55 protein-coding genes, 2 other RNA genes and 2 pseudogenes are annotated in these 57,158 nt (G+C 36.1%); 51 read left to right on the forward strand and 8 right to left on the reverse strand.

Annotated elements, in window-relative coordinates:
* From ACQV2G_RS05420 to pyrR, 4 genes are all read left to right on the forward strand, one after another.
* The coding region (locus ACQV2G_RS05420; RefSeq protein WP_428876305.1) for an LPXTG cell wall anchor domain-containing protein at nt 1-272 on the forward strand (272 nt) is incomplete at its 5' end.
* Between the two features lie 175 nt (nt 273-447).
* The gene (locus ACQV2G_RS05425) at nt 448-1,440 is read left to right on the forward strand and encodes a hypothetical protein (protein ID WP_428876306.1); all 993 of its coding nucleotides are present in this window, start codon (nt 448-450) and stop codon (nt 1,438-1,440) included.
* Between the two features lie 581 nt (nt 1,441-2,021).
* Nucleotides 2,022-3,230: an acetate kinase gene (locus ACQV2G_RS05430; RefSeq protein ID WP_428874397.1), complete on the forward strand. Its 1,209-nt coding sequence runs from the start codon at nt 2,022-2,024 to the stop codon at nt 3,228-3,230.
* Nucleotides 3,231-3,347: 117 nt separating this feature from the next.
* Nucleotides 3,348-3,887: a bifunctional pyr operon transcriptional regulator/uracil phosphoribosyltransferase PyrR gene (gene pyrR, locus ACQV2G_RS05435; protein ID WP_428874395.1), complete on the forward strand. Its 540-nt coding sequence runs from the start codon at nt 3,348-3,350 to the stop codon at nt 3,885-3,887.
* Between the two features lie 384 nt (nt 3,888-4,271).
* On the opposite strand, the gene ssrS is transcribed toward pyrR, so the two are convergent.
* Nucleotides 4,272-4,454, reverse strand: a non-coding RNA gene (gene ssrS, locus ACQV2G_RS05440) — 6S RNA.
* A gap of 144 nt (nt 4,455-4,598) precedes the next feature.
* Complete coding sequence (locus ACQV2G_RS05445; RefSeq protein ID WP_428876307.1) at nt 4,599-5,870, reverse strand: replication-associated recombination protein A; 1,272 nt, start codon at nt 5,868-5,870, stop codon at nt 4,599-4,601.
* A 142-nt stretch (nt 5,871-6,012) separates the two neighbouring features.
* Here ACQV2G_RS05445 and ACQV2G_RS05450 point away from each other — a divergent pair, with 142 nt between their 5' ends.
* The 4 genes from ACQV2G_RS05450 to recD2 all read left to right on the forward strand — a co-directional run bounded on the left by ACQV2G_RS05450 (nt 6,013) and on the right by recD2 (nt 11,292).
* Nucleotides 6,013-7,155 carry a cysteine desulfurase family protein gene (locus ACQV2G_RS05450; protein WP_428876308.1) on the forward strand — a complete coding sequence of 381 codons (1,143 nt, stop codon included), beginning with the start codon at nt 6,013-6,015 and terminating at the stop codon, nt 7,153-7,155.
* Nucleotides 7,156-7,169: 14 nt separating this feature from the next.
* Complete coding sequence (locus ACQV2G_RS05455) at nt 7,170-7,508, forward strand: cysteine desulfurase (RefSeq protein WP_428874259.1); 339 nt, start codon at nt 7,170-7,172, stop codon at nt 7,506-7,508.
* Between the two features lie 91 nt (nt 7,509-7,599).
* Entirely contained in the window at nt 7,600-8,742 is a 1,143-nt protein-coding gene (gene mnmA / locus ACQV2G_RS05460) for a tRNA 2-thiouridine(34) synthase MnmA (protein WP_428874258.1), read from the forward strand.
* 135 nt (nt 8,743-8,877) lie between these two features.
* Nucleotides 8,878-11,292: an SF1B family DNA helicase RecD2 gene (gene recD2, locus ACQV2G_RS05465; protein ID WP_428876309.1), complete on the forward strand. Its 2,415-nt coding sequence runs from the start codon at nt 8,878-8,880 to the stop codon at nt 11,290-11,292.
* 96 nt (nt 11,293-11,388) lie between these two features.
* Here recD2 and ACQV2G_RS05470 read toward each other — a convergent pair whose 3' ends face one another.
* Complete coding sequence (locus ACQV2G_RS05470) at nt 11,389-11,697, reverse strand: hypothetical protein (RefSeq protein WP_428874256.1); 309 nt, start codon at nt 11,695-11,697, stop codon at nt 11,389-11,391.
* A 487-nt stretch (nt 11,698-12,184) separates the two neighbouring features.
* Between ACQV2G_RS05470 and alaS the strand changes: the two genes are divergently transcribed.
* The 13 genes from alaS to ssrA all read left to right on the forward strand — a co-directional run bounded on the left by alaS (nt 12,185) and on the right by ssrA (nt 22,773).
* The gene (alaS, locus tag ACQV2G_RS05475; RefSeq protein ID WP_428876310.1) at nt 12,185-14,833 is read left to right on the forward strand and encodes an alanine--tRNA ligase; all 2,649 of its coding nucleotides are present in this window, start codon (nt 12,185-12,187) and stop codon (nt 14,831-14,833) included.
* Between the two features lie 153 nt (nt 14,834-14,986).
* Nucleotides 14,987-15,247: an IreB family regulatory phosphoprotein gene (locus ACQV2G_RS05480; RefSeq protein ID WP_428874262.1), complete on the forward strand. Its 261-nt coding sequence runs from the start codon at nt 14,987-14,989 to the stop codon at nt 15,245-15,247.
* Between the two features lie 3 nt (nt 15,248-15,250).
* Nucleotides 15,251-15,685 carry a Holliday junction resolvase RuvX gene (gene ruvX / locus ACQV2G_RS05485; protein WP_428874254.1) on the forward strand — a complete coding sequence of 145 codons (435 nt, stop codon included), beginning with the start codon at nt 15,251-15,253 and terminating at the stop codon, nt 15,683-15,685.
* A 10-nt stretch (nt 15,686-15,695) separates the two neighbouring features.
* Nucleotides 15,696-16,001: a DUF1292 domain-containing protein gene (locus tag ACQV2G_RS05490; protein ID WP_428874253.1), complete on the forward strand. Its 306-nt coding sequence runs from the start codon at nt 15,696-15,698 to the stop codon at nt 15,999-16,001.
* A 167-nt stretch (nt 16,002-16,168) separates the two neighbouring features.
* Nucleotides 16,169-17,359, forward strand: a complete 1,191-nt coding sequence (gene mltG, locus ACQV2G_RS05495; protein WP_428874252.1) for an endolytic transglycosylase MltG — start codon at nt 16,169-16,171, stop codon at nt 17,357-17,359.
* A gap of 193 nt (nt 17,360-17,552) precedes the next feature.
* Complete coding sequence (udk, locus tag ACQV2G_RS05500) at nt 17,553-18,173, forward strand: uridine kinase (RefSeq protein WP_428876311.1); 621 nt, start codon at nt 17,553-17,555, stop codon at nt 18,171-18,173.
* Nucleotides 18,174-18,192: 19 nt separating this feature from the next.
* Nucleotides 18,193-18,672 carry a transcription elongation factor GreA gene (gene greA / locus ACQV2G_RS05505; protein ID WP_428874250.1) on the forward strand — a complete coding sequence of 160 codons (480 nt, stop codon included), beginning with the start codon at nt 18,193-18,195 and terminating at the stop codon, nt 18,670-18,672.
* A 156-nt stretch (nt 18,673-18,828) separates the two neighbouring features.
* Nucleotides 18,829-19,584 (forward strand): cell wall-active antibiotics response protein LiaF, encoded by a 756-nt coding sequence (gene liaF, locus ACQV2G_RS05510; RefSeq protein ID WP_428875419.1) that lies wholly within the window; start codon nt 18,829-18,831, stop codon nt 19,582-19,584.
* The gene (locus tag ACQV2G_RS05515) at nt 19,581-20,642 is read left to right on the forward strand and encodes a sensor histidine kinase (protein ID WP_428874247.1); all 1,062 of its coding nucleotides are present in this window, start codon (nt 19,581-19,583) and stop codon (nt 20,640-20,642) included. Before liaF ends, ACQV2G_RS05515 begins: the two co-directional genes overlap by 4 nt.
* A gap of 25 nt (nt 20,643-20,667) precedes the next feature.
* Entirely contained in the window at nt 20,668-21,300 is a 633-nt protein-coding gene (locus ACQV2G_RS05520) for a response regulator (RefSeq protein WP_428874246.1), read from the forward strand.
* 65 nt (nt 21,301-21,365) lie between these two features.
* Complete coding sequence (locus ACQV2G_RS05525) at nt 21,366-21,701, forward strand: HesB/YadR/YfhF family protein (RefSeq protein ID WP_428874245.1); 336 nt, start codon at nt 21,366-21,368, stop codon at nt 21,699-21,701.
* 15 nt (nt 21,702-21,716) lie between these two features.
* The gene (locus tag ACQV2G_RS05530) at nt 21,717-22,319 is read left to right on the forward strand and encodes an ECF transporter S component (protein ID WP_428874244.1); all 603 of its coding nucleotides are present in this window, start codon (nt 21,717-21,719) and stop codon (nt 22,317-22,319) included.
* Nucleotides 22,320-22,410: 91 nt separating this feature from the next.
* Nucleotides 22,411-22,773, forward strand: a transfer-messenger RNA (tmRNA) gene (ssrA, locus tag ACQV2G_RS05535).
* Between the two features lie 407 nt (nt 22,774-23,180).
* Here the strand turns inward: ssrA and ACQV2G_RS05540 are convergent.
* Complete coding sequence (locus ACQV2G_RS05540; RefSeq protein WP_428874243.1) at nt 23,181-23,345, reverse strand: hypothetical protein; 165 nt, start codon at nt 23,343-23,345, stop codon at nt 23,181-23,183.
* 283 nt (nt 23,346-23,628) lie between these two features.
* On the opposite strand from ACQV2G_RS05540, the gene ACQV2G_RS05545 reads away from it, so the two are divergent.
* From ACQV2G_RS05545 to ACQV2G_RS05585, 9 genes and pseudogenes are all read left to right on the forward strand, one after another.
* Nucleotides 23,629-24,201 (forward strand): TetR/AcrR family transcriptional regulator, encoded by a 573-nt coding sequence (locus tag ACQV2G_RS05545; protein WP_428876312.1) that lies wholly within the window; start codon nt 23,629-23,631, stop codon nt 24,199-24,201.
* A 33-nt stretch (nt 24,202-24,234) separates the two neighbouring features.
* Entirely contained in the window at nt 24,235-24,699 is a 465-nt protein-coding gene (locus ACQV2G_RS05550) for a hypothetical protein (RefSeq protein ID WP_428874241.1), read from the forward strand.
* Nucleotides 24,700-24,710: 11 nt separating this feature from the next.
* The gene (locus tag ACQV2G_RS05555) at nt 24,711-25,904 is read left to right on the forward strand and encodes an iron-containing alcohol dehydrogenase (RefSeq protein ID WP_428876313.1); all 1,194 of its coding nucleotides are present in this window, start codon (nt 24,711-24,713) and stop codon (nt 25,902-25,904) included.
* A 17-nt stretch (nt 25,905-25,921) separates the two neighbouring features.
* Entirely contained in the window at nt 25,922-27,292 is a 1,371-nt protein-coding gene (locus tag ACQV2G_RS05560) for an aldehyde dehydrogenase (RefSeq protein ID WP_428876314.1), read from the forward strand.
* A gap of 557 nt (nt 27,293-27,849) precedes the next feature.
* Nucleotides 27,850-28,353: a GNAT family N-acetyltransferase gene (locus ACQV2G_RS05565; protein WP_428876315.1), complete on the forward strand. Its 504-nt coding sequence runs from the start codon at nt 27,850-27,852 to the stop codon at nt 28,351-28,353.
* Between the two features lie 121 nt (nt 28,354-28,474).
* Nucleotides 28,475-28,954: a cupin domain-containing protein gene (locus ACQV2G_RS05570; RefSeq protein ID WP_428876316.1), complete on the forward strand. Its 480-nt coding sequence runs from the start codon at nt 28,475-28,477 to the stop codon at nt 28,952-28,954.
* A gap of 408 nt (nt 28,955-29,362) precedes the next feature.
* A complete protein-coding gene (locus tag ACQV2G_RS05575; RefSeq protein WP_428874236.1) occupies nt 29,363-29,743 on the forward strand; it encodes a helix-turn-helix domain-containing protein in 381 nt (126 codons plus the stop codon).
* Nucleotides 29,744-30,003: 260 nt separating this feature from the next.
* Nucleotides 30,004-30,150 (forward strand): annotated as a pseudogene (locus tag ACQV2G_RS05580) (transposase); the annotation flags it as partial.
* A 385-nt stretch (nt 30,151-30,535) separates the two neighbouring features.
* Entirely contained in the window at nt 30,536-30,745 is a 210-nt protein-coding gene (locus ACQV2G_RS05585) for a hypothetical protein (protein WP_428874235.1), read from the forward strand.
* A gap of 848 nt (nt 30,746-31,593) precedes the next feature.
* Here the strand turns inward: ACQV2G_RS05585 and ACQV2G_RS05590 are convergent.
* Nucleotides 31,594-32,823 carry an MFS transporter gene (locus ACQV2G_RS05590; RefSeq protein WP_428876317.1) on the reverse strand — a complete coding sequence of 410 codons (1,230 nt, stop codon included), beginning with the start codon at nt 32,821-32,823 and terminating at the stop codon, nt 31,594-31,596.
* 1,330 nt (nt 32,824-34,153) lie between these two features.
* On the opposite strand from ACQV2G_RS05590, the gene ACQV2G_RS05595 reads away from it, so the two are divergent.
* Both ACQV2G_RS05595 and ACQV2G_RS05600 read left to right on the forward strand, forming a co-directional pair.
* Nucleotides 34,154-35,485 carry a sodium-dependent transporter gene (locus ACQV2G_RS05595; RefSeq protein ID WP_428876318.1) on the forward strand — a complete coding sequence of 444 codons (1,332 nt, stop codon included), beginning with the start codon at nt 34,154-34,156 and terminating at the stop codon, nt 35,483-35,485.
* A 479-nt stretch (nt 35,486-35,964) separates the two neighbouring features.
* Entirely contained in the window at nt 35,965-36,288 is a 324-nt protein-coding gene (locus ACQV2G_RS05600; RefSeq protein ID WP_428876319.1) for a hypothetical protein, read from the forward strand.
* A 32-nt stretch (nt 36,289-36,320) separates the two neighbouring features.
* On the opposite strand, the pseudogene ACQV2G_RS05605 reads toward ACQV2G_RS05600, so the two are convergent.
* A pseudogene (locus tag ACQV2G_RS05605) lies at nt 36,321-36,557 on the reverse strand (transposase); the annotation flags it as partial.
* 153 nt (nt 36,558-36,710) lie between these two features.
* Here ACQV2G_RS05605 and ACQV2G_RS05610 point away from each other — a divergent pair.
* From ACQV2G_RS05610 to ACQV2G_RS05645, 8 genes are all read left to right on the forward strand, one after another.
* Nucleotides 36,711-37,028 carry a hypothetical protein gene (locus ACQV2G_RS05610; RefSeq protein WP_428876320.1) on the forward strand — a complete coding sequence of 106 codons (318 nt, stop codon included), beginning with the start codon at nt 36,711-36,713 and terminating at the stop codon, nt 37,026-37,028.
* A 57-nt stretch (nt 37,029-37,085) separates the two neighbouring features.
* A complete protein-coding gene (locus ACQV2G_RS05615) occupies nt 37,086-37,385 on the forward strand; it encodes a type II toxin-antitoxin system RelB/DinJ family antitoxin (protein ID WP_428876321.1) in 300 nt (99 codons plus the stop codon).
* On the forward strand, nt 37,382-37,696 hold the full coding sequence (locus ACQV2G_RS05620; protein WP_428876322.1) for a type II toxin-antitoxin system RelE/ParE family toxin: 315 nt from the start codon (nt 37,382-37,384) through the stop codon (nt 37,694-37,696). The genes ACQV2G_RS05615 and ACQV2G_RS05620 overlap by 4 nt, the downstream gene beginning before the upstream one ends.
* Before the next feature lie 297 nt (nt 37,697-37,993).
* Nucleotides 37,994-39,055: an extracellular solute-binding protein gene (locus ACQV2G_RS05625; RefSeq protein WP_428876323.1), complete on the forward strand. Its 1,062-nt coding sequence runs from the start codon at nt 37,994-37,996 to the stop codon at nt 39,053-39,055.
* Between the two features lie 77 nt (nt 39,056-39,132).
* Complete coding sequence (locus ACQV2G_RS05630; protein WP_428876324.1) at nt 39,133-40,155, forward strand: ABC transporter ATP-binding protein; 1,023 nt, start codon at nt 39,133-39,135, stop codon at nt 40,153-40,155.
* Nucleotides 40,155-41,870, forward strand: coding sequence for an ABC transporter permease (locus tag ACQV2G_RS05635; RefSeq protein WP_428876325.1), 1,716 nt, complete (start codon nt 40,155-40,157; stop codon nt 41,868-41,870). Before ACQV2G_RS05630 ends, ACQV2G_RS05635 begins: the two co-directional genes overlap by 1 nt.
* 255 nt (nt 41,871-42,125) lie before the next feature.
* Nucleotides 42,126-42,356, forward strand: coding sequence for a PF20097 family protein (locus tag ACQV2G_RS05640; RefSeq protein WP_428874374.1), 231 nt, complete (start codon nt 42,126-42,128; stop codon nt 42,354-42,356).
* 429 nt (nt 42,357-42,785) lie between these two features.
* Nucleotides 42,786-43,247: a Dps family protein gene (locus ACQV2G_RS05645; protein WP_428874373.1), complete on the forward strand. Its 462-nt coding sequence runs from the start codon at nt 42,786-42,788 to the stop codon at nt 43,245-43,247.
* Nucleotides 43,248-43,423: 176 nt separating this feature from the next.
* On the opposite strand, the gene ACQV2G_RS05650 is transcribed toward ACQV2G_RS05645, so the two are convergent.
* The gene (locus ACQV2G_RS05650; protein WP_428874372.1) at nt 43,424-44,044 is read right to left on the reverse strand and encodes a nitroreductase family protein; all 621 of its coding nucleotides are present in this window, start codon (nt 44,042-44,044) and stop codon (nt 43,424-43,426) included.
* A 371-nt stretch (nt 44,045-44,415) separates the two neighbouring features.
* Between ACQV2G_RS05650 and ACQV2G_RS05655 the strand changes: the two genes are divergently transcribed.
* The 11 genes from ACQV2G_RS05655 (at nt 44,416) to ACQV2G_RS05705 (ending at nt 55,773) form a co-directional block, all read left to right on the forward strand.
* Nucleotides 44,416-45,150, forward strand: coding sequence for a MurR/RpiR family transcriptional regulator (locus ACQV2G_RS05655; RefSeq protein WP_428874160.1), 735 nt, complete (start codon nt 44,416-44,418; stop codon nt 45,148-45,150).
* Between the two features lie 203 nt (nt 45,151-45,353).
* Complete coding sequence (locus tag ACQV2G_RS05660) at nt 45,354-47,009, forward strand: PTS transporter subunit EIIC (protein WP_428876326.1); 1,656 nt, start codon at nt 45,354-45,356, stop codon at nt 47,007-47,009.
* The gene (locus tag ACQV2G_RS05665; protein WP_428874158.1) at nt 46,996-48,318 is read left to right on the forward strand and encodes a 6-phospho-alpha-glucosidase; all 1,323 of its coding nucleotides are present in this window, start codon (nt 46,996-46,998) and stop codon (nt 48,316-48,318) included. Before ACQV2G_RS05660 ends, ACQV2G_RS05665 begins: the two co-directional genes overlap by 14 nt.
* A gap of 61 nt (nt 48,319-48,379) precedes the next feature.
* Nucleotides 48,380-49,522, forward strand: coding sequence for a glycerate kinase family protein (locus ACQV2G_RS05670; RefSeq protein ID WP_428876327.1), 1,143 nt, complete (start codon nt 48,380-48,382; stop codon nt 49,520-49,522).
* Nucleotides 49,523-50,219: 697 nt separating this feature from the next.
* Nucleotides 50,220-50,465, forward strand: coding sequence for a hypothetical protein (locus ACQV2G_RS05675; protein ID WP_428874155.1), 246 nt, complete (start codon nt 50,220-50,222; stop codon nt 50,463-50,465).
* 327 nt (nt 50,466-50,792) lie between these two features.
* The gene (locus ACQV2G_RS05680) at nt 50,793-51,725 is read left to right on the forward strand and encodes an NADP-dependent oxidoreductase (RefSeq protein WP_428875378.1); all 933 of its coding nucleotides are present in this window, start codon (nt 50,793-50,795) and stop codon (nt 51,723-51,725) included.
* Nucleotides 51,726-52,030: 305 nt separating this feature from the next.
* Nucleotides 52,031-52,753 (forward strand): DUF5058 family protein, encoded by a 723-nt coding sequence (locus ACQV2G_RS05685; protein ID WP_428874153.1) that lies wholly within the window; start codon nt 52,031-52,033, stop codon nt 52,751-52,753.
* Nucleotides 52,754-52,763: 10 nt separating this feature from the next.
* The gene (locus ACQV2G_RS05690; protein WP_428874151.1) at nt 52,764-53,480 is read left to right on the forward strand and encodes a hypothetical protein; all 717 of its coding nucleotides are present in this window, start codon (nt 52,764-52,766) and stop codon (nt 53,478-53,480) included.
* Nucleotides 53,481-53,532: 52 nt separating this feature from the next.
* Nucleotides 53,533-54,699, forward strand: coding sequence for an amidohydrolase (locus ACQV2G_RS05695; RefSeq protein ID WP_428874150.1), 1,167 nt, complete (start codon nt 53,533-53,535; stop codon nt 54,697-54,699).
* 198 nt (nt 54,700-54,897) lie between these two features.
* Nucleotides 54,898-55,098 carry a hypothetical protein gene (locus tag ACQV2G_RS05700; protein ID WP_428876328.1) on the forward strand — a complete coding sequence of 67 codons (201 nt, stop codon included), beginning with the start codon at nt 54,898-54,900 and terminating at the stop codon, nt 55,096-55,098.
* Between the two features lie 279 nt (nt 55,099-55,377).
* On the forward strand, nt 55,378-55,773 hold the full coding sequence (locus ACQV2G_RS05705) for a hypothetical protein (protein WP_428876329.1): 396 nt from the start codon (nt 55,378-55,380) through the stop codon (nt 55,771-55,773).
* Between the two features lie 498 nt (nt 55,774-56,271).
* Here ACQV2G_RS05705 and ACQV2G_RS05710 read toward each other — a convergent pair.
* A partial coding sequence (locus ACQV2G_RS05710; protein WP_428876330.1) for a transposase occupies nt 56,272-57,158 on the reverse strand: 887 nt, incomplete at its 5' end.

The raw sequence follows: 57,158 nt of genomic DNA on the forward strand, positions 1-57,158 counted from the left end.
CGCCAGATCCAGATCCAACGCCAGATCCAGATCCAACGCCAGATCCAGATCCAACGCCAGATCCAGATCCAACACCAGATCCAGATCCAACACCAGATCTAGACCAGACTACTCCTAAGGGTGAAGAAGTAACTGTCAATAAGTCAGGGATTTTACTGCCTAATACTGGTTCTGATGAAGGAGAATATGTAGCAATGGGTCTTACTTTGCTGGCAATGGGCTTAGGAATTTCTGTAGCAGAATTAAAAAAACGCCTAAGTGAGAATCAATAAACTGTAGGCTAAGACGCTAGTGTAAGATCTTTAAATAGGACTCTCTTCATTCTTAAATGGATGAAGAGAGTTTTTAAATGGGCGAGTTGTTTTTAAAGACAGAAAGATATATGATTATTTATATAAAAATGATTGAGCTTAATAGCTTTATAGTTTCTTGAGGAGGATAGAAGTTATGGAAAACATACTTTATGGAGAATCACCGATTATTCATAAAAAGCCAATCAAAGATGGAGAGGGCAATGATATAGGTAAGACCATTATTATTGAAGATAATGAAGGAAATATCATTTTAAGTCAGAACATTTTGAATGATAGCAATGGGAAATCAGTAAAAGTTAATGTGAATCAATCAGAAAGAGGGGGTGTGTATGGATACACGGTCAATATTTTAAAGCCGACCGGGGAAGAAGAGAAGATATTTTTAGAAAACAAGTCAAGTAATCTTGAAAATGAGCAACCAGTTGTTGAAACTAAAGATTTGAAGGATTTTCAAGAACAAATTATTGGCAAAACATTTGTCATCAAAGATAGCCAAGAAAAGTTGATCGCCACTCACCATATTTTAAATGATCCCGATGGCAAAGAACCTGAGCTTAAAATTATTGCTGAGGGAACGGGTCATAAAGTGATTATTTATAAACCAGATGGTGACTTTGAAGAAGTTTTTGTGGAAAACAAAAAAGTTCCAACCATCGAAAAAATCCCTTTTAAGGATAATCAAGGAAGTATTATAGGATACACTGTTTTAGTTAAAGATGATGCAGAGCGAGTTTTATTGAACGAACATATTTTGATTGGCAAACAAGAAATAGCCCCAGATGTTAAAATCACTTATGATAAAGACGAAAACGGGGATCGAGGTTATTTAATTATAATTACGAATGCAGAGGGGTTGAAAAAAGAAACCTTTATAAAAAATGAAAAAGTCCCTACTATTGAACAGTCAGCATTTAAAGATAAAGAAGGAAACACCATAGGAACAACTATGACTTTAAAAAATGGAGATGGAGAATTGGTTTCGATTGAATATATTTTACATGACAAAACCATTGAGAAAGTTGAATATTCTATTCAACCTAGCCAAAATGATAAGGGAGAAATAGGTCATTTAGTTATCATAGAAAATCCTGATGGTACAATTAGCAAAACTTTTGTAAAAAGTTAAAGAAAATATAAATACCATCGGATAAAGAGAGTTAAGGTATGATAAAGAGTCTTTGAATGGTGTTAATGAAAAAGAGACAAATTCTAAAGGTGGGAACAACTGAAGAAAAATATATTCTAACTATTGTTCAGAACACTTTTATATGGACCATCAGCCAGTGAAAAAGCCACCCAGCCTGTATGTAAAATGACGGAAAATTTAAGGTATAATTATGCTATTTAGCGGGTAACAAAGTCGAAAAATGGGTGTTGATGAGTAATTGTTGTGATGGGCAAGTTGAGACCTTGATTATATGAGTTTTAATCTTAATAAAACTCATCACTTTGACCCTCAAGCACAATAAAGTATTGGCTATCCTAAAAATAGTCAGAGCATGATAGGGATCAATAGAAAGCGCCAAAAAAGTTTTTTAATTCATTAATTCTTTATTATTATCAGTAAGTTAATAATTATTAAACTTTCGAAGGACAGAGCAAACTTTATTAAAAACTTCACAAAATTTTGAATCAGTATTTACGGTGTAAGGATAAACATGATATACTAGACCTATATGAACTAACAAAGAAATGGGGAAATTGTAAATGTCTAAAACAATGGCGATTAATGCGGGTTCTTCAAGTTTGAAATTCCAAATCATAGAGATGCCTGAAGAAACAGTGGTTTCTAAAGGATTAGTTGAACGTATTGGATTAAGCGATTCAAAATTAGAAATTAAATATACGGACGCTAATGGTGAAGATCAAAAGTTTCAAATAGTCGAAGATATTGCAGATCATGCTCGTGCAGTGGATTTATTACTAACTAAACTTCTAGACTTAGGAGTTATCACAAACTTTGAAGAAATTACCGGTGTCGGACACCGTGTAGTAGCTGGTGGAGAACTCTTCAAGGAGTCTACTCTAGTAGATGAGCAAGTTATCAAAAACATTGAAGAATTGGGAGATTTCGCCCCCTTACATAACCCTGCGGAAGCAGTCGTAATTCGTGTTTTCCAAGAAAAATTACCACATGCTACCATGGCAGCAGTCTTTGATACTTCTTTCCATACTTCAATGCCGGCTGAAAATTATTTATACAGCATTCCGTACGAATACTATGAAAATTACTCCGTTCGTAAATATGGAGCTCATGGGACAAGTCACCAATTTGTGGCCCACCGTGCAGCTGAAATCGTAGGTAAGCCCATTGAAGATCTTAAAATTATCACTTGTCATTTAGGGAACGGAGCTTCAATTACTGCTGTGGAGAAAGGGAAATCTGTTGATACTTCAATGGGCTTCACTCCACTAGCTGGCTTAACAATGGGAACACGTGTCGGTGATATCGATGCATCTGCAATTCCATTCATCATGCAAAAGGAAGGTATTGAAAGCATTGAAGAGATGGTAACTATCTTCAATAAAAAATCTGGTTTACTCGGTATTTCAGGTGTCTCATCCGATATGCGTGATGTGGAAGAAGCTGCAGAAGCAGGAAACGAACGTGCACAACTAGCTCTAGATATTTTCTTCAATCGTATTATTAAATACATTGGACAATATGTAGCAGTGATGAATGGTGTAGATGTGATTGTCTTTACTGCCGGTATCGGTGAAAACTCTAAAGAAACACGTGAAATCACTATGAGAAACTTTGGTTATATGGGTGTTAAGATTGACGAAGAGCGTAATAACACACGCCAAGAAGCCATCGTTTCTACAGATGATTCTACGGTAACAGTTATCAACATTCCTACTAACGAAGAAATTGCGATTGCTCGTGACGTTGAGCGTCTTAAAAATCAAAAATAATCATTAAGATAAGTTGGTATGAACGTTATTCTCATTTGAGAATGACGTTCTTTTGGTATATTATTAAGGGAAGAAAATAAAGAAGTCTAGAGATACCAAACTGAAGGAGACACATGAATGGCTGAAAATATTATTATAGATGAGCAAGCGATCAATAGAACTCTAAAGAGAATGGCCCACGAAATTGTCGAACGGAATCCGAACGTCCAAGAATTAGTATTAGTAGGAATTAAAACAAGAGGCATATATTTAGCCCATCGTTTAGCTGAAAAAATTTCGCAAATTGAAGCTATTCAAGTAGAGCTAGAAGAGTTAGATATTTCTTTTTACCGTGATGATTTGACCCACAAGTTTAAAAATGAAGCACCTGTTGTTCAACCCCCTCACTTTTCTCACTCAATGCGTGATAAAGTTGTGATTATGGTGGATGATGTTTTATATACAGGTCGAACCATTCGAGCAGGACTGGATGCGATTCTATCGTCAGATCGTCCAGCCAAAATTCAATTGGCAATACTGGTGGATAGAGGTCATCGTGAACTCCCAATTCGCGCTGATTTCGTCGGTAAAAATATCCCGACATCCAGCGAAGAAAAAGTGGCAGTCAAATTAAATGAAGTAGACCAAGCAGAAGAAGTCGTTATCTTACGTAAATAAACGAAGCCCTTCAAAGTTATTAGCTTTGAAGGGCTTTTAATTTGAATGAGTTAATGCGACCTAAGAGTAAAGTAGATGAGCACAGAGACCATGGTAATCAAAATCAAAACAAGGACTAGCCAGACAAGACTCCAAATTTTTAATTGTAAATAGATTAAGATAAAGCCTAAAATAGCTAATAAAAAAAAGGTTAGTGCGATTAAATTGAAAATCCTAAGGTCTTGTAGCTTGAGCAATTTTAGTAAGGAATGTCGGAAGTAAAAAATATAGAGGGCCAAAATCACTAATATCGATGGGAAGGCATAGAGCAAAGCTTGTAGCATTATTAACCTCAATTCTATCTAAAGATTCATTAAAAAAGAGCTGGCAATTGCCAGCTCTCAAAATATATCCGAATCGTGCCGATTCAATAAAGCTAGGTTGAACCCGCTAGCAATCAGGTGGGGTTCTCACGAAATGCTTCTGACTTCCACATGCGATGGCTTGTCATAGGTATTCGATTGAAGAATCCCTAATGTAAAATGTTCGGTCAACACATTGACTATCTCTCGAACACATCAGATATATTTCCTATGTACCTAGTATAACACGATGAGATTGAATTGCAATAGTTTTGTTTGAAAAAATGAAAGCATTTACAACATTAGTCGTTAGTAGCTTATTGTATTGAGAAAGAAAAATCGAAACTCATAACTAAACCTTCATGTAAAGCTAATTCTGCTGTTTTTTTATTTCTTGATAGTATTGGTTAATAGCAGCTTCGTATTTTCCTGTTGGTTCGGCTTTGAAGTATTGCTTATTTTTAAGGGGATCGGGAAGATATTGTTGACGGATAAAATGATTGGGATAATCGTGAGGGTTTTGATAGCCGATGGAGCGACCTAATTTTTTTGCTCCCGCATAATGTCCATCTTTTAAGCTGTCTGGTACTGGGCTTGTGTGTCCAGCTTCAATATCCGCCAGGGCCGCATTAATGGCACGGTAGGAGGTGTTGGATTTAGGGCTTAAGGCTAAATCTGCCACAGCGAAAGCCAAAGGTATGCGTGCTTCTGGTAGGCCCAACTTTTCAGCAGCTTCAACAGCCGCTACTGTCCGTTGAGTAGCTTGCGGATTGCCAAAACCAATATCTTCATAGGCAATAACTAACAAACGTCGGCAAGCGATGACTAATTCGCCAGCTTCTAAAAGAATAGCTAAGTAATACATAGCCGCATCCACATCTGATCCTCGGATTGACTTTTGAAAAGCAGAGATGACATCATAGTGATTGTCACCATCTTTGTCATGGCTTAATCGTTTACGCTGTAAACATTCTTCAGCAATTTCTGGCGTGATTACAATTTTACCCTGATCGTTTTCAGCTGTAGAAAGAACGGCCAACTCTAATGCGTTGAGGGCTGAACGAATGTCGCCATTTGTTACAGATGAAAAATGTTCAAGGGTGTCTTTGGTAATTTCAACTGGATACTTGCCCAAGCCATGATCAACATCCTTAATCGCTCTTTGTAACCCCTCTTGAATCTCTTGACTGGATAGAGGTTTGACTTCAAAAATTTGAGTACGTGAGCGAATGGCAGGATTAATCGAAATGTAAGGATTCTCAGTAGTCGCACCTATTAAAATAATCCGTCCGTTTTCTAAATGAGGCAACAAGTAGTCTTGCTTAAGCTTGTTCAAACGGTGAATTTCATCTAATAGTAATATCAAGGTACCTGACATTTTGGCTTCAGTGACGACAACTTCTAAATCTTTTTTTGCATCAGTTGCTGCATTTAAATGACGAAAAGCATATTCCGTAGTACCAGCAATAGCAGCAGCAATCGAAGTTTTTCCGGTACCTGGTGGACCATATAGAATCATAGAAGAAAGACGTTTGGCCTCAACCATTCGACGGATAATTTTGCCAGATCCTACAAGGTGAGTTTGTCCCAAGATTTGATCAATGTGCTGCGGCCGCATGCGATAAGCTAAAGGTTGTTGCATTAGGAAACCTCCTTATAATGTGTATAGTTTACCACAAAAGGCTCTTTTTGATTAATATACGCCTTTTATTTCTATAAGTAAACACTTTCAAAATCATTAAAATACGTTATAATAGTTGTATTAGGAATGAAAAGGTGAGGCAATGATATATTTTGATTATGCAGCGACAACCCCAGTCGACCTCCGTGTTCAAGCACGAATTTCTCATGCTTTAGCAGAATCTTTTGGAAACCCTTCTGCTACATATAAGCTAGGAAAGGCAAGTAAAAATAAGTTGACCTTAGCGCGTCGACGCTTAAAAGAGTTGTTAAAATTAGATGAAAACGCTGATTTGTACTTCACTTCCGGTGCAACAGAGGCCATCAATTGGGCACTGCGATCACAAGCTGTTCGAGCACGTGATTTAGGTCTAGGTAATCATATTGTTACCACAGCAATTGAACATTCAGCAGTGGATAAGGTTCTTCTTGATTTAGAAAACAGAGGGTTTGAAGTGAGCCGAATTCAGCCGGACTCTAACCATCAATTCACACTACAGCAATTTATTGAAGCCAGTAAAGAAACGACCATCGGTTGGACAGCTATGGCAGTAAATAATGAAGTGGGTTCTCAACTTCCTATCCAAGACCTAGGTCAATATGCTAAGCAAAAGGGCTACTGGTTCCATGTTGATGCCACTCAAGCTGTTGGTTATCAACCGATTAACCCACAAAATTTCCCTTGTAGCTCTTTCAACGGGTCAGGTCATAAATTTTATGCACCAAAAGGAATTGGTTTTCTGGTCTATCAGGCTTGGAACAAAGAAATGACCTTAGATCCTTTATTATTAGGTGGTGATCAAGAATATACTAAGCGTTCAGGAACTGAAAACCTTCCTTATATTTTAGGTATGGTGGAGGCCTTGGAGTTGATGTATCAGGGGTATGAAGAACTACAAGGAAATTTTAAAGAACTAACAGCATATTTTTTTCAACGATTAGATGAAGTGAGCATTAACTATCAAAGAAATGGTGATCTTAATCATCATAATAACCGCATACACAGTATTTGGTTTAAAGGAAAATTAGCTAGCCAGTTGATTATTCAAATGGACATGCAAGACATTTATCTTTCAGCAGGATCCGCTTGTTCAGCCGGTTCAGTAAAACCCAGTCGCATTCTAACTGCTTATTACCCAGATAACCCAGCGCGTTGGCAAGAGAGTGTTCGAATTTCATTTGGTCGTTATACGACTAAAAATGAGATTGATCAATTAATTGAAGCAATTATAAAAATAAATAAATAGTAAGGAGTAGAACAATGGCATTTACACCAGAAGCAAAATTATTAGGATTCAATCGAACTTTTGAAGTCAGTCCAGAATGTAGACCTTATACTTTAAGAGATAATGGCTTCAATGAAACACGTGGAGGTAACTACTTATACAAACGAGAATTAGATTCGACACATCGTACAGGTTTAGTTTTAAAGGTAACTGTTAATGCTGATTTAAATGGGTTAAAAATTTCAACCGTAAATTCTAACGGTTTGCAGGCGGTTAATGTGTTCAGCCTGGCCAACAACGAGATGGTAATTGAAAAAATAAATTTCATTTTCGACGGATTTGTTGACCGAAACGTTCTAGTTGAAGTAAAATAGAAAATAGTTTTGAATGTATCTAAACGGACTTTCCATTCAAGGTGAGTTCGTTTTTAATCTTTATATAAATATTAAAAGAAAGGAAGACCCAATGACTCCAACAAAAGATAAAGCACAAACGCGAGTAGTGATAGGTATGTCAGGAGGTGTCGATTCTTCGGTAGCCGCCTTATTACTAAAGGAAGAAGGCTATGACGTGGTCGGTCTGTTCATGAAGAACTGGGATGATACGGATGAAAATGGTGTTTGTACGGCTACTAAAGATTATGAAGATGTTGCCTTAGTCGCTGAACAAATTGGTATTCCCTATTATTCAGTTAATTTTGAAAAAGAATATTGGGATCGCGTTTTTGAATATTTTTTAAGTGAATATCGCAAGGGACGAACACCCAATCCGGATGTTATGTGTAATAAAGAAGTCAAATTCAAGGCCTTCTTAGATTATGCCACCGAATTAGGGGCGGATTATATTGCCATGGGTCATTATGCCCAAGCAGCAAGAGATGACAAAGGACAGGTTCATTTGTTGCGTGCATCGGATCAAAGGAAAGACCAGACTTATTTCCTTAATCAATTATCTCAACAGCAATTACAAAAAGCTTTATTCCCACTTGGACACTTGGAAAAAACACAAGTGCGTGAAATTGCTGCCCAAGCAGGCTTAGCAACCGCTAAGAAGAAAGATTCTACTGGGGTATGTTTTATTGGAGAGAGAGATTTTAACCAATTTCTATCTAATTATTTACCCAACCAACCGGGTAAAATGAAAACTTTAGATGGTGAAGTGAAAGGCGACCATATGGGATTGATGTACTATACAATTGGGCAAAGACATGGTTTAGGTATAGGCGGATCTACTGGATCGAATGGCTCCAATGAGCCTTGGTTTGTGATTGGCAAGGACATGGCTACTCAAACACTTTATGTAGGCCAAGGCTTCCACCATCCGCATTTATATGCTGATTACTTAGAAGCTTCGGATCTTTCTTTTACAGATGGTGATAAGAGTGATCGGACTTTTAGATGCACTATTAAATTTCGTTACCGTCAAGAAGATGTTCCAGCAGAAGTGACGATTTATGACCAAGGGAAAAAAGCACGAGTGGTTTTTGATGAACCAGCACGAGCCATTACGCCTGGACAAGCGGTAGTTTTCTACCAAGACCAAGAGTGTCTAGGAGGTGGCATTATTGATGCGGCCTATAAAGATAATCAAATGCGGCAATATATTTAACTGTCAGTCACCCTGAGCATTTAGGGTGATTTTTTTATGGACATATTAAGAGTCTTAGGCAAGCTTTGAATGGCAAGCTCTAGTTCTTAATAAAAAAGATTGATATAATAAGACATACAAGTGAGGTGAGAGTGGATGGAAGAATTAATAGTAGGTAGCGTGGAAAGTACCATCTTCGAAAATGACCAAAATTTTTATAAGGTCTTGCGCATTAGTGTAGATTTAGATCAAACGAGTCTCTTGGTAGACGAAGAATTGGTTATTACGGGTCAATTTACTACGATCCATTACGATACGCCCTATCAATTTTTTGGAAAATTAGTCCACCACCCACGTTTTGGACAGCAATTTTCAGTCACTCGCTACCAGCAATTGATGCCGACTTCACGCAGGGGCTTAATTGATTATTTGTCCAGCAATCGTTTCAAAGGAGTAGGTCCTAAAACAGCCACAAAAATCGTAGAGTCATTAGGGGAAACGGCAATTGATCAAATCCTTGATGATCCCAATGCTTTAGACAAAGTGAGTGGTTTAACAGCTAAAGTTGCCAATCAATTAAGGGCCAGTCTTTTAAAATTTCAAGGAACAGAACGTATTTTTATGCAGTTAAGCGAATGGGGCTTTGGTCCTAATTTAGCAGATAGAATCTATAAGAAATTCCAATCGAATACACTGGAACAAATAAAAGAAAATCCCTATCAATTAGTAATAGAGATTGAAGGAATCGGATTCACTAAGGCCGATAAGTTAGCAGAACAATTAGGCATTCAACCCGACGCCGCTGAACGAATTGCTTCAGCTATTACCATGGCGGTGGCACAAATTTCTACCGATCAAGGAGATACCTATGTACCGATACCGGATTCGTTGAGAACTGCACGCGACCTCCTAGAAAAAAGTCGCCCCTTTTTGATTGAGGATGATTTATTGACCAAGGGGTTGGATCTTGCAATTATTCAAGACCAGCTGTTAGTGCTAGGAGAAGATCTTGTCATTCCCTCAATTTTCTACGCAGAGTACGGAAGTAGTAAAAAGATTCACGACTATCTGATGGCTGAACAAGTTAAGCGATTTGAAGCAGAAGAGATTGATCAAGCCATTGAGGATGTTATGGCCTTAATTAAAATTGACTATGATCAAGAGCAACAGCAGGCATTAAAATTAGCCATTCAATCCCCTCTCTCTATTATTACAGGAGGTCCAGGAACCGGAAAAACAACCTTGGTACAAGGACTCATTTATTTACATGCTATCTTACATGGCTATGATCTGGCCGATCTAAATGAGGATAATTTTGATTCTCCAATCCGTTTGGCGGCTCCGACAGGCAGGGCGGCTAAACGGATGCAAGAAACTTCTCATTTGCCAGCTTCTACCATTCACCGCTTAATTGGTTATAATCGTGAGTCGACGCTAAGAGACTTTGAACCGATGATAATTGATGGCAGCCTTTTAATTATCGACGAAATGTCAATGGTTGATGTGTGGTTAATGAATTGGTTGCTACAAGCCATTCCCTATGAAATGCAAGTAGTCTTTGTCGGGGATAAGGACCAACTGCCCTCAGTAGGACCAGGTAAAGTTTTTTCAGATATGATTGATTCGGGTCTGATTCCAACTGTTTCGCTATCCAAAATTTATCGTCAGTCCGATGATTCATCCATCGTTCATTTAGCTCACCATATACGTCAAGGCTATCTGCCAGAGGATTTTTTAGCCAAGCATAATGACCGTTCATTTATCCCTTGCTCTGCTCAGCAAGTCAGTGATGTGGTTGGACAGATTGTAGCAGCAGCAATTAAAAAAGGCTTTAATAGCCAAACGCTACAAGTCCTAGCCCCTATGTATAAGGGACCAGGCGGCATCAATCAGATCAATGACTTGATGCAAGAAATGTTGAATCCTGCTAGTTCAAAAAAACGTGAGATAAAACATTTTGACCAAGTCTACCGTATAGGAGACAAGGTTCTTCAACTGGTAAATAATACAGAAGAGGGTGTTTACAATGGGGATATTGGCAAGATAACTGCTATCTTAACGGCAAAAGAAAGTTCAAATAATGTGGAAGAAGTGATTGTTGATTTTGATGACAATGAAATCCATTATCGAAAAAATGAACTGGATCAGCTGACTCTGGCTTATTGTTGTTCCATTCATAAGGCACAAGGATCAGAATATGACTTAGTCATCTTACCATTGGTTGATCGCTATTCACGCATGTTAAGAAGGGACATCATCTATACTGCTGTGACAAGGGCGGTCAAATCCTTAGTCATGGTAGGGAACCCTCAAAGTTTTAATAAGGCGGTTTCACAAGTTCAAATAGAACGCAAAACCAAATTAGCTGAATACTTACAATTAAACTTGACTGAGCAAGCAAAGAAGCGTGAGCTGACAAAAAGCAAAAAGCAAGAGGATGATACAGCAAGTGTTACTCAAGTAGCAGAAAGCAAAATGTCAAAAGAAAGCTTTGTCTTAAATGACCAAACCATCTGGCAAGTCGATCCCATGATTGGCATGGAAGGACTCAAGCCGGAAGATTTTGTATAGTAATAAAGCTTTCTTTGTGTGATTTTAATAGTAACTAGCAAAACCTCCTAAAGAATGTTTCTTTAGGGGGTTTTGATAATTAAAACTTCAATCGCATTATCTATTGATTATAATTTCAAATAAAACAGAAAGGATGCCGACGATTATCAAGATGGCCATCAGAGAATATTGTTTTCTACTATAAGCTAAATTTATTTCCATCAGCCATGTGGCAATATACACTACTGTTGAAATAAAAAGTAAAGCTAACCCTAAGGACAATCCAATCGAAAAAAGTGGATTAGACTTAGGCAAGCCTGATAGCAAGACGGATATAATTATGATTACGCCAATCATGCCTATAATTGGAAAGATTTTCAAAATGTTTTCAATTTTTAAATCTTTCTTGTGATTATCTTTATTCATAAGTTTCACCACCTTTTATAAATATTATTTAGCTAATTTTAATTTAATAACTGGTCCTCAAGATTAATTATATAACTTGTTACAACTTCTATCTTTCTTCAATTCCTTGATTTTCTAAAGGTGTTATGGATGCCTAGGCTTTTACTAAAGAATTTATCGTACGATCACCTACTTTTCAATGAAAAACTTTCTATTAATGATTATATACTAACTGGCAAGATTTTTTTATTCAGGATTGACCTTTTTTATAAAAATTGCTATATTACTAAAGGTAGAGGACATGTCAGGTCATTCTAGAGAGATTACATTTGGTGCAAGTAATCAAGACATTGATGCTCCCTCATACGGACCATTCGAAAGATTGGCGTTTTGCTGGCGTTAACAGTCACTTAAGAAGATAACCAAGAGTTATTATAAGCAAGGTGGTACCGTGGTTAAGCGCCCTTGCATATAATGACTCTTTATTTTTATTGAAGGAGAATGCGGCATGAAACCATTAAAGAGTAAAGAAATACGTCAGATGTTTTTAGATTTTTTTGCAGAGAAAAATCATCAAATCGTTCCCTCAGCTAACCTCATTCCAATTAACGATCCAACGCTGTTATGGATTAACTCAGGGGTTGCTGCTTTGAAGAAATACATGGATGGAACTGAAGTTCCTGACAATCCCAAGATTGCCAATGTTCAAAAGTGTATTCGTACCAACGATATTGAAAACGTTGGTGTGACTGCACGACACCATACTTTATTTGAAATGCTGGGTAACTGGTCCATAGGGGATTACTTTAAAGAAGAAGCCATTCAATGGGCGTGGGAATTTTTAACTTCAGAAAAATGGTTGAATTTTGATCCCAACCGCCTATATGTTACCTATTATCCTGAAGATGAAGAAACTAAGCAGATTTGGATAGAAAAATGTGGTTTAGATGAAGATCATATTGTGGCTGTGGCTGATAATTTTTGGGATATTGGTGCCGGACCATGTGGTCCCGATTCAGAGATCTTCTACGACCGAGGGGAAAATTATCAAAACCTTTCAGCTGATGACCCTGAAATGTACCCAGGAGGAGAAAATGAACGTTACTTAGAAATTTGGAATCTAGTATTCTCACAATACAATCATATGCCAGATGGAAGTTACCAACCCTTGCCTAACAAGAACGTTGATACAGGTATGGGCTTAGAACGGATGGCCTCGGTCATGCAAGATGTTCCGACAAATTTCGAAACAGATTTATTTATGCCGATCATTGAAGCAATTGGTAGATTGACAACTGTCAATTATGGTGATGATGTAAAAACAGATACCTCTTTTAAAGTTATTGCTGATCATATCCGTGCGGTATCCTTTGCTATTGCTGATGGAGCTTTACCTTCTAATGAAGGACGCGGCTATATCTTAAGACGCTTAATCCGTCGTGCAGTTATGCATGGTCGTAAATTAGGAATTAATCATCTGTTTATTTCAGATTTAGTGCCAATTATTGTGGCTATGATGGGTGATCCTTATAAAGAGCTCATCGAAAAAGAAAACTTTGTTAAAGAAGTACTTTTAAAAGAAGAACAACGTTTCCATGAAACAATTGAAGAAGGCGAAGTCCAACTTCATCAAGTGATTAATGCGGTTCGTCAAGCAGGCCAAACGGTTATTAATGGAGACAGGGCTTTTCATTTATATGACACCTTCGGTTTCCCACTTGAATTGACGCAAGAAATGGCTGATGAAGAAGGGCTAACAGTAGACATTGAAGGTTTTGAGACAGCCATGGAAGAACAAAGAGAAAGAGCCCGTGCCGCACGTACAGATGAAGGATCGATGGCGATCCAATCGACAACTCTACAAGCTATTGACTATGAGTTTGATTTTGTGGGTTATGAACAATTAAGTTCAGATGCGACATTGAAATATATTGTCGTCGATGACCAAGAAGTGGACCAATTACCAGCTAATAGTGAAGGGATTGTATTCTTTAACCGCTCACCTTTTTATGCCGAAATGGGGGGACAAGTAGCCGATTTAGGAGGGATTTTTGATGGCGATCAAATGCTGGCAGAGGTCCTAGATGTTCAAAAGAGTCCTCATGGTCAATTTATGCATAAGGTGAAAACATTGGAAATGCCGTTAAATCGCGAACAGTCTTATACTTTGACAGTTGACCGTCAAGCCAGAATGAGGACCAATCAAAACCATACAGCTACTCACTTATTACATAAGGCCTTAAAAGAAGTTTTAGGGGACCACGCTAATCAAAAAGGATCGTATGTGGGGCCAGATCGCTTACGTTTTGACTTTTCACATTTTGGTAAAATGTCAGCCGAAGAACTTAAACAAGTGGAATCCTATGTAAACTTTATGGTTGAAAACGCTATTAATGTTGACATAAGTGAAATGCCAATTGATGAAGCAAAAGCAATGGGAGCCATGGCACTCTTTGGTGAAAAATATGGGTCAATTGTTCGCGTAGTTAATGTAGGCAATGAATCCATCGAATTGTGTGGAGGAACTCACGTTAACAATACTAATGAGATTGGAACCTTTAAATTAATGGCTGAAAGTGGTATAGGAGCAGGATTGCGCCGCATTGAAGCCTTAACAGGTCAAGCAGCTATCGCCAACTATCAAAAGAACGAATCGCTACTAAAAGAAGTTCAAAATCAATTGAAAGTTAGCCAAAGTGATCAACTGCTAAGCAAGATTGAACAGTTACAACAGGATCTTAAAGTACAGCAATCTGAAATCGACTCCTTGACTGCACGCTTAATGCAGGAAGCTTCAGATGAAATCTTTGATGATGTTCAAACAGTTAAAGACATTAGCTTTATTGCAGCCAGCGTAGACAATCAAAATATGGATTCTTTAAGATCTTTAGGCGATACATGGCGAGAAAAAGCTGCTTCTAATATCCTTGTTTTAGCCACTTCTCATGAGGGAAAAGCTAATCTGTTAGTTTTAGTCGATCAAGAAACAGTGGCTAAGGGCATTAATGCGGGAGATTTAATAAAACCATTAGCAAAACATATTAAAGGTGGTGGAGGAGGTCGTTTGACTATGGCGCAAGCAGGGGGTAAAAATCCAGCGGCTATTCCTCAGTTATTAGAAGCAGTGCCGCAAGAGATTGAGAATAGACTGATCTAGCCTGAAACACAATTTTAATAGTGAAAAAGCTATAAATAAAGCACAATAAGAGCCTTTTTATAGGGATTTATGGTAAACTGGAGATAATAGCTAACAAATCAACTAGGGATGTATTAAGTTGATGAGATTAAGAAAGGTTCGGTGAATACATCTATGCAATCATTAGATGAAACAATACTCTTTAAGTTAGATGATTTAAACCAACATACAGTTCGCGAGAGCTTAGAGATTGTCTATCGCGCATTGGAGGAGAAGGGGTATGATCCTGTCAATCAAATTGTGGGCTATCTCTTATCAGGTGACCCGGCTTATATTCCACGTCACAATGATGCGCGTAACCTCATTCGTCGTCATGAACGCGATGAAATTGTCGAAAAATTAGTCAAGTATTATCTAACTAAGAAGGAGTCTTAGTTCATGCCAATTGGAAATCGCAGCATGGGCTTAGATGTGGGTTCTAAAACGGTAGGGGTTGCTATTAGTGACTTAATGGGTTGGACAGCCCAAGGAATCGAAACTATACCGATTGATGAAGAATCGGATAACTTTGGTTATCAACGCCTTCAAGAACTCATCGAAGAGTATAAAGTAGATAAAGTCATTATTGGCTTGCCAAAAAATATGAACAATACATTAGGACCAAGAGCAGAGGCTTCCCAAAAATTTGGTGAAAAACTGCATAAAATTGTCCCAGACTGTCAAATTATTTATCAAGATGAGCGATTGACTACTTCTCAAGCAGAACGGATGCTGATTGAAGAAGGGAATGTCTCACGTAAAAAACGCAAAAAAGTAATTGATAAATTAGCGGCAGTGATGATTTTACAAAATTACTTAGATTATAAGAAATAGGGGTGTTAAGATGGTAGAAGAACATAATCATGAACACGCAGAAAAAGAAATTGACTACATTACTGTTGTCGATGAAGAAGGCAATGAATCGTTATATGAAATTCTATTCACCTTTGATTCACAAGACTATAATAAATCCTATGTCCTTATTTATCCAGCTGGAGCAAATGAAGAAGAAGAAGTAGAAATTCAAGCTTACTCCTATAAAGAAAATCCAGATGGGACTTCTGGTGATTTACAAGCGATCGAAACTGAAGAAGAATGGAACATGATTGACGAAGTATTAAATACATTTTTGGCAGATGAAGAAGAATAGTTAAGAAAGCTAAGCTCTTTCCGATTGATGAAATCGGCAAGAGCTTTTTCTCTTATAAAATCATGAAGCTTGAAACATTAATTTAATCATTCATTAATTAGGTCAGGATAGTTATTTACTGTGTTATTTGCTATAATGCTTACAACATTAGGCTATTAGGAGGAAGTATGAAGATAGATTGGAATAGAATACAAGAAGATGCAAAAGTAAATGAAACCATGCATGTTAAAGAATTACTTTGGACCAATCGAGTAATTAAAATCATTCTTTGGATATTTTTGATTATTATCGTAGTAGGCACCTTATTCATTTATTGGAAACTGGATAAAGATTTAGGGCCGGTGGATGCCAATAGTTCTGAGGCAATCGAAGTGACGATTCCCATCGGGTCGACTTCTAGTGATATTGCACAAATTTTAGAAGATGAAAAACTGGTTAACAATAGTCAAATTTTTAATTTGTTTATGAAATTTAAAGGAGCTAGTGACTTTCAAGCAGGCTATTATCAATTAAAGCCTAATATGAATGCAGAAGAGTTGATTGCAACTTTAAAGGAAGGTGGCGAACCAATCCAAGAAGATATTGATACCACACTGACTGTTGTGGAAGGCATGCAAATAACTGATATTGCACAAGTAGTGGCTGAACAAACACCAATTGAAGCTGATACTTTTATTGATCGCGTTCAAAGTGAAGAGCTGTTTGAAGACTTGTTAAGGCGTTTTCCAAGCTTGATTCAACCACTATCTGAGATTGAAGGCTTAAAATATCGTTTAGAAGGTTATCTTTTCCCAGCTACTTATGATTATATTGCTGGCATGACGGCTGATGATTTAATCATTAATATGGTTGGAAAAGCTAATATTGAATTTCAGAAATTGCAAGAAGACCTTAGCAATACTTGGTTAAACTATCACCAGTTGTTGAGTCTGGCTTCGGTTGTTGAACGAGAAGCATCGACTGATGAAGATCGCGCCTTAGTTGCAGGAGTTTTCTTCAACCGTCTAAACATTGAAATGGCTCTACAAAGTGATATTACGGTTATTTATGCACTTGGCAAGCATAAAGAGCTGGTTACTTATGAAGATTTAGAAGTAGATTCGCCTTATAATACGTATCAACATAGCGGGTTGCCAGTAGGACCGATTAATAGTCCTTCTCTATCATCGATTATGGCGACTATATATCCAACTTATTCAGATAACTATTACTTTGTCGCAGATATGAATACAGGCAAAATCTATTATTCTGCAACAGAAGCTGAGCATAGTGCCTTAGTAGAACAATACGTTCAACCATTCTTTGATGAAGCAAAAAAAGAAGCGAGTCAAGAAAATGCAGAATTAGAAGAAGAATAGCAAGAACAACAAATGAAACTTTTAACAAGCATTTGAATACTAAAAAAGAAATAATATGAAATGGCTTGCATTCAGCTAATTTATATGTTATTTTCTTAAGTATAGTTTTGAGCAAGTTCAATAGAAAGCAAGTAATCACCTCTTATTGGGTGGTTGCTTTCTTTATGTATTTGTCAATTAAGGGAGTGAAGTAATGGGGGATAGACCCATCATCATCGGTGTCACTGGTGGATCAGGTTCTGGTAAATCAAGTGTTAGCAAGCGAATATTAGAACAGTTTACTGAGATGTCCGTTTTGGTCTTAGCACAAGATAATTATTATAAAGACCAAAGCCATCTGACATTTGAGGAAAGATTAAAGACGAATTACGACCATCCCTTTGCTTTTGACAATGATTTATTTTTTGAACATATCCAAGCTTTTATAAGAGGTGAAACAATTGAAGTCCCTATTTATGATTTTGTGAACTACACGCGTTCACTTGAAACACGTAGAGAAGCTTCACGTGACGTGCTAATCTTAGAAGGGATTTTAATTTTTGAAGATAAAATGATTCGTGACTTATGTGATATTAAAATATATGTCGATACGGAAGATGATATTCGCCTTTCTAGAAGAATTAAACGCGATGTCATTAAAAGAGGACGTTCTGTAGAATCTGTTCTTGAACAGTACGAAACAGTTGTCAAGCCGATGCATCATCAATTTACTGAGCCAACTAAACGCTATGCAGATATTATTGTCCCGGAAGGCGGCCATAATCATGTGGCCATAGATTTATTAGTTACTAAAATTAACACAATTATTAATTAATTTGAAGGAGTATTAACAGATGGCAGATAAAACATATCCAATGACCCTAGAAGGTAAGAAAAAAATTGAAGCTGAATTAGAAGATTTAAAAGTAAATAAACGAGCTGAAATTATTGAACGCATTAAAGTAGCCCGGTCTTTTGGTGATCTTTCTGAAAACTCAGAATATGAATCAGCAAAAGATGAACAAGCTTTCGTTGAAGGACGTATTTCAACATTAGAAAATATGATGCGCTTTGCTGAAATTATTGATGATAAAAATGTTGCGGCTAATGAAGTAACATTGGGTCGTACCGTGACTTTTAACGAATTGCCTGATGGTCCTGAAGAAGCATATACCATTGTTGGCTCTGCTGAAGCAGACCCAATGGAATATAAGATTTCTAACGATTCGCCAATGGCCAAAGCTCTATTAGGCCATAAAGTGGGTGATAAAGTAACTATTGAAACACCGGGCGGCTCATTTGATGTGGAAATTACTAAGGTGGCTAAGGCATAATTTATCCAACAGTTAGACTCCTTTTGGGGGTCTTTTTTTATGCCTTTTTCTAGGATTTGTTTGCTATAATAGATGGAAGATAAGCAAAGTATTATCTTTTTTCAGTTTATCTTTTATGCAATAATAGCAATGACTTAACAGAAGGGAGGTATTCCAATGAAAGACTTCTTTCGCAAACGTATTTTTCTCACGATGATTCTTTGTATCTTTTTAATTATATTAGAATTACTTACAGATTGGCATTTTCTTGGAATGTTTGCAGGAGGATTTTTGCTCATCAGTTTGAGCCTTTATATAGAGCGCTATTGGTTGAACCGATTGATTTTAGGATTGGGTTTGATTTTGGTTATTATGACGATTGTTTTAACCAAATCATTCTGGCTATTTCTTTTAACCATCTTTTTCGCTTTAATTGTCTTTAAAAAAGAGCATATCCATGAAATGGGTAATCTTTCGGAGAGTGTTTTACATCCAGCCCCTAAAGAGTCTGAGAGTTATTACGGGATTAAACTGCTTCAACCACAAGACCAGCAGCGAACAATCTTAGAATATCGCTCTCTTTTTGATATGCGAGAAGAAGGAACCAAGACTTCATATGAGTGGGATGATATTAATCTTGTATATTTTGGTGGAAATTCTATTATTGATTTAGGGAATACCCTCATTCCAGCAGGTGAGCATACGGTAGTCATTCGAAAAATGTTTGGCCGTGTTCGTTTAATCATTCCGAGGGATATTGGCTTGAAAATGAATATATCTTTAATTAGTGGCAATGTTTTATTTGAATCTCAAGACTATGTATTAACATTGGAAAACTTTAAATGGCGTAGTCCCGATTATCAACAGGCTAACCGCAAATTAAATGTTATTATTTCAAGCTTTATAGGAGATGTAGAGGTGATTATTTTATGAATTTACGGTTATGGATTCGTATCTTACTCAATCAATTAATTATTACATTGCTGATCTGTTTTTTTGTGGTTGGTCTTTGTGCATGGCAACTACCAGCTTTTAATATTGAAGACCTTTTTATAATTAAGATCTGGGACGTTCGATTATTTATCTGGGTAGTAGCTATTATTATTGCCTTCTCAGTCATCTATAGTTTATATCTTACCTTTTCACTAAATGATTCTTATGAACTGATTCGAGCAAAAATCAATTGGTTATTGTTAGGCAAATATCACCATCCGATCTTCAATAAAACCAACCGTAAATCCAGTCTCTATACACAAGATTATAGCTTGGCCCAAGATATTAACCGCCTGCGCAATCGCTTGGTTGATTTGACTGAAGACTTACAAGAATTTACAGCTGCTCCGGTCTTTGTCGGTGAAGAGACTAAGGAAGAAATTATCGAACATGAGCGTAGTCGCATAGCACGTGAACTTCATGATTCGGTATCCCAACAATTATTTGCTGCTATGATGATGTTGTCAGCTATTACTGAATCCTATCCTGAAGAGGAAAACCCTAAATTAAGTGCTAAGCTTGAAAAAATTGAATCGGTCATTGGAAATGCTCAAACTGAAATGCGAGCCTTGCTCTTACATTTACGACCGGTTGACTTACAAGGAAAATCACTGCAACAAGGAATTAATAATTTGCTATTAGAACTACAAGCCAAAATACCTCTAGAACTGACTTGGGAATTAGATGATCCTAGACTAGAAACGGGAATCGAAGACCATCTCTTTCGGATTATTCAAGAAGCGGTGTCGAATACTATGCGGCATGCTCGAGCAAATAAATTAGATGTTTATCTAAGAGAAACAATGGATATGATAAATATTCGCATTGTTGATGATGGACGTGGCTTTGATCCTGTTCAATCGAAAAAGTCAGGCTCTTATGGTTTAACCAATATCCAAGAAAGAGTGAAGGGGATGGGAGGGGCGGTTTCGATAATTTCTTCTCCAGGGCAGGGAACGGTTGTCGATATTAAGTTGCCTTATAAACTTAAAAAATAAAATTATAAAATAAAGGAGTCAGTGTATGATAAAAGTATTATTAGTTGATGACCACGAAATGGTCAGGCTAGGTGTTTCGTCTTATCTAAGTATTCAAGAAGATATGGAAGTGGTGGGAGAAGCTAATAATGGCTTAGTAGGTTATCATCGTGCCCTGGATTTACGACCGGATGTTATTTTGATGGACTTAGTCATGGATACCATGGACGGAATTGAAGCTACGCAAAAAATTATGCAAGAGTGGCCCGAAGCTAAAATTATTATCGTGACATCTTTCTTAGATGACGAAAAAGTATATCCAGCTATTGAAGCAGGAGCTCAATCATATATCCTAAAAACTTCATCAGCTAAAGAAATCGCCGAGGCTATTCGCTCAACCTACCAAGGTAAGAGCGTGATGCAGGATGAAGTTACGCAAAAGATGCTAAATCGCGAAACCGAAGAAAGGCAAGTCCATCTGCATGATGATTTGACCAATCGTGAGCGTGAAGTCTTAGGATTGATTGCTAGAGGGTATTCCAATCAAGCGATTGCAGAAGAGTTGTTTATCACTTTAAAGACGGTAAAAACCCACGTTTCTAATATCCTATCAAAATTAGAAGTGGATGATCGCACACAAGCGACAATATATGCTTTCCAACATAATTTGGTGGATTAAGCAAAAAACTCGCTCAGATAAAAAAATTGCTATATGATAGATTCAGTTTATAGAGGAGGGAGTTGTTGCATTTGATTGCAACAAAGCATATGAAACTAACAGTAACAAATAAAGCAGCAGATTGGTTTAAGGAAGAAATAGGATTTAGCCAAGGTGCTGGTGTTCGCTTTAAAACAAAAATTTATGGATCGAGCCCTTTTGACAATGGTTTTGGGATTGCCATTGATTCTGTTCAGCCAGAAGACCCTTTAGTCACTTATCAAGCGCCCAATGGGGTCCTCTTCTTTATTGAACAAGATGACGAATGGTTTTTTGATGAATATGATTTAGAGGTAACTCTTGATGAAAGACTCTGTGAACCCACTTACAATTACATTAAGAATGGTCATTCCATTCATTAAATGAGGAGGATATTTGTGTCAGCATTACAAAATCAAAACGCTATGAAAACTAAACGCTTAGTTATTTTAAGTATCTTCATGGCTATTATCCTATTACAAACTTGGGTACCTTTTCTAGGCTATATAGCCATACCCCCATTAAATATTACTATTATTCATGTAACGGTAATTGTAGCGACCTTATGGTTAGGCACTAAAGATGGTTTTATTATCGGAGCATTTTGGGGCTTGAACTCCTTGATTCGTGCTTATGTTATGCCAACATCGCCCATGTATGTTTATGTCTTTTCTTCACCATTAGTCTCACTTTTACCACGGATGATTATGCCTTTGATTGTTGGATGGTTTGCCCACCAAGCTCAAGATAAAATTCAAGATCGCTTGCGCTATATGATAGCAGGGGCCTTAGGTTCAATCTTAAATACAGTTTTCGTCTTAGGGGCAATTGGCCTCTTTAAACAGGCAGAGTATTCACAAATTAGTGGAGCCAATCTCGATAGTTTATGGCAGGTGCTCGGTGGTATTGTGTTAGTGAATGGTGTACCTGAGATGATCTTTTCAATTTTAGTGACGCCAATTTTACTGAATGCCGTCAAAAAATTACCTCAAACTCTTTAAGTAGGAAGTCCAAGATAATTCGTCTAAAAGCTGACTGACCTTCTTTGACATTTCCTCATGGAGATGCTAGTATGTATTTATACCTTTAATTGGGGGTGTCATGGTTTCGACAGGTGTTGTTCGAACCTTGGATGCGTCAGGTAGGCAGCGACTACCTCACCAACGCTACAGTTAAATATAACTGCAAACAATAATAACAATTTAGCTTTAGCTGCCTAAAAACAGCTGGCTAAGATCAGCCTAGCATCGCCCATGTGTTAGTTCCTGGTCTCAAATTAGTGGGATACGCTAAGTCTTTCCGTCTGTAAGCCTTAGAAGAGATAAGCAGACTCGCAAACACAAATGCCTGTTGGTCGGCTATGTGGGAGCTAAATAATAATAGACGCAACTATTGACGTAGATTCTTTGGTGGCGAGACATTTGGACAGGGGTTCGACTCCCCTCATCTCCATTGTTTTTTAATAAGAATATAGATTTATCAGTATTTTAAGACATAAGTAGTTGAACTTAAATAAAGTTATGGTTCGAAATGCTTAATAGGTCTTATATTGAGATAAAATAAATCTATATTCTTTTTTGTATGGTAGTGAATATAGGGCAGTGTCAAATAAATTGTGTAAGCTAATGTAAGATTAAGTAAAAAACTTCTAACTAGATAATATTATAGGCATTATACGTCATCCCCTATAGGGGATGAATTTTTTTTGCTTTGACCTTTTCCTTGTATTTCATCTAGCATTTTACTTAGTTCCTACTGTGCTTGAGCAAATCCCTTCTGGATTCTAGAAGAAAACTTCGTATTTAATTTTGAAACATAGGTATATAGATACTTTTCTAAAGATCTCTCATGGAGATTGTTCCTTAACCATTGCAGCCTTTGACTTCCGATTTTTCGTAATTAAGAAAGACTGTCCTTTCGCATACAGGTAATAAGTTAATCGCTTCTTCTAAGTTTTGACGAAATAGGTCTTGAACAGATTTATCTTCTGCTAGTGCTGTGAATAATTTTGTGCTAACGACTTCCATAAGGGACCTCCTGTGTGATTGCTTATTTGATTTTACAATCTTACATAAGAGAGGTCTCTTTTCTACAAAGATTCGGAGCTTACACAAAATATTTTACGCTCTGAAGAAAAGCGTAATTATCTATATTAGAAGGTTATTATATTGTGGGATCTCTCCCTTTTAATAACTTCTTTTTTCTTAATCATAGTAGCTTTAAAATAAGCATATTTGACACTAAAAGCTGGTTGAATTAAACTTAAACTAATTAATCGGTCAGTCGACCGAACGGGAAATGGGTGGATAAATGACAAAAATATCTATTAGTGATGGGAACTCTAATCAAGATATGCGATCTTATATACTTGAGATTGCATCAGTTTTAATTAGTGAATTAGGCATTGAAGAAACAACTTTGCGTAAAATTGCTGAAGCAGCGGGTATTAGTAAAGGAACGCTTTATTATTATTATCCTGCCAAACAAGCGATCATTTATGAATTGGCAGAAAAAAATTTAGAAATGATGACAGAAGACTTACTTTTATTCATTGAAGAGTCTGATGAGGAGATTGATGCAGAAGAAATATTGAAGACTTTATTTAATAAAATTATCTATGCGGATACTAGAGGCTCCTTACATCTTTATCTTTTAAGCGATGCGATTACTAATAATCAATCCTTGGCTAAAAAGTTTGAAACACGCTATCAGTCCTGGCGAGAGACCATTCGAAAAAGTTTAATAAAAGGATTAAAGCGACAGGGAAGAGATTATCACGCCCTCTCTTATCTTATTTTAGCTTTGTTAGATGGCTTAATTATTCAACAGAAATTTGCTACGGAAGAAATACCTGTGAATCAGATTGTTAAATTGCTTATTTAATTAAGCAAAATTTATAAAAGGCGGTTGCATGTTATGAAAAAATTAATGGTAGAAATTGGTTTAAAATTTTTAGTAAGAGGATTAATAGCTGCTGCTAAAGTAGAGCCTGCAATTCAGAAAGAGTTAGGACACTATGCGGATGGTTTCTTGTTTGAATTGACAGTTTTAAACACTAGTACAAAAGTATTCTTTGAAAAAAGAAATGATGGCTTTAATTATTTAGGAAAGCATGTGGATGCCCCAGCTGATCTGTCGATTATTTTTAAAAGTTATCGGGCTGCACAAATGTTAATTCTTGGTCAAATAGGTCTGCACCAAGGCTATGCTCAACATCGTTTTATTGTTAAAGGTGATTTCCTAAAAGCTATGCCTCTCGTTCGAATTTTATATTATGTAGAAGCTTATCTTTTCCCAAATTTTATTAGCAAAAATATTTTAAAAGAACAACCAGTGCTTTCAGCCAGCAAAGGCAAAGCCTACTTTCATTTAGTGTTTTAAGGAGGATTAGTATGAAAATACCAGAATATTATGAATTTATGAATTCAGTCAAGATTTTATCTGGCAAAGGCGCTTTAGAAAACATCCCATTTGAATTATTGAATTTAGAGGCCCAGAGGCCTTTGATTTTAACAGATGAGTCATTGATAAAGCATGGACAAGTGCAAATTATTACAGAGGCTTTAGAAGATGCCAACATTGAAATCGCTGCTATCTTCAAAGAGGTTCCACAAGACTCATCATTAAATGTGGTCCACGAAATCAGTGACGTCTATCAAACACATCAATGTGATAGTATCATCGCTATTGGCGGTGGATCAGTTATTGATACTGCTAAAGGAGTAAATGTTTTAGTTTCTAAAAAAGTCAAAGACTTAAATGAACTCATGGGGCTAGAGCTAGTCGGTGGTAAGTTAAATCCTTTGATAGTCGTGCCAAGTACTGCAGGCACAGGCTCGGAGGCAACCTTAGTCTCAGTGATTGCGGACACGAGCCGTAAGGTAAAGTTGGAGTTTATTTCATACAGTCTTTTACCAGATGTGGCTGTTTTAGATTATCGAATGACAGCGTCACTTCCAGCGAAAATAACTGCATCAACTGGAATCGATGCCTTAACACACAGTATTGAGGCCTTAACGGGTTGTCAAAAAAATCCACTTAGCTCTGCTTATGCCTTAGCTGCCATAGAATTAATTGGGAAGCACCTTAAAGAAGCGGTCCAAAATGGTAAAAATAAAGAAGCTCGCATAGCCATGGCGAATGCGTCCTTAATGGCAGGTATATCCTTTTCTAACTCAATGGTAGGCATTGTTCATGCGATAGGCCACGCTTGTGGATCAATCAGTAAAATTGCCCATGGAGATGCGATGGCGATTTTACTTCCATATGCTATGGAAATGAATTTAAAGCATTCACAATCTTGTAAAGAGGAGTATGCTAGAATTTTATTGGCTTTCTCTGGACCAGAAGTATACAGCCAGACACCCAAAGATCAAAGAGCCGCTCGTATAATAAATGCTATCAAAGATTTACTTAATGAATTGCATAAAATAGCGGGTTTACCGACCCGTTTGCGAGATGTCGATGTTAAAAAAGAGGATTTTAAACAGATTGCCAAGACAGCCATGAATGATGGGGCTACAATTGTGAACCCAGTGCAAGTTACTACTGAACGGATCATGGATATTTTAGAAGCAGCTTATTAAGAAGGAGCATGATAAAAATGGAAGAGACAAGTGGTGTATTAGAAAAACAAAAAGAATATTTTGCAAGTGGAGAGACCAAAGCAATTGATTTTCGAATTGCTAAGCTGAAAAAATTGTATCAAGCGATTGAAGACTATGAGCTTGAAATATTAGAAGCCTTAAGAAGTGATTTAAATAAAGCAGGATTTGAAGGCTATGTTAGTGAGATTGGATTGGTTTTAGAAGAGATCACTTATATGTTAAAAAACATGAAGAGATTACTCAAACCTAAGCGTGTACGAACACCAATCTCTCAGTTTCCATCAGTCAGTCGTGTCTATAAAGAGCCTTATGGGCAGGTGTTGATTATTGCCCCTTGGAATTATCCATTTTTGCTGACTTTATCGCCACTTGTTGGTGCCTTAGCGGCCGGAAATACTGCTGTTATCAAACCCTCTGAATTTGCACCGGCTACGTCTGCTATTATTAAAAAAATGATCGCAGATACCTTTGATCCGGCTTATGTGACGGTGGTGGAAGGGGCTGTTGAAGTTAATCAGTCTTTGTTAAGTAAAGATTTTGACTTAATTTTTTTCACAGGAAGCAAACAGGTGGGGAAAATTGTAATGGAAAAAGCAGCTCAGCATTTGACGCCAGTCGTCTTAGAATTAGGTGGGAAAAGTCCAGCCATTGTTGACAAATCAGCCGATATAAAAATAGCTGCTAAGCGAATTGCTTGGGGCAAAGCTTTAAATGCAGGACAAACCTGTGTGGCTCCAGATTATTTACTTGTTCAAGAAGATGTGAAAGAAAAACTAACAGAGGAATTAATGAAGACTCTGGAAGGTTTTTTTGGCAAGCACGCAGAAACCAATCCTGAATATCCCAAAATAATCAGTGATAGGCATTATCAGCGATTACTTCATCTGCTAGAGACAGGCAAAGTGATTTACGGGGGTCAAAAAAATGATGAAACACACCAAATAAATATCACATTAATGGAGGATGTTTCTTGGAAAGATCCAATTATGCAAGAAGAGATATTTGGTCCGATATTACCCATAATCACCTATAAGACTATAGATGAAGCGATGGATCATATTAAGGCACGTCCAAAGCCTTTAGCTTTGTATTTATTTACAAAAGAGAAAGATATTGAGCGAAAGGTTTTAACGGAGGTTTCCTTCGGAGGGGGAGCAATAAATGAGACAGTAACCCACCTAGCGACTCCTTATATGGGCTTTGGTGGAGTGGGAGAAAGCGGAATGGGCAGCTATAATGGCAAAAACAGCATTGACACCTTTTCTCATAGTAAAAGCATCTTGAAAAAAAGTAATTGGCTTGATCTTCCTTTCCGTTATCCACCTTATAAGACAAGTATAAAATGGATCAAAAAGATTATGAAATGAGATGTTTTTTAGCTAGCAATAAGCAGTTGACTAGCAAGTAAATGTTCAGCATACTTTAAGTTTTGTTTAAAGAGAAACTAGTATAAGAAATCGATAAAATTAATAATATAAAGATCTTTATAGGAGAGATGCCCCCCAAAGATAGAGCTATCAAACTCACTTTTGGGGGTTATATTAGAGTAGCTGATTATTTTAATAGCAATAAATTAAATGCAAGTAGCCTTTTAAGGAAGTATAAAGACCTAGCATTGAATGGGCTCACTAAAAAAACTATAGCTCTTCATGAGTGGAACCAAAGACTAAAACAGCTCGATCAGGACAGTGTTTTTATTTGCTAACTTAAAATAGATGTTGACTAAGTAAAGTATAAACTAATAGCTATGACAAAGTTTTTTAACTTCTAGAAGATTGCCTAAAGATTTAGCTTATGGAAATCACTATTTTTATTTAAGGAAGAATTTGTTTTATGGTTTGATAGCCTATGAAAAGTTTTGTAAACTTTGCTATGCTTGTAATAATACGAAAAAAATAGTTACGAAATTGACGGAGGATTTATAGTGGAAAATTTTACTGCAATCTGGAATATCTATGAAAGCTCTTTTCCTGAAGATGAAAAAAGAAGTTTAAACTTACAATTAGAAATATTGAAAAATCCTAATTATCAAATGAAAGCCTTAAAAGATGACGGTAGAGTAGTAGGTTTTATATCTTTTTGGGACATTGGAGAATATGTATTTATTGAACATTTTGCCATAGATGACAGTTTCCGAGGTAGAAATTATGGCAGTAAATTTTTGAATACTTTCTTAAATGAAGCTGATAAAAAAATAGTCTTAGAGGTAGAAAAGCCTGAAGACAATATCACTAAACGAAGAATAAATTTTTATCAGCGTTTAGATTTTAAGTTGAATGCTTATGACTACACGCAACCTCCATTAGAAGAAGGGAAAAATGCGATTCCGCTTTTATTGATGACTTATCCAGAAGCAATGGATCAAGAGCAATTCAATAAGGTTAAAGAAGCTTTGTATCGGGTCGTTTATTCGAATGAGATTAAGTAATCCGGTAAGATGCTAGCAAAATCGAGAAAGTTTACTAATTACAAGGCTGCTTAAAGTGGATAAGAATTTTAGACCCTTACACTCCCTATGCTAAAATAGTATAAAATGTTAGGAGATTATTATGAATCAATCAATGGAAGAATGGATAAAAGCTTTGGATATGGAAGCTCATCCGGAAGGTGGCTATTATTGCGAAGTTGAAAAATCACAAGACAAGCTGAAAATAGATGGGAAAGAACGTTCTCTGTTCACTAGTATCTATTTTCTATTGGAAAAAGAAAACCCCTCACATTTTCATCGTTTAACTGCTGATGAAATATGGTACTATCATTACGGACAGCCATTGACCGTGCATATGATTTCTCCAGATGGCGATTATACAAATGTTACTTTAGGATTAGATGTTGCGCAAGGTCAAGTACTACAATATCGTGTTCCTAAAGGGACAATCTTTGGCTCAACCGTTGAAGATGGGTTTTCGCTCGTATCGTGTATGGTTTCACCAGGATTTGAGTTTGAGGATTTTGAGTTGTTTCGTTACCATGAACTCATCGAACAGTACCCAGAGTATGAAGAAATGATCCAATTATTGAGTAAATAATGAAAGGGGGAGAAACTTAGCGTTTCTTCCCCTTTTTTAATACCATTCTTTTTTATTTGAATTAGCTTTTTGAAATAAAAATTAGGCTTTCTATCTTTTGAGTACTTTCAAAAATTAGAGTTACATGACGGATTCTTGGTATCATTTCACGGGTGGTAGTTTTATGTATAGAATAATTTTCGTATAATTATTTTTAAGAAAAGAGGAAAGGAGTTCGTATTTTATCACAGGCTCCTTCTTAGCTAAAAACAACTTCCAAGAAATGCTGATATACTGAAGAGTTATACTATATCTTAATAAGTATAAGGACTTGTTACTCAAAGTAACACTAAAGTTCTTGATAGTATATTTGATAATGCGAGTTTTTATGATTGACTATAACTATAAAAGATCAATAGGAGTGATAAGATGCAACTAGGCGATAAAATAAAAGAATTACGAAGAAAAAAAGAATACAGTCAGGAGGAATTGGCTGAAAAAATAAATGTTTCACGTTCAGCAGTAGCTAAGTGGGAAAGTAATAATGGCATACCGGATATTACAAATCTTAAAAAGCTTTCTGAACTTTTTGCAATGAGTGTGGATACATTAATAGACTATACAAACGAATTAGAAGATATTTCCCTTGATCAAAATAAACCAGAGCTTGATTCTTCTTATATAGGTGGTTTTTATGATATTGATTTAGTGGGTTGGAATGATGGTGTATTTAACGCTTATATTTTAAATGAAGATGAAAACTTTATTTTTTATTTGCTTAAAGACAAAACATTAAAACACACGGTCTAATAGGCAAGAAACATATAGTGGATATTAGCCAAACTTCAAAACAGTTTGAGCTAGAAAAGGAAGATCTCATTCAAAAGAGATTAGGAGATTTTTATAGAAAGCCCGTTTCAATTAAAGTCACCATGAAACGTAGTTTACTAGGTTTTGTTGATTTTAGAAATGAGGATTTTCTTAAAACCTCTATTGAGTCATCTGATCAAAAGAAGATCGTTCTAGAATTTGGAAGAGAAATATTGTTATCTGATATTTGTAAGATTGAAGAACGATTGAATCAAGAAGTACGTCGTAGAAAGAAAGTGGTACGAATCTTTCCAAATGTCGACTCAGCTAATCGATTAATTGGCTCTGTATTAATGCACATCCACGAAGAATGGATTACTTCTTCAAGGGCTTATATGAGGCTTTAATGGTGATGAACATTGTACTAAGTTATTTTACACAATATTATGGACTTGACTTTTGAAAAAAATTTATTAATTCCATTAAATCAAAAAAACCAAACGAATAAAGTTAAATTACTAAGAGAACGATGTTTTGATAGCTCTAACTTTTTAAGAGAAAACCTAAAAATTATATTTTTTTCTTAAAGTAAGGTGAAATCTATACTCAACTGGGCTTAATAAATTATATATAATGTTAGTAATGTTCTTAGTTTAAAGAGTTTGGCTAATAGAGGGGTATGATTAATTTATTGTCTCGCAATACCATGAGTATCTCCTTTCTTATCTACCCTATACGAAAGAGGTGGAGATTGGTATAGTAGAGACATTAAATAGGAGAGGAGATGAAAGAGTGAAAAATAGAAAAATTGAACTCTTTTTCAATCATGGTTCTAGTTTAACAGTCATGATGGAACTCGAATCAAGATCTGATGATGAACGTGCTCTTCGAAAAATAATGAAACTTATTATTTCTAAACAACCAGATATTATAAAAGATATCAATGGTAATCAAATTGTTGTTGATTTTTCAAAAGTTAATTATGCAAGATTCGTAAAGTAAACCCATAGGTAAACAATATTGAAATTTGAAGGCCTCATAACGGGGGCCTTTTAATTATTTAAAGAATCAAAGATATATCCACATGAATTAAACACTATTTATCTAAAAAAATTGCATAGGACAATTTTTTAATATCTTATCACTCTATACAGAGGCTTTGAGCTGCAGCTATGCGATTGAAGAAAATAACAATGAGTCTGAAGTGTCTAAGTCAGAGGGTAAGTATACGTCTGAAGGATGGTCCTTCATATCATCCAAGAGAGAGTTAATTCGATACTTGCATAATCTTTAGAGAACTTACTTAGTTTAAGTAATCCATGTATAACAAAGAAAATCCGAAATAATAATGTCGAATAAAATAGTATATAAATTACGATTATTAGTAGAACATCGGATTGATTTCAAATAAAATTAATTCGAAAAATTAGAAAGTGGAAAGGGGAATCATACTTCGAAAGAATACGAGAGTAAGAATGAGTATCCCCTAAAAAATTCAATTCTTATTACAGAATTTACTATTTTAAAAGTTTGTTAATTAGAGTAAAAATTATCAAATTCATTATTTTTAATTTTTCCTTAGTAAGACTACATTGGACAAAGAGATTTATTGTTTAAATTCAACTTAATTGCTTTAAAAGATATTATCTAAATAGTAAATCAGTCAAGCTACTGACTCAGCTCTTGATTGAATTAAATTTATAAATAACATTCATAGTTGATCTTTCACAATAAGTTGCAATCCAATTAGTGGGCATCGCTCAAATAATACTTAAACGAACCTTCTCTTATAACAGTATTGAAATGATGATTACTATTCTGTAAGTGATTAAAGATTAATTATTCTTTAATTAATCATTCATGCTTATAGTTAGCTTTCTCAATTTTTTTTCTGATATTTTAATAAAAATAATTAAAATTAATCCAGAAAAGATAAATATTGTATATATATTAAAGTTGTCGAATAATAGTCCATATATACCCGCCCCTAAAGGAATACTCGACTCTATCATGACATCTAGCAAACTAAATAAGCGCCCCTGAATTTTTTGAGGAACTGTTTTTTGAAAATATCCTAATAAGGGTATTTTTCCTATTGATATACTGAAACCAGCGATAGTAATAAGAATGAAGGATATAATTGATAATGCCCAAAAATGGTTTGAAAAAATAAGTATGGTAAATCCTAGTAGAATAACAGATAGAGCTAATAGGAACCATGATTTTATAATTGGGTTATAGAAGGGTTTTTTAAAATTTAATTTAGGATAAATGATAGCTCCCAGCATCATTCCAACTGGTAATGTTATTTGAAAGATACCGATAAATATTGTTTTACTCTCAAAGTAAGACAATATTAAGTAGGGTAGGCCTATTGAAAGTGATCCTAAAAGTAAATTGATGCTTAACATACTTAAACTTAGTATTAGAATAAGTTTATTTTTCCAAGCATACTTTAGTACGTAGTTTAAACTATAATCGCTATCACGATCATCATAGTTTTCTTCGATTAAGGAATCATGCAGCGGTAAATTAAGTATTAGTAATACGGCAAATAGCTCAAAAAATATTTCTAAAAATATGAAGCTATCTATTTTTAGGAAAATAAAGATAGAGGATGCAATAAACGGTGCTATTAAGGCACAGATTCCATTTATTGATTCAACAATTGAATTGAATTCATCTAACTCTTCTTCCTTATTTACAATATTGACAGCACTTGTCATTAAAGTAGTGGTAAAAATTGAATCACTCACTTGAAGGACTATTGAAAGAGCGATCACCCAATATAAATTAATTTTATCGCTAAATCCTGTTCCGAAAATAAAAAGGATTAATCCTACTATACTCAGAAATTGAGCAACGATCATCATGTTTTTTTTAGGGAAGCGATCAATATATTTACCAGATATTAAAGATGTTAAAATACTAAATATAGCACTAACCATAACTACTATTCCAAAGTCAGTTGCGCTTTTATTTTGCTGCAGTATCTTTAAGGATAGTATAAAAGATAAAGTTCCACTACCTAATTGGGTTAGTATGAGTAGTATCGTTAGTTTAAATCTATTTTTTTTCAATATAGTACCTTCCGATCATTTATTAATATATACATTATTAAAAACTAATTTTCATTAAATCTATAATACTTTCAATCTTTTCAATCAAAATTTGTTCTTTTTCTGAATCTAATTGAATTTGTTCTTTTGAATTACTTTCATTCATCACAATTCTCTTTCCTTTTTTTGATTGTATGCTTAACTTATAAAATAACATAACAAGAAACTAACAAAATAAGAAAACGCATACAATCTGTACGTTCATAGTAATGTTCCCAAAGTCATTTGTCAATTTTTTATTTAATTTTTATTTATTATGTGATTTACTCACTTAATAATATAGAATTCGCTGTCTTTACGTATTAGAACATATAGTCAAACTTGCGAATACATCTGGTCTTAAGGTTGGTTATGTGATAGCTAAACAATAATATACACAACTATCTCCGCAGATTCTGAAAACTTGTTTAAATTCTCTTGATGAAAGGTGTGTTCTTAAAAATATGGTCTGAATTAAATGCTATTATAATTTCTATTGGGATGTATTCTTTAATAAAGGTATTTAAAGAAGCTGAAAAGCTCCCCTATTACCACTGAGATATATTTTCATAATTTTTTTCAGCTATTTATTAAAGAATTTAGCATTTACTAAAGGAGCTCCGCAAGGGTAAAGATATTAAAATCTTTAGTTTATCAATATTTGAACTATTAATTGACCATAACGCTTCCTGTATTTCTGTTTCTATAACTCTAATTTAATACTTTTATTTTAATTAACATTAATTATAACTCAAATTCATTAAAGACATATTTAAAAGGGTTTCTAATTGAAAATGATATCAAGGTTCGTGCTTTTAAGTGCATTAAATCTTTTAAAATTTTTAAAAGAAAAAATGTCATTTTTCTTCCTACGATAGAATACTTCAAGAAATAAAACTACCTAGAACTTTACATGACTAATTACATTTTCACCTAAGATATCACTTGGATAAAAAATACTCATTTGACTTTCTATCAAGCCTATTAGATAATTAGTTAAATAAAAAAAGAGAAAGGAAATCACACAAATGAAATTCACCATTCATTCATGGCAGGCTTGGCATAGTTGAGTGGTCTAACTTCTGAAGTAAGAAGGCTAGGCTCACTTTATTTTTCATGTATAAATGGAGCCTATGCCAGTGTGATTTTTAATAGATAGTTGTTTAAAAGACACTGCATAGATCAATTTAAAATTGATGACGCAGTGTCTTTTTGTGTCTTTATATTGATATGAGCTCCATTTCCGCTGAAAAATAGGGTTAAAGGATTAGCTAGTAGCATTTCTAAACAAAGGAAACGAGGAGTGAAAAAATTGAAAGACAAAAAAATAATAGGAGAAAGAGATGTTTTTCAGAGTAGGCTAGGTTTTATTCTAGCATCAGTGGGTTCAGCGGTAGGGATGGGAAATATATGGTTATTCCCTTATCGTGTCGGTCAATTTGGAGGAGCGGCTTTTTTAATCACCTATATTCTTTTTGTGATTATCATTGGTTTTACGGGAGTAATTGGTGAGATCGCGTTGGGAAGAGCGATGAAAGCAGGTCCTCTGGCTGCCTTTAAGAAGGCAATGGCTAAAAGAGGCAAGCCGTATGGCGAATGGCTTGGCTTAATTCCCACCATCGGGTCTTTAGGGATCGCGATTGGCTACTCGGTTGTCATTGGCTGGATTTTAAGGTTCACCTTTGGGGCAATCTCAGGTTCGATGATTCAAGCGGCAGATAGTTCCGCTTATTTTGAAAAGATTGCTGGGAATTTTGGAAGTATTGGCTGGCATCTAGCTGCACTCATCCTAACTTTTGGGATTATGCGAGTGGGCATTTCAAAGGGGATTGAAAGAATAAATAAAGTGCTCATGCCCGGATTTTTTATAATGTTCCTGCTTTTAAGTATTCGCGTGATCTTCTTACCGGGAGCAAGTCTAGGGTATGCCTATTTGCTTCAACCTGAATGGGAAGCGCTAAAAAATCCACAAACATGGGTCTATGCATTAGGCCAAGCTTTCTTCTCCTTGTCCTTAGCTGGTTCGGGAACATTGGTGTATGGGAGTTATTTAAGTGAAAAGGAAGATGTGGTTACTTCTGCGACCTATATTGCAGTAAGTGATTTAATAGCAGCTATATTGGCTGCTCTCGTTGTTATTCCATCTGTGTTTGCTTTTAATATGGACCCAACCGCGGGCCCTCCTTTGATCTTTATCACCATGCCAGCGATTTTTAAACAAATGCCAGCCGGTAACTTATTTGCCATTCTTTTCTTTATTGCAGTACTGTTTGCAGGGATTAGCTCCTTGATCAATTTATTTGAAGCTCCAATCGAAGCGCTTCAAGAAAAGTTCCATTTTTCAAGAGCAAAAGCGGTAGGAATCGTAGCGAGTATAGCGATAGCCATCGGAATATTTGTTGAAAATGGCGCTATTTTAGAAAGTTGGATGGATATTGTGAGTATCTATGTGATTCCATTAGGCGCTTTGTTGGCTGGAATTATGTTTTATTGGGTATGTGGACCGGACTTTGCTAGAAAGCAAGTACAATTGGGCTACAATAAGACTCTGGGGCCATGGTTTGAGCCAATGGGCAGATATGTCTTTGTAGGGTTGACGATTTTGGTATATATTATGGGAATATTTTATGGTGGGATCGGTTAAATCGTTTAGTGCATTCAGATGGTTGCTAATATGGATAATCCTATAATTTTAAAAAAGACATAGAAGCATTAAATTTAAGCTAAACGACTATCCTTAGTCTAAGATTATTAATGTTGAGCTAACAAATTTGAGTCAATCTCTTAGTCATTTTAAGTTCAAACAAATAATCACTGTCAAAGTTTTGGGTAGCATTAAATTGTTTTGTATAAAGAAATATCAATGGATTATTTGGTATTTTGTTGAAGTAGAATAGGTAAAATAATTGCAGAATAATCAAATAGTGTTCTATTTATGAGCTGATGGCTAGGAGTCTTGTTATAATGATGATAATAGCCAATAATTAGGAGAGTTACCGGTTTTCAAGCATTCTATTTTAAAATTAAACGATTGGTTGGTGGGCTGTTAGAGTGAATATTGAATAAGATTGCTCTAATAAAGTAAAGAAGTAAAAAAAATGTGAATTTGTGAAGGAGTTGGAAATGGAAAAAGTTAGAAAAATGTTGGTATATTTGATTGTAATAGCTTTTGCCTTTTATCTATTGCCATTTTTCATTAAAAATACAGGAAGTGGGATGTTGGTTTTACTATTGGCTATCCCGATGACATGTTTTATATCATCGCTAATCTATGGAATGAAGCACTCATTTAACTGGAGTTTTCCAATGCTTGTTGCCTTGCTATTTATTCCTACCCTATTTATTTTTTATAATGAGAGTGCAAGTATTTATTCTTTAATCTATGGTGTTATTTCAGTGCTTGGAAGTTTTTTGGGAAGTTTACTTTATAAGAAAAAGAAGGTTTAAAAGGAAATTCCAGTCTGTAGTTGTTAACACCCTTTTAAATCAAGTGTTCCTACACAAGTGGTAAACTCTCGCTCATAATTGCCGTTTCTTTGACTTTGACGACTTTTTGAACGTTCATACTCATCGGCTTGAATATATTCTGTTCGCTGCTTTTCCATTAACTGATTAAATACTGTCGTCAAACTATTTTTAGATACCTCCTCTTTTACCGAATAATCAATAATAATTTGAACCACTTTGCTGTGCAGTTTAAAATGTACTTGGGTCATGTAAGTCCTCGGTATGTTTTGGAGTAAAAACATTGTACCGTAAAAGGAGCTTTATATGGCTCTTTATCTTTTACACAATTATATGGACTTTATCCGAATAACTCTAATATCGATATAGGTTCTTTAAAACTCTTTGAGAATATAGCCTATGTCATGGCAAGACATGGGGATAAGACGGTAGAAGACAGTCCAGAGGAATGGTTAGATAATTTTTCTACTTTTTCTATTTATCAAATCCTACCCCAGCTAATAAAATTGTGGGGATTAAATATTAAGACGGAAAAAATACCTAAAAAAGTAAGACCAATGACCACCCCCTTATTTTTATTAAGAGCAGTGGAACGTGGTCTTTCTGTTTTTGATTTAGATTTACTCACCATTGGACTTATAACTGATATGGACACAGAAAAAACTAACGATGAGTGGAAAGATAAGCAAGTAGTTACACAGGAGGACTTTGATAAACTTTAAATGTATAGACATAGTGTTGACGTATTTGATATAATTAAGCAAAAGGAGGAGTCAATTATGGCTAAGTCAGCAAACCTAAATATAAGGATGAAACCGGAAATTAAAGAAAGGGCGGAGGAGATACTGAAATCCTTGGGCATACCTCCATCAAATGCAGTGGATATGTTTTATAGGCAGATTATTCTTAATAAAGGCTTACCTTTTGATGTAAAATTACCGGATGCAAAACTTGTTGATATTTTTGACATCTCAAGGGATGAATTAAACAAGATGCTAATGGAAGGGATAAATGATTTAAAAGATGGGAAATATGAAAATGTGGATGAGGCTTTTAAATCAATTTATGATCAATTATGAGCAAATATACTATTGTAGTATCATCTAGAGCCAAAAAAGACATCATTAAAATATATGAGTATATTTCTGCAAACTTGAATTCTGATTTATCCGCATTAAAGTTAATAAAGAAAATAGAAGAGTCTATAAGAGGGCTTGATGAAATGCCTGAAAGATTTAGAAGGTATAGAGATGAAGACTTAGATAAAGAGAATATAAGAATTTGTCCCGTAAAAAACTATCTTATTTTCTACCGAGTAAATAATGGAGAAAAGTTAGTAGAAATAATCCGTGTTCTGTATTCAAGAAGAAATTACGAAGATATTTTATAAAGCACCTATCAAAAAGGGAGGTGCTTTTTTGATGCCTAAAATTAAGGAGATGATATATTGGCAAATAGAATAAAGAAAATAACGGTAGAAATCGGTGGAGATACGACCAAATTACAGGCTGCATTAAAATAAGTAAATATCTTTAACGATATGAATCAATCAACGTTGGTAAGTGTTTAAATTAATAATAAATACTTGAATCAGCTTTTGAAAGGAGAGTAACTTTGTCACAACAATTGACTTTAATAGAGTGGGTTGGTAATCTTAGTTTGAAAAAAATAATGAGGGGCTTAATCAATGAATAAAAAATTTTTAATAGCATCAATGGCCGTTTTGTCTGCATCCGTTTTTACTAGCACTGGACTTGCTAAAGGAATGGCACAAGACGAAAAGCGTACAGTAACGATTTATTCCAATACTTATTATGACGATGCGCGTACGGCTCGGCTTGTCGAATTAGCTGAAGCTGAAGGCTTTTACTTGGAAATGGTAACCGCTCCGGGGGGAGATACTTACAATCGGCTACTGGCTGAGGCAAACGATCCACAAGCGGATGTGATTATTGGGATGGATGAAGCCAACTGGTTAAATGTACAAGAGCAAGTTGATTTACATGCTTTTGAACCAGTTTGGGCCGAAAACGTACCCGAAGAAATTATCATCGGCAAGGGTGAATTTTATCCTTTTGCTGAAGCGTATATTTTTGGGATGTACAATCCTGAATTTATAAACCAAGAAGATGCTGTAAAAACATTGGAAGCGTTAGGCCAAGAAGAGGCGTTGAAGAATAAGTACCGTATTCCGTCGGATTTAGCAGGTTCAACCAACCAAAAAATTATTCTTTCCATGCTAATGCAATACCGCGACGATGAAGGAGAACTTGGAATTTCTGAAGAAGGGTGGCAAAAAGTTGCGACTTATATCAATAATGGCTACCAAGCACGTGAAGGGGAAGACCAATGGGTGCTTTTCCAAGAAGGCACAACCCCTTATAACTACTATCATATTTCAGGGACTGCGCTTGCCTTAGAAGAGTACGATGGCTTAGCATTAGAGCCAATCGTTCCAACATACGGTATTTTTTCCATGACTGAACAAATCGGGATTTTAGATAAGGGAGAAGAGTATGATTATTCAGCGGCTGAAGATTTCGTAAACTGGTACGGCTCTGATGAAGTGCAAAAAGTTTTTGCTGAAGAATTTGGCTTCTTACCGGTGACGGAAGGTGGCCAAGAAGTGCTTTCCGAACCCCTAAAAGCATTATTAGATAAAATGGTCCGTATGGATGTTGACTGGGATTTCTACCGTCAGAATGTAGATAGTTGGGTAGAAAAATTAGAACTGGAATATATGCCATAAGATCATTCACGCCAAGTCCTCATCCTCATTTCGAGGCTGAGGCTTTTTGTTTTCTTATTCAATAAAGGAGAGGGCTTATGCTTAAATTAGAATCAATCGAAATTCGTTATGGAGACTTTGTCGCGGTCAAGGGTGTTAATTTATCAATAAATAAAGGAGAATTTTTTACTTTATTGGGTCCTTCCGGTTGTGGAAAAACAACCACCCTTCGCGCCATTGCAGGCTTAACATTACCGAGTCATGGTAAAATTTTATTAAATGAACAAGACATAAGCTATCAACCAGCTGAAAAAAGAAATATCGGCATGGTGTTTCAATCCTACGCTTTATTTCCGACGATGACTGTCTTTGATAACATTGCTTATGGTTTAAAAGTAGCGAAGGTGAATCGTGAAGAAATTAAACAAAGAGTAGCCGAACAAGCGCAATTAGTCGACCTCGACACCACCCTTTTAACTAAAAATGTTTCCCAGTTATCAGGTGGACAGCAACAGCGTGTGGCGATAGCAAGAACGTTAGTTACTGAACCGGATTTAATTTTATTTGATGAACCCTTATCCAATTTGGATGCAAAATTACGCGAACAGTTGAGAGGGGAGCTGAAAGCTATCCAAGCGCGTACAAATCTTACAGCTGTTTATGTTACGCACGATCAACGCGAAGCTTTAGAATTATCAGACCGAATAGCTGTTTTTAATAAGGGGGAAATTCAGCAAGTGGGAACGCCAAGTGAAATTTATAATCGGTCAGAAACAGAATTTGTCTGTAATTTTGTCGGAGATGTCAATTTTCTTTCAGAAAATTTAGTAGAATGGCTGAACCGTCAAAGCGATTTCAAATTCGATCGATCGAAGCGTCATTATATTCGTCCAGAGAACTTGCATGTGCACAGATATCCTTCTGATAATTTAAGTTTTACGACGACCCTTACGAATAAAATCTTTCAAGGAGATGTTATTCTATACGAAGTTGAAGCGGGACCGTCAACACTTCGTTTTATGACGCTCAACCAAACATTGAACACCTTTCAGCCTGGCAATTCTGTGACCCTATCTTTAGATACAGCAAGCATTTTATCCTATGAAAAAGGTGAGAGCTAATGCCAAAAATATCTAATAAAAAGGTGACTCATTTATTCTTCTATACTTTTATCATTTGGCTAGTTATTACCTTTATTATCTATCCAATTAGTGTTGTTTTCACCAATAGTTTACTAGTGGGTGGCAACCTTGATTTTTCTTCAATTGAGAAAGTGTTAACGTCCAAACGCGCCATGCAATCGATAAAAAATTCCTTTGTTTTAGCTGTTTCTTTGGCTGTATCAGTGAATTTCTTAGGCGTGTTTTTAGTTCTAGTCACGGATTATTTTGAGATAAGCGGGGCAAGATTCTTGAAGATGGGCTACATGACCACCCTGTTAATGGGTGGAATTGTCATGAACTTTGGCTATCTACTTGTTTATGGAAAGAATGGGTTTTTGACCAAGTTATTAATGGAGGTCTTGCCCAATTTAGATCCTTATTGGTTTGAAGGATTTGGAGCTGTTTTCTTTGTAATGACTTTCGGCACCACTCATATTTATATGCTTTTCTTATCGTCTGCTATCCGATCGGTTGATTTTAACTTGATTGAAGCAGCCAAGTTGATGGGATCAAGCCCTAGTTATATTTTGAAAACGGTTGTTTTACCAACACTTAAGCCGGTAATTATAACGCTGACTATTATGACCTTCCAAACAGGCTTGGCAGCTTTTTCGGCGCCAGTTATGGTAGGAGGGAAGACGTTTCAGACGATTAGTCCATTAATTTTAACCTTTGCTAATCGGCCTGCTTCTAGGGACTTAGCGTCCATTCTATCGATCTTTCTAGGCTTCACCCAAATTTTTTTACTATATAGTATGACTCGTAACGAACACCGCCTGCGTTACTTATCTCTGTCAAAGACGCAAGCTCGTTTGCAAAAGCAAAAAATTCAGTCACCTATCTGGAATGCAGTAATTCATGTGCTAGCTTATCTTATATTGATAATCTATTCCTTACCGCTCGTGGCTTTAATCATCGCTTCTTTTTCAAAATCTCAAGCCCTACGATCTGCTAAACTTTCACTTGGTCAGTTAACTTTAGATAATTATGTCAAGGTTTTTTCACTGAGTGACAACCTTCAACCCATTGTGACCTCCATTTTTTATTCATTAATTGCTGCACTGGCAGCCGTTTTTCTAATGGCTATTGTTGCTCGCAAGCTTCACCATGGGCAGCTAAAATTTTTCACGCCTCTTTTAGAATACGTCTTTTATATTCCTTGGTTGATTCCAGGGATACTGTTGGTAGTGGGGTATCTGATGGCTTATGATCGGCCTTCCTTTTTATTAGGAGGACATTCAGTAATCGGATCTTGGTGGATTTTACCCATAACTTATATGGTAGTTTCCTTTCCTAACTCCTTGAGGTATTTGAAGGCAGCTTATTATGGATTGGATAATCAGTTAGAAGATGCTTCGGTCCTATTAGGAGCTTCATCAGGGTACACCTTTAGAAAGATTGTGTTACCAGTTATCCTACCGACTATCCTAGCACTTATAGCCATTCATTTTAATCGTCTAGTCGATGATTTTGATCTCTCAGTCTTTTTATATCAACCCTCCCAGCCTACTTTAGGTATTGTGATCCGTCGTAATGCGAACGCAGATACTAACAGTGACGCTCAAGCAATTAATGCGGTATATTCCGTCTTTTTAATGGGGATAAAGGGACTCGCGTTGTATTTCATATATGGTCGGGGAAATCGCTTAGCTGAGGAAAGAAGAGGGAAATAAACCCTAAGGAATTGTCTGTTATTAAAATAAAAAAAATTAAGTAAAATAAAAACGCCACCTTCAAAAGAAAGCCCCTTTACAAATAAAAATAACCATTCTTTCTTTGTGAAGAGAGTGGAGAAATAAACGCAGTACAAGTTATTCCATAGTGGCATAAAATGCATCACTTGAACCGTTAAAAGTAAAACGGTTATAATTTCTCTAACCGATAAGTTTGTGATAGTCGGTGCATTAAATTTTAAAGGAGATGATTGTATGAATTGTCCTCAATGTGGTAACGAAATGTTAAAAGGGAGTTTATTAGGAGATCGCTATGCGATTAAGTGGCAGCCCGACGATAAAAAATTAGTCGGTGGTATATTTGCTAGCGGAGGATTCGCTTTAAAGAGTAATGGTTCTTTCTTAAGTCGCCCTAAAGCAGAGGCTTTTGTTTGTGAAAACTGTGAATTATTAACCGTCGATCTAAAAACGCAACGTAAAAAATAATAAACTCTTAAAATAGCTGGAAAGGCTTGAATTTTCAAGTCTTTTTTTATTAATCAGGGGAAAAATGTTTTAAGACCTCTTGTTAAATTCGCTTGCTTTCTTATTAGTTATTTTATTCGTGTACTTTCGTGAATCGATTTTTATTCATCGCTAACAGGGTTCGCGAGTGAGCAATTGTTCAATGGAACGTTTCAAGAGGTGTTTTCTTTTACTAATTCATTTGGTAGAAAGTTCTTGTTGCTGGCTAATCAGTGTCGGATAATAGCTGTTTTAATTAAAAGGATGAAGGGAAACCGAAGTGATTAATTTTTAAGTATGGTTGAAGATAAGCATAATAATTAACTATTGAAGAGGAACATGCTATGCTAAAGATATAAAGCAATGGTGAGAAAAACCTTGCTTTAAAAGCAAAAAATAGGAGGAAATCGTATGGAGAAAAAGGTGTTTGATCTATTAAATAAAGTGGTTGCTACACAAGGTGTTTTCTATACTCGGCTGCATCAATTTCATTGGTATGTAAGCGGAACACGTTTTTTCACACTGCATGAAAAGTTTGAAGAATTGTATGATCAGGTGACAGCTGATATGGATGAGGTTGCTGAACGTTTATTAGCTATTGGTGGTCAGCCATATGCCACTTTAACAGAATTTATTGAACATTCTGTTATTAAAGAAAGTACTAGTGATCAAGCATTATCACAAGATCAAATGGTAGAAGCGATTGTCAACGATTATAGAACATTAATTGCTTTGTATGATGAAGGTATTCACTTAACCGATGAAGCAGAAGACTTTCCATCAAATGATATGCTCATTGCTTTAAAATCCGAGGCTGAAAAAACAATTTGGATGTTAAATGCTTACTTAGATAAAAGTGCTAATGAAAAATAGTCATAACATCTCCCTCCGTTATAAGAGGGAGTTTTTTTGTTCAGTGAATTCTTTTTAAGAAGATTGTTTAAGTTTATTGGCGTATTTTTCTATTTAAAGCTTAATAAAAGATTTAAAAAAGAAGTATTATCCATTTGGACAATACTTCTTTTCAAATGTTAATGAAAGTGTTTTACTTATTTTTTAACGATGAATCGCTCTTCTACTGGTTGGAACTCTTTAGGGCCAGCTGGTGAACCGATTTCGCCAAATGGCATTTGAGCGACTAATTCCCAGTCTCTAGAAATGCCATAAGTTTCATAAACTTTTTCATCAATCACACCATTATAGTGTTGTAAGGAAGCACCTAAATGTTTCTCAGCAAAAGCAGTCCATACATTAAATTGATGCATAGCATTAGTATGTTGAGCCCAAGTAGGGAATCCATCAGCAAAGATAGGGAATTGTTCTTGCAAACCTTTAACGACTGTCTTATCTTCGAAGAAGAGAACGGTTCCGTATGCATTTTTGAACATATCCATTTTTTGTTGTGTTCCTGTGAAATCAGCATCTCCCATCATCTCTTTTAAAGATTCTGTAGTTAAATCCCAAAGTTGTTTGTGGTTATCGTTTAATAGTAAAACGATACGTGTACTTTGTGAGTTGAAAGCTGAAGGTGTAAATTTAATTACATCTGCAATGATACTTTCAATCTCTGAGTCACTGATTGGTGATGCAGCCTTCAAATCGTAAATTGAGCGTCTTTTCTCAATCATGTCTAAAAAGTTTTCTTTTGGTTCTTTACTAAATAATCCCATTTATTTCACTCCTAAATCTAATTTGTAATTGCTCTAATCAGATACACTCAAAGCTTAGTTTTCGTATATCTCTATTTTTAAGTATACACTATTCTTAACAAATAGCAAGTATAAGTTTCAAATTTTTTCTAAAGTTACTAAAAGTTTTGATCGATTGGAGTTATTTGTTGCTATCTAATCAAGAGATGGCAGACATCTGTCTCTTAGTTGCTTTTTAATCCTTTGCAACAAACATCTAGTTGTGACTCTTGTAAAACTGAATTAGTATGAAAGAATATAATCCTTTATAATGAAAGGGTATACATACTCAATAAGTATGCATTTAGACCACTTATAACTTGATGAGATACAAAAAAGGAGATCATAAATCTATGTACCAAGTAATCAACCAATTGCAAGAGAGGAATTTTGCTAAGAAAATAAGTCAAAGTGAAAAAGTTGTACTGGATTATTTAGAGAATCATTTTGCATCAATTCCCAATCAAACCGTGTTAAAAATTGCCCAAGAGACTTATACCTCACAAGCGACAATAAACCGAACGTGTAAGTTGTTAGGCTTTAAAGGATTCAGTGAACTTAAATATGCGGTACAAGCAGACATCAATTTACAAAAACGTAAAGCACATTCAGGATTGACCACTACTGAAAGTGCTGTGGATCTGATTGACTTTGCAAGTTTGGCTGATTTAGCAGGGGCTATCTATACCCATCGCCACCACTTAATGCTCTTTGGTCTAGGGGCTTCCGGGGTCACCGCACGCTACATGGCAAGGCAGTTGATTTATTTAGGCATTCCGGTGGTGATTATTTCTGAAATCAAAATGTTGGAGCATTTTCACAATTATAGCCTATTAGTACTTTCATCTTCAGGTGAAACACAGCGCTGCTTGCAAGTTATTGAGAAAGCCAAAGCAAAAAAAATGACGGTCTTTGCGATAACCAAAAAGGATTCTTCAGTCATGAAGGCCAGTAAATTAAGCTTTTATCATGACGTTCAAGTGAATTTATTAGACGGTTTGTCAAGGGAACAGCAAGTGCATATGATTTTAATGGTCAATGAAACAATTAACTACCTCAAATCAAACTATTTGAAGTTAGTTAAATAAGCTCTTTAACAAAGTGGCCATTTGTGGATAATTATCCGTCCACTTGGAGCCATCCGTCTTATGTAAGCGCTATAATACAAAAGAAGTAAATTAAGAATATAAGAGAGGAGGAAGAATGAATCATTAGGTAGAAAAGAGACAGGGTTTCTACTGCAAGACACGACCGGTAATACTAGAAACTATAAAAGAGAGGATGTTGTCAATTGAAAAATTTTAGAAAGAATTTTCAAAGTTTTGGCAAATCTCTGTTATTCCCAATTAGTTTGCTTTCATTCATGGCAATCTTTCTGGGGCTATCAGCTGCTTTACAAAACGAAAATATAATCCGTTACGTGCCTTTTTTAGGGAACGAGATTTTACAAAACATTTTTGGCATGATTCGTAAGTTATCCGCGTTACCATTTGGGTACTTACCTATTTTATTCGCTATGTCGATTCCATTAGGAATGGTTAGAAGAGATAAGGAAGTAGCCGTTTATTCAGGGGCAGTAGGATATATTGCCATGCTGATTGGGATGACGTATGTATTACAACTTCAAGGCTTAACTCCGGACACAACGTCAATTAATTATTTAATGGAAACAGAGGGCTTGTCTCAAGTCGATGCCACTTTACAGAATTCCTTATTTACTCGTACGCTAGGCCTCTTTGTATATAATACCAATGTTATCGGTGGTATTATTGCCGGTTTGATGGGTGTCTTCTTACATAATAAATACCGTAACACTGAATTACATCAATCCCTTACTTTCTATAGTGGGAAACGTTTTGTACCAATTGTCGTAGCCATCGTGATGGCGATAGTCGGTGCCTTGTTAACCATCGTATGGCCTTTGGTAAATCAACTTATTATTGCTTTAGGTGGACTTATCAGCGAAACGGGCTCTTTGGGAATCTTTTTATATGGAATGATCGAAAAACTGATGATTCCAACGGGGTTGCACCATGTACTCAACCAGAGTTTCCGTTTCACCGCCTTGGGTGGGATTGAAAATATCAATGGTGAATCACTGGTCGGAGCCCTTCAAATTTATCTCTATCAATTAGACAACGGTCTTCCTTTTTCAACGGATGCAACAGCCTTCCTCGCTCAAGGTAAGATCTTGCAGATGGTATTCGGTATGCCGGCAGCTGTTTTAGCGATGTATCATATGGCTCTACCAGAAAAAAGAGACCGTTTATTGAAATTCTTTATTCCAGGTGTCACTGCGGTGATTTTAACTGGGATTACCGAACCGATTGAATTCTCATTTATCTTTATTTCACCAATCTTGTGGGTAGTGAATTCAATATTTGCAGGAATTGCCTTCTTAATTCCAGCCTTATTAGATGTGGCTATCGGAAATGTTCAAGGGGGAATCATCGATTGGTTCGTCTTTGGGGTACTGCAAGGTGCTGAAACGAAATGGTATATTTATCTCATTGCCGGACCCATCTTCTTCGCCGTTTATTATTTCACTTTCAAATATATTATCACCCGACTTAATATCATGACCTTAGGTCGTCAAGCCAGTGATTTTGTTGAAGAAGAAGTTGACGGTAATGCGGAGGTAGATATTACGGAAGCGAATCGTTTAACCGCGCAAAATATTGTCAATGGCTTAGGAGGCGTTGATAATATTACTGATGTTGATAATTGCATCAGTCGTTTACGTGTGGAAGTCAAAGACAGTTCGTTAATTGATGAAAGTTTACTTAACCGGACCCAACCCAATGGTATTATCAAACCAGATGACCATACCATCCATGTGGTTTACGGCGGAAGAATTACACAAATGCGTAACATCGTTGACGATTACATTTATAATCGTAAAGATCAAAAAATACAAAAGGAGACCGCAGAAAATGAAAAAAAATAATATAGTGGTTGTCGGTGGCGGATCTACTTGGACACCGGGTATTTTAAAAGCAATGACTAAACATCTGGATAAGTTTCCGATTAACAAATTGGTGCTTTATGATATTGATGAGAAACGGCAAGCAGTGATTGGGGAATTTGGCAAAATACTCTTTAGAGAAGAAGCACCAGAGGTAGACTTTAGCTATACGACAGATAAAAAAGAAGCGTATTCAAATGTGGATTTTGTCTTCTGTCAAATGCGGACAGGTGGCTACGATATGCGTGATCGCGATGAAAAAATTCCACTTCAACTCGGTGTCATTGGCCAAGAAACGTGTGGGCCGGGTGGATTTGCCTATGGTATGCGATCAATTAGAGATATGGAAGAAATGGTAAATGATGTGCGCCATTACAGTCCGGATGCATGGATCCTTAACTATACAAACCCAGCGGCAATTGTAGCTCTAGCATTAGATAAAATCTTCCCAGAAGAGGATAAAATTCTAAATATTTGTGATCAACCCGTCAACCTCTTACGTTCTTTCGGTAAGCTCTTAGACTACGATGCAGATAAATTTGAACCGGTTTATTTTGGTCTTAATCACTTTGGTTGGTTTACCCATCTTTACGATGAATTTGGTAAGGATCGCGCACCAGAACTAAAAGAAATGATTCTTAATGGGGGCTTTCGACCAGTGGATGCTGAACAGCGTGACCAATCATGGTTGGATACCTATGCAATGGTGGAAGATATGTTGCGAGACTTCCCAGATTATCTACCCAACACCTATTTACAATATTACCTCTATCCAGATGCTAAATTAGCTAAACTAGATCCAAATTGGACTCGTAGTGATGAGGTGCGAAATGGGCGCGAGAAAAAAGTCTTTACTGAATGTCGTCGTATTATTAAGAATGGCACAGCAAAAGATTCAGATATCGTGCATAATGATGCGCACGGAGACATGATTGTTGAAGTCGCTGCTTCGATTGCCAACAATTTAAGGAAGACTTTTGTAGTTATAGTCCGTAACGAAGGAATTGTTGCGAACTTACCGGATGATTGCATGATTGAGGTCGCTGCTTCACTAGGAGTCAATGGTCCACGACCTTACGCAGTAGGAAAAGTAGGAACATTCTATAAAGGCATGATCGAAGGGCAACACGCCTTTGAACAATTAACGGTCGAAGCCTACCTTGAAGAATCATATGATAAGGCCTTACAAGCACTTACTTTAAATCGTACGGTTGTCGATGCCAAAAAGGCGCGTCAAGTCTTGGATGCTTTGATTGAAGCCAACAAAGAATATTGGCCGACTTTAAAATAAAGAGGGATACGACGTAAGAGTTATGCTTACGTCGTTTTTCTAAATAAGGAGAAGGTGTTTAATGAAGATATTAGCAGCAATCGATTCCTTTAAAGGATCAATGACTAGTGAACAAGCCAATTTATGCGTTAAAGATGCTTTACCTAATCATTCAGTCACCTGCTTTCCAATTGCAGACGGCGGTGAGGGAACAGTGGATGCCTTTGTATCGGTATTAAAAGGGGAATATATTACACAAACCATCAAGGGTGTTGATGGTAAGGCATTTAATGGAAAATGGGGATGGATTGAGCAGGAAAAATTAGCCATTATAGAAGTAGCACAAGGAGCAGGTATTATTCATGCCGACCCTAAAAACTTAGACCCTACGCGCCATACTAGCTATGGGGTAGGTCAACAACTGATACAAGCACTTGATTTTGGTGCTGAAAGGATTATTCTTGGTTTAGGTGGTAGTGCGACCGTTGACGGAGGAATGGGCTTACTTCAAGCGCTAGGCTTAAAATTTTTTGATAGCCACCAGCAAGAGTTGCCCATTTTACCTGTAGAGTTGAATCGAGTAGCAAGTATGGATCCGTCAGGTATCGATCGACGGATGAAGCAGGTTGATTTAATACTTGCCTCTGATGTAAATAATCCCTTAATAGGTCCTAAAGGAGCAAGCTATGTCTTTGGGCCACAAAAAGGCTTAGCTACTAAAGACCTTCCTACTTATGATGCTTCGATGAAAAATTACGCCGACCTATTGTTAGAGGCCACAAAAAAAGACTATCGACATTTAGAAGGGGCCGGAGCAGCAGGAGGGATAGGTTTTGCCTTATCGACCTTTTTTGGAGCCAAATATAGAAATGGGCTTTTCTTATTAGCTGAAAAAGGGAACCTTGACGCATTGATTAAAGAAGCCGATCTGATTATAACTGGTGAAGGTAGATTCGATGATCAGTCCCTCAGTGGCAAAGTACCTATTGGAATCAGTCGTTTGGCTAAAAAGTATCAGGTACCCGTCTTGTTATTTGCTGGACAGATTGATAGTCAACAAGTTGCCCTTCCTGAAGAGAACTTACTCGCCTTAATACCTATTGTTGATCGCCCCATGGAATTGGAGCGAGCAATGGAATTGAGTCAACAACTGTTAACCAAAGCTGTGGAGAGGACGATCAATCTGATTGAGTTCGCTCAAAAAAATAAGCTGGTTTGCTTATAAAATGAAAGGTTTTAATAGAAAAAGACTGTCAAGAAGGACGTTCCTTTAAGGTTATTTTAAAAAAGTTGAAAGAGTTCTTGTATTTTTATATAGTTAATTAGCGTTAGAAATTTAGTATGATTGTGCATTGAAAGCGAATATTTCAGTTAAAAATTTTTTTCTGGGGGAATGGGATGCTTTCTACAAAATTGTTTGTTGTTTTCTTAATATTTCTTTTAGTTTTAATGATGGTTGCGATTTATCAATGGTATAAAGAAAAAGATCCTTACAAGAGAACAATTAATAAGCGTATCAGTATTATTTTAATAATAATTAATTTACTCGCTTTTCTTCCTTTTATTGCATATTTGTTTCATAAATTCTAAATGGAGACCTTATTAAAAAAATAAAGGTCGTCTTATTAGGGCAATTGAATGTTAAATAATCTTAAAACAGATTTTTAATCTATGTTTGACCGTTGGGGGGCTCAAGAATTTGAGTCTTCTTAATAGGACGCAGGTATTGTCTAATATAAAGATTTCAACTCAAATCATAAGTAATAGGTTAACCAACTCCATTGTTAGTGTTCGGTCAATAATAAAGAGTGTCATTCAATATCAAGGATCAGTTAGGGCACAAAATAATTAAAATTTAAACCATTAACTATACGTTTTGTTTGCACTCTGTGATATACTATCTTAAAAAGGAGGTTGTTCAAATGATTCATTATACGTCAACAGATTTAGGGACCAATGTTTCAGAAGAAGAAGTGATTGATCAAATCAAACAAGCCACTAAACCTATTCGTTTCACCCATTGGGAAGGGATGGGAACTCCCATTCATAATCAAGAAATTTCGAAAGAAGAAGCCATTGAAATTATAAGAAATGAACACACAACATTGATTACTGAAAATGATAAAATCATTAATGTGCAGACCTTTGAGGCATATAATAGACCCTAATTCTTCAAATCAATGCAGTCGTTAATTGGAACGATTGATGCGACGGTTTAAACAATAAAAGTCTGGTGGTTTAAAAGTTAAATAAATAGGGCTGAGGATAAGACAACTTTATCTTCAGCCCTATTTATTTATCTTACATTAAGTTTTATATAATTCTAAGATTGTTTTCATTATTTTACACAAAATTCTGGACTGGATTAAACGCTAGATGCTCAATTTTTATGGTCTGTAAGCATCCCTTTAGGGGGTTCAAACAGTCCTGTGCTAAACTATTACTAAAGAGAGATGGAATCTTTCCAGTACTAGAAAATAGAAGGAGTGTTTGATATGAAAGCCATTGTTATCAATCAATACGGCGATACCGATCAATTTGTAGAAGCCAATCTACCTAAACCGCAGCTTAAAGACAATCAAGTTTTGATTGAATTGCATGCCACATCCATCAACCGCTTTGATACCAAGGTGCGAAGAGGTGAGATGGCTGAAGTAATTTCTTTTGACTTTCCCATTATTTTGGGACTGGATGCTGCCGGAGTAGTGGTGGAGATAGGTAAAGATGTTACTCAATTCAAAGTGGGGGATGAAGTCTTTGCCAATTCCTCTTTAAAAAGTGGAACCTACACTGAGTATGTGGCGGTTAAGGAGAGTTTAGTTGCCCATAAGCCGAAAAATATAACATTTAAAGAAGCGGCCGCTGTTCCAATGGTGGGTCTAACTGCTTGGCAAGCCATGGTGGAGTTTGGTCGAGTTAAAGAAGGTGACCACGTGCTGATTCATGCCGGTTCGGGTGGTGTAGGCAGCTTTGCTATTCAAATCGCTAAAAGTTTTGGTGCATATGTTTATTCAACAGCCAGTGGTAAGAATGAAGACATGCTTAAAAAGCTGGGCGTTGATAGCTTCATTAATTATAAAACCACTGATTTTGCTGAGGTGGCTAAAGACTTAGACTTAGTCTTAGATACCTTGGGTGGCGAAACACTAGCTAAAAGTTTGGCTCTCGTAAAGGACGGCGGACGAATTGTTTCTACCGTGGGTCAAGCCGACCAGGAAAAAGCTAAAGCAAGAAACATTACGGTTGAAGCTCTTGCGGCCAAATCGAATGGAAACCACTTAGCCAAACTAGCTGAGTTAATTGAAAAGGGCCAAGTTAAACCTTATATCGGGCATGAATTCCCATTGACGGCTCATGGCTTAAGTGAGGCTCATAAAATCAGTGAAAGCCACCATGCTAAGGGTAAAATAGTGATTGTCATCAAATAAGGCCAATAGCTTTCTTCAAATGGGAGAAGTACAGCTGACGTTGGCATCTCACTGCTTTTTGAGCAATGCTGATGGCAAATAAATATTTTATGAGCGTTGAAATAAAAAATAGCAATTTTGATTCAAAACACCTTAGCAAACTATCAAAAACAAACGCTATCAATCAGAGTTTTGTTGATTCTGCACAACTATCCGGACTTCGTTTCATGTAATTTATTGTTGTTTTATAAAAGTGTAAATGTTATACTTTATTTACTTTATAAAGCGCTTTAAAGTTAAAATTTTATTAGAAACGGAGAATACACATGAATGAAACAATGCAAATTGCCAATAGTTTGGTGATGTGGATTTTAGCGATTATTATTGTATCAACTGTAATCATTCAATCCTTTATTTTTTATCGTCTTGCAAAGAATCACGTTAAAAACACTAATTTATTAAGTAATGAAGAGGTAAAGAAATCATTTAAAATTGGAATTATAGGAACGATTGGTCCAGCTTTTGCTGTTTTTGCGGTAGCCATCGCCTTAATTTCTCGGATTGGAGGACCAATTACCTTCGCAAGAATAGGAATTATCGGATCGGCTGCTTTTGAAATTATTTCAGCTCAGATAGGTAGTGGGGGAACTGCTGGTACAGCAGAGTTTATGCCTAAGATGTTATCTGCTGCTGCTTGGGTTATGACTTTAGGAGGAGCAGGATGGCTGGTTGTGGTCTTCTTTGCTACTAAAAGAATAGATGGTATCCAAGAAAAAATGAAAAAAGCCAACCCTTTAACCATCGCTTACATGTCTGTCTTTGCACCTTTTATTATCTTTTTCACCCTAGGTTATAAAGAAGTCATCAATAAGGGAATTTTACAAGAAAACTCTTCGATTGCTCCTATGGCGGCATTAATTGCCGGAGGTTTAGCCACTGTTGCTATTAATAAAATCGTTGAAAAAGATCGTTCTAAAAAGTGGTTGAAGGAATGGTCTATGGGTTTTTCAGTTATTGCTGCAATGATTGTTGGAAGCATATTAAGTTAAGGAGAGAAAAATGGAAAATAATAAAAATTTATCAAGTAATTTTCAAAAGTCCATACATTTTTGGGGAAGGGTAACAATCGCAATTGCATTAATTTCAACTTTAATGATTCCCTCCTACTTAACCTTTGTATTAGGTCATTATCCTGACATTGCAGATATCATTTCTGGATTAATTTCGATTGTTGGGTTCGTGGGAGTTATTTGGTTCGTAGAGCCGATATCCTATTTCCCCACTCTTGGTCCAGCGGGTACTTATATGTCATTTTTATCTGGTAATATTGGGAATATGCGTATGCCAGTCATCGCTGCTACACAAGACGCTCTTGATTTAAAACCAGGATCTGAACAGGCTGAAGTAGCTGGGATATTTGCTATTATTTCTTCAACACTTACAAATCTTTTCATCTTGGGCATTGTCATGGTAGCTGGTCAAACGATTATCAATAGCTTACCACCTACCATCTTAGCTTCTTTTGATTTTGCCTTACCAGGAGTATTAGGAGCAATGATGATAACGTTAGGTTCCAAGGTTAAGAAAAATAATTTAATGGTTTTAGTCTTAATTGCTGTAGCAACTATGATTTTCATTAAATTCTCACCAAATTTTTTACCAGAAAGTATATATAAATTAATTTCATCAGCTGATGTAGGTATAGTCGCTTTATTAGGAATTGCTTATTCCTTGTATAGGGCCAAAAATGATGTAGAGTCAAACAATAAGGAATAAAAGATTTTAATTGACATTTTAATAATTAGTTAGATTTTAAGGAGGATAAATAATGAACTTTATTGAGAAAGCCAAAGAATTAGAAACTCAAATAATCGAAACGAGAAGATACTTACATCAGTATCCAGAATTAAGTGAACATGAGTTTGAGACTCAAAAGTATCTTATGAAGCGTTTGGAGGAGTTAGGGATACCTTATGAAAAGGTTGGTATAACTTCTTTGGTTGCCCATATTAAAGGTGGGAAGCCCGGTAAGACGGTTGCATTGCGTTCGGATATTGATGCCTTGCCTATTCTAGAACAATCGGGAGCTGAATACTCTTCTAAAGAAGATGGAAAAATGCACGCTTGTGGGCATGACGGTCATATGTCGATGCTATTAGGTGCTGCAAAAATGTTGACAGATATTAAAGAAGAATTACCAGGAGAAGTTCGCTTATTATTTCAAGAAGCGGAAGAAACCTTTACAGGAGCAAGAAGGGTTGTAGCTGATGGAGGAATGGAGGGTGTCGATGCGGTCTTTGGAATGCATGGTATGCCTATCGAAGTAGGAACATATGACATAACATCTGGTTATCGGATGGCAGGGTGCGATACAATCTACGTGAGCTTTGAAGGGGTTTCTGGACATGGATCCATGCCTCATAAAGCAAAAGATACGATTTTACCTGCTGCAGAGTTTGTGACTCAACTCAATGCAATGATCACTAAATTTGTGAATTCACAGTCTCCGATTGTGCTAACGGTAGGTAAATTTAACGGAGGAACTAAAGCAAACGTTATTTCTAAATATACTAAACTAGATATCTCTATGCGTTATTTACATGAAGAGACAAGAAAAATTATTCATAATAAGATTAAAGATTTGGCTGCTGGCTTAGAAAAAATCTATGATATTTCAATCAATGTTGAAATTGAAGAAAGTACAATTAGTTTGTATAATGATGAAAGAATCACTGAAATTGCTGCTAAAGCAGCTGAAAAAGTTTTTGGACCTGGAAAGAACGTTCACGGCCCAATCATGATGGGATCAGAAGACATGCCATATTACTTCCAAGAAGCACCTGGAGCTTATGCAATGATGGGTTATAGCAATGAAGAGAAAGATACAATTTATTTCCCTCACCATGAAAAATTCAATATTGATGAAGACTATTTGAAGTTTGGTGCAGCCCTACATGCGCAATTCGCATGGGATTTCTTACATATAAGCGAATAGTCTTTTGACTACTACTGAAAGTATGTTTTTAATTTAAGGATACTTATCTTTTTTGGCTCTATGTCAAATAGGGTGGATGGAAGAAAAAACACTTCCTTCCATCCTATTTATTATAGAGCCTCTTTTTTCTAATAAGCCTAATGGTTAGTAGACTTACTGACGATTAGGTTTTTTATTAATTAATTAGGCTATACACATATGTTACAAAACAATGATTATAAGCTAACAGATTTTGATTATAAGGGACTTCCAATTGATACTGAATATAAACGCATAATTGATAAACGCAATGACTATCATCAAATAATTAACTCTCTTCACTTGATAGATGCTTCTCGAACCGGCTTTCTTCAACCTAATGATAAAGAGCTAGCTGAAGCTTATTGTAATTCGGTATAATTACAGGTGGAGCTGACTTGTTCGCATATAAAATTTATGTTCCACAAGTTTACGTGCGATAGAAAGATTTTGTTGAACAGATAATAAAGCGTGAAGAAAAATGTTACACTTCTCTTCTAAAATTACGCTGCTTCAAATTTTTTGATTGTTTTATTAAAGGAGCTATTTCTATGAGAAACACTCAAACTTCAAAAAATTAAGCCGGCTGTTGGAAATGCTTTTAGGGCTAGTTATCCTTTTAAGCATTTGTTCTTCATCTCTTTGTCTATATTTACGAACATGATAACTATACAAGATAGGACTATTAATCAGAAAACACAGGCATTTTCTTCGCTAGAAAAGTTGGAAACCACGCTAATCTCTAGTGCAGAGAGCGAACAACATCTAAGTAATTTGCTGAAGGAGCAGACGGCCTTACTCGTTTTAAGAGATAATTATGAAGGTTTTCTAAGGGTTGATTTTGAGGAAGGAGATAAAACTTTTACTATTACTCTTACAGATGAAGATTTCAAAGCTTCAATTAATTTATTAGGGGCAGGCCATCCAGATGTTTTGCCAGCATGGCAGAAGATGAAGAAAGAACTAAAAGCTGCTTATAATGAAATTGCCAAAGGGTTGGAAGGCGATTACCGCTTCAGCTTGGTAAATCCAGCTGCTGCAGACGAACAGGTCTGATCAATTTTAATTGTGTATGATATAGCCGATGAGACATACGAGTAGATAAACTTAAAAGATAAGTAACTTATGCCTTCAATTATTGAAGTTTTTTTAAATACTTAAAATAACTATCAATAAAAAGCGAATTTGATTGGGGTCTTGCTAAAACACAGACAAGATACAATGAGAGGGAATTTCTTAATAAAGATTATAAAAATATTGTGGAGCAGGATGGTTTTGGATCCTTCTTCAAAGCATCCTGACCATCATGCAGTTGGAATCTAGCTTTCTATCGACTTCAGCTTATCAGCTGCTGTAGGGGCTGTCTTGAACTATCATTGTCACTATCAATACTATCACTTTGAATTTAGACGACAAGTGAGCCAATAGCTAAAAAGCTCGCCTGCTAGGGCGAGCTTCAGACTGAAGACAAACCCTTTGTGAGTTAATCTCAAATAAAGGGGTTGTCTTTATTTTAGTTATAAATCACATGAAAATAAAAAAAGCGAAGCCTTTTTAGCTTCTCATCTCCAATATGTTTGCCAATTTCTTCATGTTTAAACAAGCAAAAGTCAGCCCTGCTTTGAATTCCATCAAGGCTTTTCCAATTAAATGCGTATATCGAAAGCCATGATGCTCCTTGGCAGTGCCAAATAATCTTTCTACTGATTCTTTACGTTCTTTATAAAGCTCTCGCATGCCATCTGAATGCCTAATATCTTCGCATGTTTCAAGGGCTTCCTGCCAAACGTGACGCGTAATGACTCGTTTACTTTTTTCGTGTCCGCATGCTTTATACTCGCGGTAGCCTTTGCGATTCGTCGTTGTGTAACGATATACGACGTTATTCTCATCCAAATAACAGTCATAGTATTCATCGTAAATAATATCTCTATTCTCGGGTTTACGTCTTGGCCGTGTATAAGGAAACACCGGTGTAATTTCTTGTTTTAATAGGAATTGGGCGATTGTGGGTGTTTTATACCCAGCATCCGCAATGAGATAAGCGGGATTAAAAGGAATAATCTTTTCAAATAGTGATGGGAAGGCTTGTGTATCGTGAGTGTTTCCTGAGTGAACGCTGTAACCCAATACCCATCCATTTCGATCACAGGCCGTTTGAATATTATAGGCAAAAACTTGTTTATGGTCTCCTTTATGAAACCACCCCGCCTCCGGGTCATTCGGACTGATTTTTTGGGATTTTTTTGAGGACTCCTTTTCTGTATTTTTTAGAGGCTTTTTTCCATGGATCTCACGATCTTCTTGGACAGCTTCTAGCATTTCATCCGCCAACCATTTGGCTTGAATAAGTACTTCTTCGTTCGTATATTTCCGACCATTAGCGCAAGCTTTAACATGGGTGCCGTCAATGAAAATAGCTTTAGAATCAATCATGTCCG

It is taken from the genome of Facklamia sp. P12955 (genome assembly GCF_050409565.1).
GTDB lineage: Bacteria > Bacillota > Bacilli > Lactobacillales > Aerococcaceae > Facklamia.

Bases quoted from the DNA above. Each gene is read 5' to 3' on its own strand.
- ACQV2G_RS05575 (WP_428874236.1), top strand. From the start codon at position 29,363: ATGCAACTAGGCGATAAAATAAAAGAATTACGAAGAAAAAAAGAATAC.
- ACQV2G_RS05560 (WP_428876314.1), top strand. From the start codon at position 25,922: ATGGAAGAGACAAGTGGTGTATTAGAAAAACAAAAAGAATATTTTGCA.
- ACQV2G_RS05615 (WP_428876321.1), top strand. From the start codon at position 37,086: ATGGCTAAGTCAGCAAACCTAAATATAAGGATGAAACCGGAAATTAAA.
- ACQV2G_RS05540 (WP_428874243.1), bottom strand. From the start codon at position 23,345: ATGGAAGTCGTTAGCACAAAATTATTCACAGCACTAGCAGAAGATAAA.
- ACQV2G_RS05545 (WP_428876312.1), top strand. From the start codon at position 23,629: ATGACAAAAATATCTATTAGTGATGGGAACTCTAATCAAGATATGCGA.
- ACQV2G_RS05520 (WP_428874246.1), top strand. From the start codon at position 20,668: ATGATAAAAGTATTATTAGTTGATGACCACGAAATGGTCAGGCTAGGT.
- ACQV2G_RS05570 (WP_428876316.1), top strand. From the start codon at position 28,475: ATGAATCAATCAATGGAAGAATGGATAAAAGCTTTGGATATGGAAGCT.
- liaF (WP_428875419.1), top strand. From the start codon at position 18,829: ATGAAAGACTTCTTTCGCAAACGTATTTTTCTCACGATGATTCTTTGT.
- ACQV2G_RS05515 (WP_428874247.1), top strand. From the start codon at position 19,581: ATGAATTTACGGTTATGGATTCGTATCTTACTCAATCAATTAATTATT.
- ACQV2G_RS05670 (WP_428876327.1), top strand. From the start codon at position 48,380: ATGAAGATATTAGCAGCAATCGATTCCTTTAAAGGATCAATGACTAGT.
- ACQV2G_RS05430 (WP_428874397.1), top strand. From the start codon at position 2,022: ATGTCTAAAACAATGGCGATTAATGCGGGTTCTTCAAGTTTGAAATTC.
- ruvX (WP_428874254.1), top strand. From the start codon at position 15,251: ATGCCAATTGGAAATCGCAGCATGGGCTTAGATGTGGGTTCTAAAACG.
- ACQV2G_RS05450 (WP_428876308.1), top strand. From the start codon at position 6,013: ATGATATATTTTGATTATGCAGCGACAACCCCAGTCGACCTCCGTGTT.
- ACQV2G_RS05625 (WP_428876323.1), top strand. From the start codon at position 37,994: ATGAATAAAAAATTTTTAATAGCATCAATGGCCGTTTTGTCTGCATCC.
- ACQV2G_RS05480 (WP_428874262.1), top strand. From the start codon at position 14,987: ATGCAATCATTAGATGAAACAATACTCTTTAAGTTAGATGATTTAAAC.
- ACQV2G_RS05650 (WP_428874372.1), bottom strand. From the start codon at position 44,044: ATGGGATTATTTAGTAAAGAACCAAAAGAAAACTTTTTAGACATGATT.
- ACQV2G_RS05645 (WP_428874373.1), top strand. From the start codon at position 42,786: ATGGAGAAAAAGGTGTTTGATCTATTAAATAAAGTGGTTGCTACACAA.
- ACQV2G_RS05470 (WP_428874256.1), bottom strand. From the start codon at position 11,697: ATGAATAAAGATAATCACAAGAAAGATTTAAAAATTGAAAACATTTTG.
- ACQV2G_RS05655 (WP_428874160.1), top strand. From the start codon at position 44,416: ATGTACCAAGTAATCAACCAATTGCAAGAGAGGAATTTTGCTAAGAAA.
- ACQV2G_RS05635 (WP_428876325.1), top strand. From the start codon at position 40,155: ATGCCAAAAATATCTAATAAAAAGGTGACTCATTTATTCTTCTATACT.
- alaS (WP_428876310.1), top strand. From the start codon at position 12,185: ATGAAACCATTAAAGAGTAAAGAAATACGTCAGATGTTTTTAGATTTT.
- ACQV2G_RS05675 (WP_428874155.1), top strand. From the start codon at position 50,220: ATGATTCATTATACGTCAACAGATTTAGGGACCAATGTTTCAGAAGAA.
- ACQV2G_RS05455 (WP_428874259.1), top strand. From the start codon at position 7,170: ATGGCATTTACACCAGAAGCAAAATTATTAGGATTCAATCGAACTTTT.
- mltG (WP_428874252.1), top strand. From the start codon at position 16,169: ATGAAGATAGATTGGAATAGAATACAAGAAGATGCAAAAGTAAATGAA.
- ACQV2G_RS05690 (WP_428874151.1), top strand. From the start codon at position 52,764: ATGGAAAATAATAAAAATTTATCAAGTAATTTTCAAAAGTCCATACAT.
- ACQV2G_RS05705 (WP_428876329.1), top strand. From the start codon at position 55,378: ATGATAACTATACAAGATAGGACTATTAATCAGAAAACACAGGCATTT.
- ACQV2G_RS05610 (WP_428876320.1), top strand. From the start codon at position 36,711: ATGGCAAGACATGGGGATAAGACGGTAGAAGACAGTCCAGAGGAATGG.
- ACQV2G_RS05700 (WP_428876328.1), top strand. From the start codon at position 54,898: ATGTTACAAAACAATGATTATAAGCTAACAGATTTTGATTATAAGGGA.
- ACQV2G_RS05665 (WP_428874158.1), top strand. From the start codon at position 46,996: ATGAAAAAAAATAATATAGTGGTTGTCGGTGGCGGATCTACTTGGACA.
- ACQV2G_RS05640 (WP_428874374.1), top strand. From the start codon at position 42,126: ATGAATTGTCCTCAATGTGGTAACGAAATGTTAAAAGGGAGTTTATTA.
- ACQV2G_RS05620 (WP_428876322.1), top strand. From the start codon at position 37,382: ATGAGCAAATATACTATTGTAGTATCATCTAGAGCCAAAAAAGACATC.
- ACQV2G_RS05550 (WP_428874241.1), top strand. From the start codon at position 24,235: ATGAAAAAATTAATGGTAGAAATTGGTTTAAAATTTTTAGTAAGAGGA.
- ACQV2G_RS05695 (WP_428874150.1), top strand. From the start codon at position 53,533: ATGAACTTTATTGAGAAAGCCAAAGAATTAGAAACTCAAATAATCGAA.
- recD2 (WP_428876309.1), top strand. From the start codon at position 8,878: ATGGAAGAATTAATAGTAGGTAGCGTGGAAAGTACCATCTTCGAAAAT.
- mnmA (WP_428874258.1), top strand. From the start codon at position 7,600: ATGACTCCAACAAAAGATAAAGCACAAACGCGAGTAGTGATAGGTATG.
- pyrR (WP_428874395.1), top strand. From the start codon at position 3,348: ATGGCTGAAAATATTATTATAGATGAGCAAGCGATCAATAGAACTCTA.
- ACQV2G_RS05425 (WP_428876306.1), top strand. From the start codon at position 448: ATGGAAAACATACTTTATGGAGAATCACCGATTATTCATAAAAAGCCA.
- greA (WP_428874250.1), top strand. From the start codon at position 18,193: ATGGCAGATAAAACATATCCAATGACCCTAGAAGGTAAGAAAAAAATT.
- ACQV2G_RS05445 (WP_428876307.1), bottom strand. From the start codon at position 5,870: ATGCAACAACCTTTAGCTTATCGCATGCGGCCGCAGCACATTGATCAA.
- ACQV2G_RS05490 (WP_428874253.1), top strand. From the start codon at position 15,696: ATGGTAGAAGAACATAATCATGAACACGCAGAAAAAGAAATTGACTAC.
- ACQV2G_RS05680 (WP_428875378.1), top strand. From the start codon at position 50,793: ATGAAAGCCATTGTTATCAATCAATACGGCGATACCGATCAATTTGTA.
- udk (WP_428876311.1), top strand. From the start codon at position 17,553: ATGGGGGATAGACCCATCATCATCGGTGTCACTGGTGGATCAGGTTCT.
- ACQV2G_RS05555 (WP_428876313.1), top strand. From the start codon at position 24,711: ATGAAAATACCAGAATATTATGAATTTATGAATTCAGTCAAGATTTTA.
- ACQV2G_RS05630 (WP_428876324.1), top strand. From the start codon at position 39,133: ATGCTTAAATTAGAATCAATCGAAATTCGTTATGGAGACTTTGTCGCG.
- ACQV2G_RS05600 (WP_428876319.1), top strand. From the start codon at position 35,965: ATGGAAAAAGTTAGAAAAATGTTGGTATATTTGATTGTAATAGCTTTT.
- ACQV2G_RS05685 (WP_428874153.1), top strand. From the start codon at position 52,031: ATGAATGAAACAATGCAAATTGCCAATAGTTTGGTGATGTGGATTTTA.